At 46.9% G+C, this 57,671-nt stretch carries 43 protein-coding genes and 1 riboswitch (2 of these 44 only partly in view); of the genes, 9 read left to right on the top strand and 34 right to left on the bottom strand.

Features of this window, described 5'->3' with window-relative positions:
• Positions 1 to 2,070: the 3' portion of a vWA domain-containing protein gene (locus tag MHB54_RS20280; protein WP_340981852.1), read on the top strand. Its footprint begins 18 nt before the window's first position; 2,070 of the gene's 2,088 nt are visible here — the last part of the coding sequence; its start codon lies off the left edge, out of view; its stop codon occupies positions 2,068 to 2,070.
• 42 nt (positions 2,071 to 2,112) lie between these two features.
• On the opposite strand, the gene MHB54_RS20275 is transcribed toward MHB54_RS20280, so the two are convergent.
• From MHB54_RS20275 to gcvH, 15 genes are all read right to left on the bottom strand, one after another.
• Positions 2,113 to 3,024, bottom strand: coding sequence for a serine/threonine protein kinase (locus tag MHB54_RS20275; protein ID WP_013311478.1), 912 nt, complete (start codon positions 3,022 to 3,024; stop codon positions 2,113 to 2,115).
• 177 nt (positions 3,025 to 3,201) lie between these two features.
• Complete coding sequence (locus tag MHB54_RS20270) at positions 3,202 to 4,455, bottom strand: L-lactate MFS transporter (protein ID WP_023989863.1); 1,254 nt, start codon at positions 4,453 to 4,455, stop codon at positions 3,202 to 3,204.
• Between the two features lie 190 nt (positions 4,456 to 4,645).
• Entirely contained in the window at positions 4,646 to 5,410 is a 765-nt protein-coding gene (locus tag MHB54_RS20265; RefSeq protein WP_013311480.1) for a LytR/AlgR family response regulator transcription factor, read from the bottom strand.
• Positions 5,407 to 7,068, bottom strand: coding sequence for a sensor histidine kinase (locus MHB54_RS20260; protein WP_175405291.1), 1,662 nt, complete (start codon positions 7,066 to 7,068; stop codon positions 5,407 to 5,409). Before MHB54_RS20260 ends, MHB54_RS20265 begins: the two co-directional genes overlap by 4 nt.
• A 49-nt stretch (positions 7,069 to 7,117) precedes the next feature.
• A complete protein-coding gene (locus tag MHB54_RS20255) occupies positions 7,118 to 8,104 on the bottom strand; it encodes a S66 family peptidase (protein ID WP_053325943.1) in 987 nt (328 codons plus the stop codon).
• A gap of 182 nt (positions 8,105 to 8,286) precedes the next feature.
• Complete coding sequence (locus tag MHB54_RS20250) at positions 8,287 to 9,783, bottom strand: methyl-accepting chemotaxis protein (RefSeq protein WP_264454666.1); 1,497 nt, start codon at positions 9,781 to 9,783, stop codon at positions 8,287 to 8,289.
• Positions 9,784 to 10,066: 283 nt separating this feature from the next.
• A complete protein-coding gene (locus tag MHB54_RS20245) occupies positions 10,067 to 10,708 on the bottom strand; it encodes a 50S ribosomal protein L25 (RefSeq protein WP_069081206.1) in 642 nt (213 codons plus the stop codon).
• A gap of 231 nt (positions 10,709 to 10,939) precedes the next feature.
• Complete coding sequence (gene pulA / locus MHB54_RS20240) at positions 10,940 to 13,474, bottom strand: type I pullulanase (protein WP_340981843.1); 2,535 nt, start codon at positions 13,472 to 13,474, stop codon at positions 10,940 to 10,942.
• Between the two features lie 303 nt (positions 13,475 to 13,777).
• Positions 13,778 to 15,433 carry an amino acid ABC transporter ATP-binding/permease protein gene (locus MHB54_RS20235; RefSeq protein ID WP_264454665.1) on the bottom strand — a complete coding sequence of 552 codons (1,656 nt, stop codon included), beginning with the start codon at positions 15,431 to 15,433 and terminating at the stop codon, positions 13,778 to 13,780.
• Positions 15,426 to 17,579 carry a DUF454 family protein gene (locus tag MHB54_RS20230; RefSeq protein ID WP_264454664.1) on the bottom strand — a complete coding sequence of 718 codons (2,154 nt, stop codon included), beginning with the start codon at positions 17,577 to 17,579 and terminating at the stop codon, positions 15,426 to 15,428. Before MHB54_RS20230 ends, MHB54_RS20235 begins: the two co-directional genes overlap by 8 nt.
• Before the next feature lie 214 nt (positions 17,580 to 17,793).
• Positions 17,794 to 18,939 (bottom strand): mannitol-1-phosphate 5-dehydrogenase, encoded by a 1,146-nt coding sequence (locus MHB54_RS20225; protein ID WP_068942005.1) that lies wholly within the window; start codon positions 18,937 to 18,939, stop codon positions 17,794 to 17,796.
• Positions 18,936 to 19,370 (bottom strand): PTS sugar transporter subunit IIA, encoded by a 435-nt coding sequence (locus MHB54_RS20220; protein WP_028542458.1) that lies wholly within the window; start codon positions 19,368 to 19,370, stop codon positions 18,936 to 18,938. Before MHB54_RS20220 ends, MHB54_RS20225 begins: the two co-directional genes overlap by 4 nt.
• A complete protein-coding gene (locus MHB54_RS20215) occupies positions 19,367 to 21,445 on the bottom strand; it encodes a BglG family transcription antiterminator (RefSeq protein ID WP_264454663.1) in 2,079 nt (692 codons plus the stop codon). Before MHB54_RS20215 ends, MHB54_RS20220 begins: the two co-directional genes overlap by 4 nt.
• Positions 21,446 to 21,511: 66 nt before the next feature.
• Positions 21,512 to 22,990, bottom strand: a complete 1,479-nt coding sequence (locus MHB54_RS20210; RefSeq protein ID WP_076157636.1) for a PTS mannitol transporter subunit IICB — start codon at positions 22,988 to 22,990, stop codon at positions 21,512 to 21,514.
• 377 nt (positions 22,991 to 23,367) lie between these two features.
• A complete protein-coding gene (gcvH, locus tag MHB54_RS20205; RefSeq protein WP_023989876.1) occupies positions 23,368 to 23,766 on the bottom strand; it encodes a glycine cleavage system protein GcvH in 399 nt (132 codons plus the stop codon).
• Between the two features lie 393 nt (positions 23,767 to 24,159).
• A riboswitch (glycine riboswitch) is annotated at positions 24,160 to 24,258 on the top strand.
• Positions 24,259 to 24,435: 177 nt separating this feature from the next.
• Between gcvH and gcvT the strand changes: the two genes are divergently transcribed.
• From gcvT to gcvPB, 3 genes are all read left to right on the top strand, one after another.
• Positions 24,436 to 25,536, top strand: coding sequence for a glycine cleavage system aminomethyltransferase GcvT (gene gcvT, locus MHB54_RS20200; RefSeq protein ID WP_264454662.1), 1,101 nt, complete (start codon positions 24,436 to 24,438; stop codon positions 25,534 to 25,536).
• Between the two features lie 128 nt (positions 25,537 to 25,664).
• Entirely contained in the window at positions 25,665 to 27,020 is a 1,356-nt protein-coding gene (gene gcvPA, locus MHB54_RS20195; protein WP_028542454.1) for an aminomethyl-transferring glycine dehydrogenase subunit GcvPA, read from the top strand.
• Positions 27,017 to 28,513: an aminomethyl-transferring glycine dehydrogenase subunit GcvPB gene (gene gcvPB, locus MHB54_RS20190; protein WP_319640936.1), complete on the top strand. Its 1,497-nt coding sequence runs from the start codon at positions 27,017 to 27,019 to the stop codon at positions 28,511 to 28,513. Before gcvPA ends, gcvPB begins: the two co-directional genes overlap by 4 nt.
• A 119-nt stretch (positions 28,514 to 28,632) precedes the next feature.
• On the opposite strand, the gene ptsP is transcribed toward gcvPB, so the two are convergent.
• The 10 genes from ptsP to MHB54_RS20140 form a co-directional block, all read right to left on the bottom strand.
• The gene (ptsP, locus tag MHB54_RS20185) at positions 28,633 to 30,345 is read right to left on the bottom strand and encodes a phosphoenolpyruvate--protein phosphotransferase (protein ID WP_023989880.1); all 1,713 of its coding nucleotides are present in this window, start codon (positions 30,343 to 30,345) and stop codon (positions 28,633 to 28,635) included.
• Positions 30,338 to 30,613 carry an HPr family phosphocarrier protein gene (locus tag MHB54_RS20180; RefSeq protein WP_013372579.1) on the bottom strand — a complete coding sequence of 92 codons (276 nt, stop codon included), beginning with the start codon at positions 30,611 to 30,613 and terminating at the stop codon, positions 30,338 to 30,340. The genes ptsP and MHB54_RS20180 overlap by 8 nt, the downstream gene beginning before the upstream one ends.
• A gap of 110 nt (positions 30,614 to 30,723) precedes the next feature.
• Positions 30,724 to 32,769, bottom strand: coding sequence for a glucose-specific PTS transporter subunit IIBC (ptsG, locus tag MHB54_RS20175; protein ID WP_023989881.1), 2,046 nt, complete (start codon positions 32,767 to 32,769; stop codon positions 30,724 to 30,726).
• A 252-nt stretch (positions 32,770 to 33,021) separates the two neighbouring features.
• Positions 33,022 to 33,882: a glucose PTS transporter transcription antiterminator GlcT gene (gene glcT, locus MHB54_RS20170; protein ID WP_023989882.1), complete on the bottom strand. Its 861-nt coding sequence runs from the start codon at positions 33,880 to 33,882 to the stop codon at positions 33,022 to 33,024.
• A gap of 190 nt (positions 33,883 to 34,072) precedes the next feature.
• Positions 34,073 to 35,608, bottom strand: coding sequence for a flotillin family protein (locus MHB54_RS20165; RefSeq protein ID WP_028542452.1), 1,536 nt, complete (start codon positions 35,606 to 35,608; stop codon positions 34,073 to 34,075).
• A 48-nt stretch (positions 35,609 to 35,656) separates the two neighbouring features.
• Positions 35,657 to 36,175 carry a membrane protease regulatory membrane protein gene (locus MHB54_RS20160; protein ID WP_023989884.1) on the bottom strand — a complete coding sequence of 173 codons (519 nt, stop codon included), beginning with the start codon at positions 36,173 to 36,175 and terminating at the stop codon, positions 35,657 to 35,659.
• Between the two features lie 174 nt (positions 36,176 to 36,349).
• On the bottom strand, positions 36,350 to 37,513 hold the full coding sequence (locus tag MHB54_RS20155; RefSeq protein WP_023989885.1) for an iron-containing alcohol dehydrogenase: 1,164 nt from the start codon (positions 37,511 to 37,513) through the stop codon (positions 36,350 to 36,352).
• A 184-nt stretch (positions 37,514 to 37,697) separates the two neighbouring features.
• Positions 37,698 to 39,341: a UDP-glucose--hexose-1-phosphate uridylyltransferase gene (locus MHB54_RS20150; RefSeq protein WP_053325948.1), complete on the bottom strand. Its 1,644-nt coding sequence runs from the start codon at positions 39,339 to 39,341 to the stop codon at positions 37,698 to 37,700.
• Between the two features lie 17 nt (positions 39,342 to 39,358).
• Positions 39,359 to 40,348, bottom strand: coding sequence for a UDP-glucose 4-epimerase GalE (gene galE / locus MHB54_RS20145; RefSeq protein ID WP_264454661.1), 990 nt, complete (start codon positions 40,346 to 40,348; stop codon positions 39,359 to 39,361).
• Between the two features lies 1 nt (position 40,349).
• Positions 40,350 to 41,528 carry a galactokinase gene (locus MHB54_RS20140; protein ID WP_264454660.1) on the bottom strand — a complete coding sequence of 393 codons (1,179 nt, stop codon included), beginning with the start codon at positions 41,526 to 41,528 and terminating at the stop codon, positions 40,350 to 40,352.
• 220 nt (positions 41,529 to 41,748) lie between these two features.
• Here MHB54_RS20140 and MHB54_RS20135 point away from each other — a divergent pair, with 220 nt between their 5' ends.
• Positions 41,749 to 42,615: an AraC family transcriptional regulator gene (locus MHB54_RS20135; RefSeq protein WP_209943342.1), complete on the top strand. Its 867-nt coding sequence runs from the start codon at positions 41,749 to 41,751 to the stop codon at positions 42,613 to 42,615.
• 127 nt (positions 42,616 to 42,742) lie between these two features.
• On the opposite strand, the gene mgrA is transcribed toward MHB54_RS20135, so the two are convergent.
• The 4 genes from mgrA to MHB54_RS20115 all read right to left on the bottom strand — a co-directional run bounded on the left by mgrA (position 42,743) and on the right by MHB54_RS20115 (position 46,152).
• Positions 42,743 to 43,741 (bottom strand): L-glyceraldehyde 3-phosphate reductase, encoded by a 999-nt coding sequence (gene mgrA, locus MHB54_RS20130; RefSeq protein WP_209943344.1) that lies wholly within the window; start codon positions 43,739 to 43,741, stop codon positions 42,743 to 42,745.
• Positions 43,742 to 43,823: 82 nt separating this feature from the next.
• Entirely contained in the window at positions 43,824 to 44,564 is a 741-nt protein-coding gene (locus MHB54_RS20125) for an NAD-dependent protein deacylase (protein WP_209943346.1), read from the bottom strand.
• Positions 44,561 to 45,331, bottom strand: a complete 771-nt coding sequence (locus MHB54_RS20120) for an HAD family hydrolase (RefSeq protein ID WP_069079961.1) — start codon at positions 45,329 to 45,331, stop codon at positions 44,561 to 44,563. Before MHB54_RS20120 ends, MHB54_RS20125 begins: the two co-directional genes overlap by 4 nt.
• 14 nt (positions 45,332 to 45,345) lie before the next feature.
• On the bottom strand, positions 45,346 to 46,152 hold the full coding sequence (locus tag MHB54_RS20115) for an alpha/beta fold hydrolase (protein ID WP_340981834.1): 807 nt from the start codon (positions 46,150 to 46,152) through the stop codon (positions 45,346 to 45,348).
• Between the two features lie 312 nt (positions 46,153 to 46,464).
• Between MHB54_RS20115 and MHB54_RS20110 the strand changes: the two genes are divergently transcribed.
• The 3 genes from MHB54_RS20110 (at position 46,465) to ilvD (ending at position 49,945) form a co-directional block, all read left to right on the top strand.
• A complete protein-coding gene (locus MHB54_RS20110; RefSeq protein ID WP_023989893.1) occupies positions 46,465 to 47,499 on the top strand; it encodes an acyltransferase family protein in 1,035 nt (344 codons plus the stop codon).
• 176 nt (positions 47,500 to 47,675) lie between these two features.
• Positions 47,676 to 47,924, top strand: coding sequence for a KGG domain-containing protein (locus MHB54_RS20105; protein WP_023989894.1), 249 nt, complete (start codon positions 47,676 to 47,678; stop codon positions 47,922 to 47,924).
• Positions 47,925 to 48,256: 332 nt separating this feature from the next.
• A complete protein-coding gene (gene ilvD / locus MHB54_RS20100; RefSeq protein ID WP_023989895.1) occupies positions 48,257 to 49,945 on the top strand; it encodes a dihydroxy-acid dehydratase in 1,689 nt (562 codons plus the stop codon).
• Between the two features lie 99 nt (positions 49,946 to 50,044).
• On the opposite strand, the gene MHB54_RS20095 is transcribed toward ilvD, so the two are convergent.
• Positions 50,045 to 51,430, bottom strand: coding sequence for a polysaccharide deacetylase family protein (locus MHB54_RS20095; protein ID WP_068941984.1), 1,386 nt, complete (start codon positions 51,428 to 51,430; stop codon positions 50,045 to 50,047).
• 179 nt (positions 51,431 to 51,609) lie between these two features.
• Between MHB54_RS20095 and MHB54_RS20090 the strand changes: the two genes are divergently transcribed.
• A complete protein-coding gene (locus MHB54_RS20090; protein WP_264454658.1) occupies positions 51,610 to 52,764 on the top strand; it encodes an AI-2E family transporter in 1,155 nt (384 codons plus the stop codon).
• Here MHB54_RS20090 and MHB54_RS20085 read toward each other — a convergent pair.
• The 4 genes from MHB54_RS20085 to MHB54_RS20070 all read right to left on the bottom strand — a co-directional run.
• Complete coding sequence (locus MHB54_RS20085) at positions 52,752 to 54,527, bottom strand: peptidoglycan D,D-transpeptidase FtsI family protein (protein ID WP_053325954.1); 1,776 nt, start codon at positions 54,525 to 54,527, stop codon at positions 52,752 to 52,754. The genes MHB54_RS20090 and MHB54_RS20085 overlap by 13 nt on opposite strands.
• A gap of 85 nt (positions 54,528 to 54,612) precedes the next feature.
• On the bottom strand, positions 54,613 to 54,735 hold the full coding sequence (locus tag MHB54_RS20080) for a hypothetical protein (protein WP_023989899.1): 123 nt from the start codon (positions 54,733 to 54,735) through the stop codon (positions 54,613 to 54,615).
• 102 nt (positions 54,736 to 54,837) lie between these two features.
• Positions 54,838 to 57,087, bottom strand: coding sequence for a methyl-accepting chemotaxis protein (locus MHB54_RS20075; protein ID WP_264454657.1), 2,250 nt, complete (start codon positions 57,085 to 57,087; stop codon positions 54,838 to 54,840).
• Positions 57,088 to 57,311: 224 nt separating this feature from the next.
• A protein-coding gene (locus MHB54_RS20070) for a peptidase U32 family protein (RefSeq protein WP_013311519.1) crosses the window boundary here: on the bottom strand, positions 57,312 to 57,671 show its 3' end. Its footprint extends 972 nt past the window's final position; the window shows 360 of its 1,332 coding nt (coding positions 973-1,332); its start codon lies beyond the right edge, outside the window; the stop codon is at positions 57,312 to 57,314.

Here is a 57,671-nt window from a genome sequence, read left to right as displayed (position 1 = left end):
CTAGGGATTATTGTTTTCATGACTTTTGTACTATTTTTACAAATGGGCTTAAATGGGGTCATTTGCACTGTAAATCAGGCTAATGCAGCATCTTTGGGTGCTGTCCCGATCGAGGGTTATGATGCCGTTTTTGTATTGGATACCAGTTATTCCATGAGGGATACTGATCCTGAGGGCATTGCCGCCGAAGTCATCAATATGTTTATGGATTTGAGTGATGCAGACCGCACACGCGTAGGATTCGTTGCCTACAATCACAACGTGGTCGCCTCGAAACCACTGACTTCGATTGCCGTGGCAGCGCAAAAATCCCAAATCCAGCAGGATATCAGAACGCTAAACCGTTCCGGTTATACGGATTTGGGACTTGGGTTGCGCAAAGGCTCGGAGCTGCTAGCGGCAGGAGCATCCCAAGGGCGTCAGCCTTTTATGATTCTATTGTCAGATGGAGAGACTGATTTTGGTGCCTCCTCTGGTTCCCGATCTAAAGGTGACTCCAATAACGATGTGTCCTCTGTCATCAAATCTGCACAGACCAAGGGATATCCGGTGTACACGATTGGTCTGAACCATGATGGCACAGTGAACCGACAAGAACTCGAACGGATCGCTTCTCAAACGGGTGGAGCTTCTTTTATTACGAGTAGTGCCGAGGATCTGCCGGAAATTCTGAACCGTATTTTCGCCAGTCAAATTCGCTCCAAGCTCGTTCCAATTGCTGCAATTACGACCACTGGCGAGATGCAAGAATTAACTGTAACTCTACCTGATTCTAGTATGGAGGAAGCCAATCTGGTGCTTTTGTCGGAGCATCCCCTTCTGGAAACACAGCTATATTCCAATTCAGAAAATGTCCGCAGGTACAAGTCGAGCCGATATGCGATTTTAAAAATCGAGCATCCACAGGCAGGTAAAGTGAAGTTGAAACTACGGGGCATACGCGGGGATTTGGTAAAAATCAATTTACTTGGCAGCTATCGACTGGAAGCCGAAGCTACCATGGGAGGAAAGCAAGCAACGGCAACTCATGGCGACAAGCCTGTGCAGTTGCTGAAAGGTCAAGCCACACCGTTTCAAGCTCAGCTCCTGTTACCCAACAGTCAAAAGCTTACGGATGAAGCCGTATATACGTCTCTCCAAGCCCATATTATAGTTACTCCAAAGGGGGGCACAGCCAAAAAGGTGCCTATGACCTATAAGTCAGGAGCCTTCCATACCGAATATGCGTTCCCTCAAACCGGGGATTATACATGGCAGCTATCCCTGGATAGTCCGCAATGGTACCGTAAGGGAACTGTACATAAAGTTCACGCGGCCAATGCAGCGCCACAAGTCTTGAAAGACCTGACGATTCGCCTGGTAAAAGAAGACGGCGATTCCCGTCGAAGTTTATCGGATTTTATCATTGACCCGAATCATGACAAGCTGAACTATAAGCTGGATTCAGAAGCCTCTGGGGATGCGGTCCATGCTGAGATTAACGGTAATGATCTGCTGCTATCCGAGCTCCACACAGGTGACACTCAGCTAAAGATTACCGCTACCGATCCGGAAGGCGCATCCAGCAGCGCTACACTAACCGTTTCCGTACAATCCCGGTATACAGCCATTAAATGGACGGTAGCCATCAGTGTCGTGGTAGCCGCTTTTCTGTATTGGTTCTTGCGGCCGAAGCCGCAGTTTGCCGGAAGAATCGAAGGATATTTTCTCGCTACAGCAAGTGGACAGGAGATTCCGGTAAAATCTTGGCCGCTCACCTCCTTTCCGGGTCGTAAGGTCAGCTTACAGGAGTTGTTCCGTACGCTTGACGTTCACGAACCGTTGCCAGAAGCGGAACGGATTCTATTTTCCGCAGGCAAAAAAGGGAGCCTAATCGTGAAACATGATACACGCTGTGCCTTACAGCATGGAAAGATCAGATTAGCCCGCAACAAAAAAGCGGTCATGGAGTACAGCGACAAACTGTACATTACATTCGAGGATGGTGTGACTGAAATCGAGCTGCGATACAAAGCGATTAAACCGAATACTTCAGTGTACACCGACCATATCCAAGCTCCGACAGGATAATGTCCGTCACAACGTAAAAAAGAGAAGCACCGTCTCTTACGATTAACGAACCGTAAGAGTAGGGCGCTTCCCTTTTTTTATCCAATATTCCGCACGTAGTGCGGCTTTAAACCATCTAAGTGAGCGGCAACGCTTGTTAGCCTGTACCTCCAGACCACGCCGAATGACATACGGCAGCAGAGAAAGTCCCGCATTTTCAATCTGAATCCGCTCGGAATGATCTGCAAACAATCGGCCTGGCACATCTGGCGGAGGTGTTCCTTTTCGGCAATAATACAGCGTGGCGGCCAAACTATAGATATCCGATACAGGCCCCTGCTGCGAACGATTAGAGTAAAATTCCAGCGGAGAATAGCCCGCCGTGGTGAAGATCGGATGCTCTTTACCTTCAAAATGCACAGCCGAACCAAAATCAATCAGCTTGATGTTGCCATTTTCCCCAATCATAATGTTGCCCGGCTTAATATCCCGATGAATAATTCCTTTGTCATGAATGTACTCCATGGCATCAATTAAAGGTAGCAGCGTATGGTACAAAAAAGTGGGATCATACGTTGGCACAGCCTCTTCTTTCATCATTCGATCCAGTGTCTTGCCTGCACAGTATTCCATGACCAGATAGGCAGTTCCATTTTCCTCAAAGTGATCTATATAACCGACAATTCCCGGATGACTTAACTCCTTCAACATTTGCCCTTCACGCAAAAAATAATGCATAAACTCCACGTATTTGGATTGCATAGAAGCACCGCAAGTGACCGTTTTTCGATCCATCCCCCGCAAAGCCAGTGCATTCGGAAAAAATTCCTTAACAATGACCTTTTCTCGGTTATCCAACAGCCTTGCCGTATACACGATGGCCAGCTCACTGCGGGACAAGGCGCTTCGAATTTGATATGTATTTCGCAGCTTCGTATTGCGGGCAAGCAGATTCCCGCTTGTATCCACGATCATGACTCGTCCTCCTGTCAGGTTCTTAGCTTATGTCTTTTGTATATATCGGCTTATTACACATCTTTTTATTATACCGTAAAATAGATTATTGGAAAAACAAATAACCTGCCATAATCTCCCTTAGAGAAATGATGACAGGTCTTTTGGCATTCATCTGGTTCTTTTTTCTCAAATCGTTTAACCCAGTTTCGTTCCGGGCTTCATGCTGCGCACACTGTTCGTATTTTTCTTCCGTTCACTGCGCAGTTTGCCTTTGCCTTGTTCTGGAGTGCGAATGGTGAGGGCAATTAGGAACGATACGACACACAGCACAGCAATCGTGGTAAAGGTCGGGATGAATCCACCGAGCAAGGCTGCAATAAATGACCCCGCCAGCGCACCGAGGCCAAAGCCTTGATACACAATACCATAGTTTTTGCTTTGATTTTTCAGACCGAAGAAATCAGCTACAATGGCAGGAAAGACTGTAATGTTGCCGCCGAAGCAAAAAGCAATTCCTGCTACACAGGCAAAGAATAAACCATAATTCAGCGGTACCAGACTCAGCACTGTGACTGCGACCGCCGTTGTCAGCAACGCACCCGCTACTACTTTCAGACGACCTACTTTATCCGATAGTGCACCCAGTATGATCCGGCCCGCCGTGTTGAAAATTGCGACCATAGCGACCGCATTAGCAGCTGTTGCTACATCTAGGCCGGCCATCCGTACGCCGATATCTTTGACTACCCCAATCAGGTAGAGACCACTCATACAAGCGGTAAAGAACATTACGAACAACAGGTATGCCTGCTTGGTGCGCAGCATTTCTTTAACGGTGTAGTCCCGCTGTACAACCCCATTTTGTACCGAAGGCTTGTTCACGACTACAGCTTCTCTTACCAGGAAAGAACCACCCACAATCATGATCAGCACGATCATTCCCCAATATAAAAACGCTTGTGATACGCCAACGGACTGAATCAACGAACCATTAATATACTTGAATATAAGACTGCCTGTTCCATATGCCCCAACCGAAATACCGGAAATAAGTCCTTTTTTCTCAGGAAACCATTTAATCAGATTCGACAGTGATGTAATATATGCCGTTCCATCCGCAAAACCTACGACAATACCCGCCAAAATGTAAAGCAGGGACAGCGATGTTACCTGCGAACTGAGCATGAGACCGGCTCCTAAGACGACACCTGCACACAAAATCAGACGACGTAGTCCCCATTTATCCTGTAGTTTGCCTGCGAATAACGTAGCAAACGCCAGTGCAAAACTGGTAATTGAAAATGTAATGGCAACCGAACTGAGATTCCAGCCAAAGCGGTCCACCAACGGTTGATTAAATAAACTCCATGTGTAAATGGTTCCTAATCCCATCTGGACAATTATCGTTCCAAGCACGACAAGCCAACGATTTCCGCTGTTTGTTTTCATATAAATCTCCTCTTTTCATTCCGGCTCTACAGCGTCAGTTTGTTATCATGATAACCGGGAATCCAGTACGCTTTGCGCCTGTGGAGGAGCAAGTCTGTAAGGATTCTCTCTACATCGATTATTATAACCCTGCATGTTAGCCAGAAATCGTTTGAGGAATGAAATGCACATATAGCGGAATGAAATGCCTTTAAAGTCGCATAATTTGCCGAAATTCCTTGGCTTTACTACGGCTCACAGGAATCTCTGCTTCTAGTCCACGCAAACGCAGGAGATACGTATGGTTGAACCAAGGTACAATTTCACGGATCTGCGATAGATTCACCGTGTATGATCGGTGACAGCGGAAAAAGTCCTGCTGCGGCAGCCGGGCATGAAATTCCGAAATGCTCATCGGCATCGTATATTCTTCGTGCCTTGTAAAGACACGGGTCACCTTTTCCTGCGCACACGCATAGTAAATATCGTTTGCATCCGTTACGATGATTTTGTCATTTTTCAGCAGATTAATACGACCTGGCGCAGCAACTGTGCTGGCTTCAGCAGCTCGGGGTTGCGCCGTCTGGACAGGCTCCTGTATTGGAACGTTCTGCTGCTCATAAGCATTTTCCAGCTTACGCAGCATAGATGCGATCCTTTTTTCATCATATGGTTTGAGGATGTAATCGAACGCCTCCAGCTCAAAGGCTTGCGCCGCATGTTCTTTATAGGCGGTCGTAAAAATAATATAGGGCTTTTTGGCAAATTTGCTAATGTTCTGTGCCAGTAGCATCCCGTCCAATGAAGGAATGTTAATGTCCAGAAAGATCGCGTCCGTCTCCTGATCTTGCAGAAACCGAAACACATCTAGCCCATCCTCGAAACTATCGGTCACCTCAATGTTGCTATGAGTCTGAATAAGATACTCCAGCTCTTCACGCGCTGGAAGTTCGTCTTCTACAATTATGGCCTTCATGACTTCTCCTTTGGTATGTCAAAATAAACTTCGGTGCCCGGCTCATGCTTCAGAATAATAACTCCTTCGCCGTACATAAGCTTGAGTCGTCTGTGCACATTGTACAAGCCGATCTGTTTAGCCGGAACCCGATCATGATACAGGTTATCCACAACATCATCCCGTATACCCACCCCGGTATCTGCCACAGAAATACGCACCTTTTCTCCACGATCCTTTACAGAAATGGTTACTGTACCTGATCCTTTTTTCTTGAGAATTCCATGATTTATCGCATTCTCAACCAGGGGCTGGATAATAAGACTTGGAATACGCACAGACACCTCATCCATTACATACTCTACCTGAAGTCGGTTGCCGAAGCGTGCTTTTTCAATTTCCACGTAATCAGACACCTGCTGAAGCTCTTTATGAATTTCGATCAAATCATCATTCAGCTCCAAATTATAGCGCAGATAACCCGATAAATTAATGATCAGCTCTCGTGCCTTATCCGGCTTGGTGCGTGTCGTAGAGGCAATGGCATTCAGCGCGTTAAACAGAAAATGAGGATTAATTTTCGTTTGGAGCGCCTTTAGCTCGGCTTTATTCGCCGCTTCCTTAATTTGCTCCACACGCGACACTTCCATTAACGTGGAAATGATTTGAGACAAGCCAATCGCCATCGTCTGCAACGGATACGTGATTTTATAAGCTTTGCGATAATATATCTTCAACGTGCCGGTTACTTCTCCGCGCTCCTCTAACGGGATAATGAGCAGAGACTGGATTTGGGGTGTTTTATCGTCTGCAATATGGTTGCGGATCGTGATTTTACCGCTGCGGATCGTCGTTTTAGTCACATCGCTAATGATCTCATCTCCGATGTGATAACGCTCTTCGCCAAAACCGACATAGGCCAGCACATCTCTGGTATCCGTAATCGCCACCGCGTCTGCCTTGATATCTTCTTTTATGATCGAACAAATGGTGTGTAAGGATTCCGCATTAATGGAGCGGAAATAAGGCAACGTCTTATTGGCAATGTCCAGTGCCAGCTTGGCCTGTCTGGCCGCGATATTCTCCTTTTCCCCCTCCACACTCTGGATCAACAGAACGATTAAACCGATACTGACTTCTCCGATAATCATCGGTAGACCAATCTTAGAAACGATGTCCACTCCAAGGTTATGGGGTTGTGCCATCACCAGAATGAGCAGCATCGTCAATGCTTCGCAGACCATACCTGCGGCGATACCGACTAGCCATCTCTTGGAACGGTTGACCCGGCGGCCGATGTATCCTGACACCACACCTGCCAAAATACTTGTAATCAGACACGGAATCGAGGTCACTCCCCCGATATCAATTAGATAACGATGGATACCTGATACAATACCTGTAACGATCCCAACCCATGGTCCGAACAAAATACCGCCTGCCATAATTGCAATGATTCGAACGTTAACAAGCGAACCTTCGACTTCAATCCCGGTGTAGGTGCCGAACAGCGCAAACATACAAAAGATCAATGTTAATATGGCCAGCTCTGCCGGAGAATGGCTGTTCTTTTGCAAGGTTTCCTTAAAGCGCGGGATACGTGTAATAAAAAATAAACAAATCAGTAACAACGCTGCGCGCTCAAATAGCTGCATCAGCATTTCCAACAAGGCGTTCACCTGCGTTCCTCCCAAATAAAAATGGATATGCCTACATAAGTTGTGTTAATTATTCACATATTTCAGTACTCACCCTGCCATTACGGGCATGGATGCTAGCCTTCCCACCAATCGGATATGTAAACTGCGGCGTAGTATGACCAAAATCAGCATCTGCAATCACTGGAATGGAGGCCAATTCTCTTTTCGAGCTAATGATTTGCCGCAGCAATTCTTCTGTCATATGCGACGCCTGCTGAAATCGTCCTATGATGATCCCCTTAACCTGATCAAATCCAGGCTGGTGCAACAGTGATTGCAAATCCCGATCAAACGTAGCGGGAGAGCTTTCGTAATCATCCTCAACAAATAGAATGCTTCCTTCCAGACTCGGCATATACGGAGTCCCCTGCAACAAATTCAGGGTACACAAGTTTCCGCCCACAATCGTACCCGTTGCTTCACCTTCATGAATCGCATACGGACCCGCATTGCGGTAAAAGCTTCTTTGATCCTGATCTAGATACCAAGTATCGTCACTCCACTCCGACGAAGACTGGATTTGAATGCTGCCCTCTTCCAACATCAACCTTTGAAAATACGCCGTCGTATAATCATTTCCTCGCAACATGGCAAACGTCAAAAAATGAGGTCCTGCATACGTGATAAGCCCCGTTTTTGCATAAATCGCATGGCTTAACGCTGTTATATCCGAATAACCACATAATCGTTTAGGATGAGCTCCAATCAGTTCATAGTCAAGATGGGTAAGGAGCTGATTGGCATTATAGCCCCCAATTGAAGTCAGGATGCCCTTTACCTTTGGATCGACAAAAGCTTCGTGCAAGTCTGCGACTCTGGACTCTATCGAGGAAGATGTAAAATCATCATTTTCCAGCACATGTTGCGAAAAACTCACTTTAAACCCTAGCTCCTCCAGTCGTTGCTGGGCAATCAAGCGATTTTCCTCAGAAACGATCGACAAGCTTCTGGACGGCGAAAGAATACGTATCTCGTCTCCAACTTTTAATTTGGGTGCTTGCTTTCCTATGATCATGGTCATCCCCCCTTAGTTACAAAGCATTTAAACTGCCACAAATTATACCATCAACTTCCATCTAATTATAGCTTCTAGAAATCCCATCTTCATTTCCCTTCTTCAAACACAGTAAAAAACCGGAGAGTACCGCTAGATAGCGATAATCCCCGGATCTCTAGTCCGAAAATGAAGCATTTCGGTTATTTGCTTTTGCTGATTTCGGTAGGAATGTTGTCCTCCTTCTGATCATGTACCAGTTCTTTTAATTGGATAATCAACGCCTCCAGCTCACTAAACCCGGTCACCATATTGGAGGTTATATTTCGTTGCTCCTCTACTCCAGCCAAAATTTGTTCTGACGCTGCACTCGCTTGTTCCGTTACACTTGAAAATTCCGTCATTTCTTGAACAACCTGAGATGAGTATTGCTGCATGCTATTCGTACTGTTTTCCACATCTACGGCCTGCTGCAGCACTTTATTGGCATTTTGCAGGATATCCTCCAGTACAATTTCGGTCGAATGTGCCGATTCCATACTTTGCTGTAGCCTTTGCTGTCCCATGTCAAATTGACTTACGACAGAATCCATCTGAGTTCTCAGTTGAGTCAAGATACCTTCCATCGCCACCGAGGTGTTCCCTACCATTTCAGCCAAATTACGCACTTCTCCAGCCACGATGGCAAATCCTTTTCCATGTTCTCCCGCTCTGGCGGCCTCAATGGATGCATTCAAGGACAGCAAATTAGTTTGTTTTGAGATTTGAGTAATATCTTTAAGCATGGCAGACATGCTATCACTTTGTACTTTAAACTCATCCAGTTCTTCTTTGGTACGACTCATGACCTGACCCAAATCCTTGATTTGAGACGTTAATGCCAGCAGTTGACTGCTCCCTCTGTCCCCGGCATTTTTCGTATCTTCGGAAAGCTGCTTCAGTTCTCGGGAATGATCAGCTACCTCTCGCACGTGCTGGTCAGATTGGGCCAAGTTATCCGTAACCTCGGTGATATTCGAAGCTTGCATTTCTACCCCTTTGGCAACCTCCTGAAACCCGATAGCGACTTCATTCGTCACGCTGCCCGTAGCATCCACTTGATTCCTGAATCGTTCTGTAAAGCTATGCAATCCAGCCACTGCTTGTTTAACTTGCTCAAACAGAAATTCAATTCGTTGCCTTGTAGCATCGATATCTTTATTTTGCTCTTCACTTTTCTTAAACTGCTTTTGATTTAACACCGATACCACTAACAGTAGTAAACCAATGAGTAAAACAATAATAAACTCATGCACATAGCGCAAAGAACCGGTAGCTGGGGGAACTGCGGGCGTACCGATTGTTATTTGCACAAAAATATTACAGAGATTTAAGGTCATAGCTACCAGAAAATATCGGTAAGACGGATACAGCAGAAACAAAGAGCAAATTAATATGGTGGTCACTACCTCGACGCTAGATAAGTTCAAAAATATACACATTAATACGCTAAAAAACGTAGTAATCCATGGAATAAGGCGGATTCCTTTCTTTTTCATATTCAGGATCGTTAAAACTGCCGCGACTACAAATCCTACACCATTAGATACCCACATCGAGGGATTAGATAATGCCGGGACGATGCCGCTCAAGGCCATAATCCAAAAAATAATGATCACCAATTTGTTTCTTTGCCACAACAATTCACTCGTTCTGTCCATGATTGTGTACGCGCTCCTTAGATATATATTAGGTATTTATAAAATAAAAATGTAAATGCCATACTTTATATATCGTCATATCAGAACACGTAGTGAATGAAAATCGTACAAACACCACATTCCTTTTAAACACCAAATCACAACAGGACAACTTTTTTAAAGAGAAAGAGTATGTAATTGTAAATAAATGAATGCAAAAAATCGCTCCCAAGCAGGGAGCGATTTTGAATTCATTTTTGATGATCTTCGCAATTGGAAAAGGTTCATGTACCAGCTGACAACATTAGGATTCCTTGTTTTCGGAAGCCTCTTCAGCGCCTTCGGTTGCCGCTGCATCACCTTCCACAGCAGCATTTTCTACTTCAACTGCACGCGGAACGATAATAGAAGCAAGCAGTTCTTCTTCAGGGACGTGCAGCGTTACTCCTTTAGGGAGCTTCAAGTCGCTAGCGCTCAGCTTGTCGCCAACATCCAGTGCGGATACATCTACCTCAATGGTAGATGGTAAATCAGCAGGAAGACCTTCGACTTCTACTTCCGTTTCCTGAACTTGCAGAATACCGCCTGTTTTTGTACCTACAGGTGTACCCTGATAATCAATAGAAACACGCACGCGAAGCGGTTTGTTTTTGGCAATTTTCAAAAAATCGGCATGCAACCACTGATTGTCACGCTGTTGATAATCTTTAATAATAACTGGAATGGTTTCTCCACCCTCTACAGTGAGGTTAAACACCTCTGAACGTCCGGTTCTGACTACTTTATTAAATTCCTTGGCATCGACATGTACAGGGGTTCCTTCAAGCTCAGAGCCGTAAACCACAGCTGGAATCCGTCCTTTTAACCTCAATTCACGAATAGCCGAACCCTTCTTCTCTGTTCTCGGCTGGGCGGTCAGTTGAATACTTCCTCCATTAGAACTCATGATATACAACCTCCTTCAGGTTACCTTACAAATGATTTTCCTCCAAGAATCTTGCCTGTTTACCAGTCGTACTACAGGATATAAGCCAGCAAGCTGGCAAAACTAAACAAGTCCATAATTCTATTTTACCCCTTTTTTCTGAAACTGACACACGTTTGCATAAAAAAGTAGCATTTCTCGAAATGATCGAAAAATGCTACTTTCGTGTATATAGCGACCAAGCATACAAGTCTATCCGGCCCGATTATCATTTACCAGTAGCAAATATTCTTCTCTGCCACTATGAATCAATACCTGCATCACAGACTGGTTCGGGTCTATATCAATATATCGATCTGCCTCAACATCCTTGGCATCCCAGTGATTAAGCCGGACAATGTAGCCGATTCGCTGTATATCAGGAGCCACCTGAATACGCGCTACTGCACGACCATCATCCAAATCACGGAATTCGACATGTCCGTCGCGGTGCCCCGTTCCCCATACCCATACGTTCCAGCCAGTGTATTGCCGATCCGCACGCTCGTAGATCAGTTCAATCGTGCGAAATGGGGCGACTTCACTATCTTTTCCAAGCTGGACATCTGTCAACGCTATGGCTGTACCTGCAATTTCTTGATCTGTCCCTTCATCCGAGTCTTCCAATTCGTTCTCCGCCTGACGATTAGCCTGATCTTGTTCAGTCACAAATGAGACTCGTGCAGGTTCTTCCTGATCATATAACACCATCATCGACCAACGTGATACGGTTACACGATGGCCTACGACTTCATACCGTGTCTCATTACCAGCCCCGTGTGCGTCCACGACCACATGCCAACGATCCGATTCCGCAGGCAATGCTATCGTCTGCTCTGCATCCGAGCCGTTATAAATCACCACAATATGATTCCAGGCATCACCGTTAGCATGGTGCCTCAAAGCAAAAGCCACCACATGCCCACTGCTTTGCAGCACTTCCATGTGCTGCTCCACCAGCTCACGATGATCCATTCGGAATGCCGGGTGGCTGCGTCGCAAAGCAATTAAGCCTTGGTAGTAATCAAACACTGGGCGAAACCTCGCCTTGTTATCCCAACGGATGGCATTGACTACATCTGAGCTTCGGTAGCTATTATGGTCTCCACATTTGGAGCGCAGCAGTTCATCCCCTGCATGAATAAAAGGAATACCTTGAGATGTGAGTACCATGCCGTTAGCTAACAGGGACTTGCGTACGGTTTCGTCCTCTAGCAAGTTATTTTCATCCAGTTCCCAATACGGGTCTGCTTCGGCAACAGCTTGTTCAGGTGTCCTCCCATCCTGTGGCTTCCCCTGCTCCCATTGTGGAAAACGACAGTGCTCCCGCAATTGTCTTACCGTCAAAATTTTATCCCACAGATTGAGATTATCGTGGGCAGTTACATAATTGACGGTCTCCGATGGCTGAGCTGTGAAATCATGAATCGCCCCAAAAGCACCTTTGAGCACCTGTTCCTCCTGATGTTCTGCACCTGTGGCAAACCCGCTCCCAGTACCGTCGCTATCCCCCTTAATAGCAGAACGGTAGTTGTCGTTAAAAACAGCAAAGCCTTTGTCCCGTTGCGTTCCTTTTAGCGTAAGCAAGGGTTGCGGAGATTCTCCTCCCGTCCAAGGCTCACCATAGATAAGCAGATCCGAACGCACTTCAGAGCGAAGTTCTTGCGTAAGCTGCACCACGGTTGGGGTATCAATCAGACCCATCAGATCAAATCGAAAGCCGTCTATATGATATTCCTCTGCCCAATAGCGTAGTGAATCCTTGATATACTTGCGCACCATCGGACGTTCGGTTGCCACCTCATTACCTACCCCTGATCCATTGGTGAGCTGCCCTTGTTCATCTGTACGGTAATAATATCCAGGTACAACAGGCTCAAATGGCCCCTGTTCCACCGAATAAGTATGGTTGTACACAACGTCCATAATGACACCGATGCCGGCAGTATGCAAAGACTGTACCAGCAGTTTCAGCTCTCGTATGCGTGTCTCCGGATCAGCCGGATTGGAAGAATAAGACCCCTCCGGCACATTATAATGCTGCGGATCATAGCCCCAGTTATATTCAGTATCTAATTCCGCAAAGTCATTTACCGTATGAAAATCAGCTACTGGAAGCAAATGAACATGTGTAATGCCCAGCTCCAGCAGATGATCCAGCCCGATGCTGTTCCCCTCAGTATCCTTCAATCCCGTATACGTAAAGGCCTCAAACCGTCCCTGAGCAGCAAATAAGTCTTTTTTCCCCGTATTAAAATGGGGATCCATCGAAAAATCACGTACATGAAGCTCATAGAGAATGGCATCCGTCGGCCGCTTAAGTGGAGGCCCCGCATCCAATTCCCATCCGTCCGGGTTGGTTTGAGCCAAATCAATGATCGCTGTACGCTGCCCGTTGGCTGATACCCCTGTGGCATATGGATCGGCAGCATAATGAATGGTGTTGTCCGCCCACTCCAGCCTGTACATGTAATAATATTTGTTCCAATCCCCTTCCAGCTCTATAGACCATACACCTTGATCATCACGGTTCATGAGAAATTCTTGACCACCGTCGTGCTCCTGAACGTTCCCCTCCTGATCGTACACCCCCGCATCGTTATACAACGCTATATGGACCTGCTGCGCAGTCGGTGCCCATACCTTGAACTTGCTGCCCACAGGCGTATAAGTAAGACCCAAATCATAGCCTTCATATATGGGATATGTTGTGTGCTCAAGCTCTTTGAGCTGATTGAAATCTGACATTCCTGTTCACCACCCATTTCTGTACATCGGCTTACAGCCTCTGTTCATCCATCATTTATGATGTTTATGACTTGTCAATATACCTCAGGATTTTGTAAAATCTTCACCTAATAGGCTATCAAAATAAGACAAGCTTGAAAAGCTGGATGATTTAAATAAGGATGACGCTTCCATTTCAACGCACACTCCATTTTATGACAAAACCATGAACAGGCTACAGCTTTTGCCCTCAAGCATAACAATAATTTCCTAGATTTCATCACTTATCGCTAAATAAGTACGTTAAAAAACACGTTAGAAAAGTCAGGACAATCTACGGTTATCCATTTCAAAAATATCGTCTGCAATCCGCATGGTAGAACTTCGGTGCGAAACAAGGACAACCGTTTTATCTTGCTGCTGTTCCTTTAACGATTTTAAAATAATCGCCTCGTTCAGGCTGTCCAAATTGCTGGTAGGCTCGTCGAGCAGTAAGAGAGGCGCATTATGGACAAAGGCTCTCGCCAGTCCCAAGCGTTGGCGTTCTCCACCGGACAGCCTGTCCCCCAATTCTCCAACTCGGCTGTCATACCCTTGAGGCAAGGTCATAATAAAATCGTGCACGGATGCCTTACGTGCTGCTTCCACAACCTGCTCATGTGTAGCATCAGGCTTTCCGATTTTGATATTAGCTGCAATTGAATCATCAAACAGGAACGTATGCTGGTCTACATAGCTCTGTAACCCTCTCAAATGTCGGGTTCCAATTTCCTTCAAATCGTGTCCGGATAGCAAAATTCCACCTTGCTGCGGGTCCCTAAATCGCATCATCAACTTCAGCAGCGTAGACTTACCAGAGCCGCTTTTACCCTGAATGCCTAGAATCCGCTTATGCGGTATCGTGAGACTTACATCATTCAGCACCGTTTGACCATCGTATGCAAAAGTCACCTTGTCTACTTGTACCCCAGTAAAGGCAACACTCATCCCTTCGATATTTTCCTCTACCTCCGGGGTTTCCTCCAATAGACTCAACACTCGTTCCCCGCTCGCCAGCGTTTGAAGCAAATTGTTGGACAAATTGCTCAGTGCGACGACAGGACCAAATGAACTAAACAGGGCAATGACAGAAATTAGCATACCTGTAAATTCAACCTGACCATTAGACATACCGTACAATCCAGCCAGCAGCATCAAGAATGAGAATCCAACTACAGCCGCATCTGTGATGGCTCTTGTGATACCTTCATGATGCTTCAAGTCCTTCTGCTTGGCATCCAATTGATCCGTACGACGGTTAATCTCATTCAAACGTTGTTCTCCTTGCCCATATTGCACAATTTCCTTCATACCCCGTAAGCTGTCCAAAAAATAACTGCTCAGCTTGCCAAAGCTACTTCGGTATTCCATCCCCTGACGTTTGCCCATACGTGACGTGAGTAAAGGAATAAATAAACCGACAGTTAGGTAAGCAAGCGCAGCAAGCCAGCCTAATAGAGGCTCATAAGAACCGATAAAAAACACCATGAGTAGTGAAGTGATGATGCCGATCATAACAGGCGCTATCGTATGCGCATAAAATACTTCCAGTAGCTCAATATCACTCGTAATGAGTGAAATCAGATTCCCCTTGTCCTTGCCTTCCAATTTGGCTGGAGCGAGTCTGCGCAGGGCTTGAAGTACCTTATCACGCAGTACAGCCAGCAGCTTGAAAGCGAGATAATGACCACTCATTTGCTCGCCATAACGGAATACGCCGCGTAGTACGGCACAAACCACGATCGCCGTCAGCAAAAACGACATGGTGTAGCCTGTCGTGATGCCCGTTGCTGTAAGCAGAGCTAGGGCTCCAAACACTATAATGCCAATAGCACAAACAAAACCAAGCACTCCTGTAACAATCGTGATGAGTAGCACAGGTAAAAGAGGCCCCGCCAATACCAATAATTGGCCCATGATCCGTAATCCATGTCTACGCATATACAGCCCCTCCTTTTACAAACTGCTCTACCCGGTGTTGACTGAGATACATCTCCGCATAATGTCCCTGCTGGCTCAACAGCTCATGATGCGTTCCCGATTCTGCCACCAAACCGTATTGCAGCACATAGATACAGTCGGATTGAACTACGTTTTCCAGTCTGTGAGAGATAAGAATCACTGTTTTTTGACCTGCCAGCGCATGTATAACCTCCATAATGCCTTCCTCACTTTCACTGTCAATGTTAGAGGTGGCCTCGTCAAAAATGTACACACGACTATCATGCAGCAATGCTCTGGCTAGTGCTAGCCGTTGGCGCTGTCCTCCTGACAGATTTGCCCCTTGCTCCTCCAGTTCTGCTTCCAGTCCTCCTTCTGAAAGGATAAAATCATACAGCTTCACTTGTCGCAAAGCTTCCAGCATTTGTTGCTCATCCGCGTGCTCATTGCCCATTTTTAAATTTGCTTCCACTGTGCCTTTAAAAATATAGCTGTTAAAACCGATCCAGGTCATGTGACGCATGCGGCTTCCTTCTGAAATATCGGTAAGCTCTTTTCCTCCAATCGTCAGACTTCCTCGATACCCCTCGTGATGCCCAACGATCAATCCGGCTACCGTACTTTTACCAGAGCCTGATTCCCCAACAATTGAAACAAAGCTGCCCTGGGGAATATCCATGGATATATTTCGTAAGGTATCTCTTTCGTCGTAGGCGAAACTCACCTGTTCCAGTCGAATATCTGTGTTTTCTATGCTTTCTTGTCCTTGTATAAGATCCTCAGTACTCAACATTTGAAATATTTTGTCGCTTGCTGCCATTCCGTTCATGGCGATATGAAAGTAAGAACCCAGCAGACGCAGAGGAATGAAAAATTCTGCCGACAGCAAAACAATGATGATTGCTCCTGCCAAGCCAATATGGCCTGAAGAATATTCGCTTACCGCGACCAGTACACCCGCAGCGGCACCACCAAATGCGATAAGATCCATAATGGCCACGGAGTTAAGCTGCATAGTCAGCACTTTCATCGTCATTTTTCGAAAATCCTCCGCTGCTGTGTTCATTTCCTGATGTTTATCCTGGTCTGTTCCGTACATTTTGAGCGTAGTCAGACCTTGTACATTCTCCAAAAAGCTGTGGCCCAGATTGACGTAACTACCCCAATATTTCCGAAAAAGCTTTTTAGCCATCCTCATAATGACAATGATCGACACTGGAATTAAGGGAACGCAGATCAATAGTATAATGGCTGCTTTGAAGCTGACAAAAGAGAGGGTGATGAATAACGTTACGGGGGCAAGCAGACTGTAAAATAGCTGAGGCATGTATCTACCGAAATAGGTTTCAAGCTGCTCTACCCCTTCTACAGCAACCTGTATAACCCCCGAGGTGGAGGTATGATCTGTATATGCGGGTCCCATTTTGAGCAACTTGCCGTAAATTTGCGAGCGCAGCGTTTTTTTAGCATTTACCGAAGCACGATAGGATAACATACTGGCTGCATAATTGCTCAGACAGCGAACTGCAATAGCAGTAATAACAATGACCGTCATAGATAGAATCAGCTTGCGAGTCACTTGTCCTTCCCATGCCTGCTGCATAACAAAGGCCATAGACAACACAGCGGCTATACTCCCCAAAAGACCGATCCACTGCACAAGCACACCCAAGACGATATATTTCCGAGAATGTTCCACTAGACCGAGCAGACGGCTGTCGACCATTTTAGACCTTTTTTTCAGAGTAGGTGCAGGTGAAGATGAAGACGTTTTTTCTGCTGCAGCGTTTCCCAGTGTTCCGATTCGGAATATAAAGTAATAGTATTTAAAAAGGATGACCAAGACGATGAGCGTTCTGCCCCACACATTAGGGGTGAAAATAAAGCCTGTAATCAGCATCGCTGACGCTAAGCCCAATGTCGTGATTTTCGTAGACAGCTTCAACGACCTTGTTTGAACAAAACTCTCTAGATGCTTTTGGTACAGAGCGGTATTCGAAAACCACTGGTGAATCCTTTCGGATCCCCGCATAAAGAAAAAGGTCGCTAGCAGCAGAAACGGTGTAGTCGGTAGCAACGGTAGCACTACACCAATAACTCCAAGCGCCAAAAATAAAAACCCTAAGGTAATATAGATCGGTTTCACTATAATCCTCCCTAATACTTATAATAGTAATGATTTCATTTTATAGATAATGATAATCATTATCAATATAAACAATTTAAGCAGGTTGTTATGTGATGTAAATCACGCATATAAAAATCCTCTTGAAGCACATCTCTACAGAACACGTTAGTGTTGATGTGGATGCTTTATCTTCAAGAGGATTATCGAAAATAGATGTTGATAATTCGTTGTTTTATGAATTTATAATATCATATTGCTCCAATATCTGCCGATGTAACGGGTGATCTGCGGTTATGGAAGTATAACGCGTCAGCGCCACACCCAGTCCTTCACTGCGGATCACCTGCTGAAGCTCGACTGCCTCGGGGTCTTCCGTAATATCAAATTTACAGGCAGCCGCCATTCCTAACGCCAGATGATCCGTCGGGATGCCATACTCCTGCGCTTGCAGCGCGGGACGTACAAGACGGTCATTGGGAGACAGCTTACGCAACGGTGAACGTCCGACTCGAGTAACATCGTCTGTCAGATTAGGGTTGCGGAAGCGATCCAAAATTTTAGAGATGTACTTCTTATGCTCCCCTTGATCCAAACCGAAGCGCTTCACAAGCACTGCTCCTGTCTCCTCCAGTGACCCTTGTATCGAATCCACCACCTTGCTATCCTTCATGGCCTCCTGGATGGTAGCATAACCTGCGGTATAACCAAGATAGGCTGCCACGCAATGCCCCGTATTCACCGTGAACAGCTTTCGTTCAATGTAAGGCTCTAGATCCTGCACGTACAGGATGCCTTCGATTTCTTCATGCTTAGGTGCCATTTGTGAACGATCCACCACCCACTCGTAAAAAGGCTCTACCTGCACATGTAACGGGTCCTCGTGGTGTTGGATCGGCACAATCCGGTCTACAGCAGCATTGGGGAAATATACCGAAGCCTCTGCCTTGGCACGAGTCGCCTCATCCAGTAGCGCAAAAACATGCTCTTTCAGTTGGGCGCTGCCTCCGATTGCATTTTCGCAAGCAATCACATGCAGCGGGCCTGCCCCTCGCTCCACCCGCCGCGCTATTCCCTCGGCAATACCTGCTGCAATATGCCTGAGGATGCTAACCCCTACCGCGGTCGTTACCAGATCAGCATGGTCTACCGCATCCGCTACAGCGGATGCATCTCTGCCGTCAATCGCCGTTACATTCGTGACCAGCTCCGTATCCTTTGTATCATTGGCTAGCTCTACGGTGTATTGTTTACGACGACGTAACTCGGATACAAGGGTGTCGTTGACATCTGAAAAGACAACCTCATAGCCTGCACGCGACAGAATCAATCCGATAAAGCCGCGACCAATATTTCCTGCTCCAAAGTGGACGGCTCTCATAGCTCCATCTCACTTTCGAACAGATCTATAATTTCCTGTGGGGTCACCGCGTTGCGAAGTTTATCCATATTTTCTTCCTCCGCACACACCACAGCGATACTCGTCAAAATCTCCATATGATCGCCGCCTTGTGCTGCAATGCCGATTACCATGTATGCTTTTTCTTCCCCAAAATCTATGCCTTGTGGAAACTGAACGATGGAGATGCCTGTGGATTGAATAAGCATCTTGGATTCCTTGGTGCCATGTGGAATAGCCAACCCGTTCCCGATATAGGTGGACACGATCTCCTCGCGTTCCAGCATCTTGTCAATGTACTCACTTGAAATATGTCCTGCATCCAGCAGGATTTGTCCAGCCATACGAATCGCCTCATATTTGTCTTTGGCGGTTGCGTTCATTTTTACTTTGTCTATCGTCATAATACTCACGGTAGGTTCCTCCCTGTCCCTAATTTACTGTGGAAAAATTCAGCTAGCTCACTCGATATATAATTGACAATATGATCCCTGCTACCGTGTTCCAGTAGCGTAACCATGTCTTCCTGCAAGAGTAATGCACTAATCTCGCTCAATACCTCCAAGCTTTCTCTCGGCAGCTCACGAGGTCCCAACATGAGCAGCACGCATTCTACCTGTTCGCCTGTATCCGCCAACAGCGGCTCTGCCAGCTTATACAAGGTAAGCGAAGGCTTGCGAATATAGTGGCTGCGCGTATGAACTAAAGCAATGGAGGTATCAGAGATCACCTGACTACCTTGGCGCTCTCTTTCCATGAGCTGTGCAGCAACCGCAGAAGGCTCTGTAACATTCCCCCGCCCCGCCTCCAACATGCATATAGCCTCTACGGTCGCCGCCATATCCATCCCCTGATTTTCCAGCGGATACACTTGAAATTGCTGTACAATGTGTACAATTTCCTCAAGACTTTTCCGCAGACCGGTAAGCCACTCTATATCCTGACCAGGCTGAACAGCCTGTTCCTGCTGATGGTCATTGGGATGATTGAGTGTAATATGCTGGATGAATTGACGCAGGCGATCACTCTCCTCCTGCGTCAGCAACGGGCTGATCTTAAGATACCGATCCGGTTCAAGCGGTAGCTCTACTGTCGAAATGATCAGATCATAATCCTCCTTGGGAATCCGCGCCGCCTCGTACCATGAAGCCCTATCCACAATTTTGATCTGTGGGAGCTCTTTGGCGAGCCTTGTTGCCAAAAGTCTGGATGATCCAATACCGCTCGTGCAGACTACGATGGCCCGCACCTCCCGCCGCAATTGTCGTAGCCGCTCCAGCGAAGCGCCAAAATGCATGACGAGAAATCCGATCTCTTCATCTGGTACTTTCATTTCTGTCATGTCCGCCGCAGCCTTTTTCACTGAGTCGAATAAGCTGCTGTAATCCTTGCGGATTTGCTGAAGGAGGGGGTTACGAATCGACCTGCCTTCCTTCAAACGTTTGAACACCGGGGCCATATGGGCAATCAGTCCTTCACGCAGAACACGGTCCTCTTCCAATGGCGTGCCTGTCTCTTCCTCCACACGACGAATCAACTCATGAACCGACTCCAACAGTACGAGATCATCCAACGGCAGTAGTCGGGTAGAGTGATCCTCGGCATCACGAAATAGCAGCCTGAGATAAGATCGTTCCGGCTCTGGAAATTCAATATCCAGCGCCTCTGACAACTCCGTGCATATGCGTTCCACCATAGCTGTTCGAAGCATGATATTTTCATCTGAATCTGTTTTTAAATATGAGAGAAGAGGATCCATAACATACCCGAGTCGCAGACGTACCAGCGAAACGCAAATTTGAATCAGCAGCTCCATGTATTTGCTTTCCACCATGTTTTCCAACCATTTTTCATGGGGCTGCCAGAGGGCCTTTTCCACAATCAGCAGGTTATCTCTGCCAATCATCTCCAGCAACTTGTCGGCGACACGGGTTACAGAACGAAGTTCTTCCCGGGCTGAAAACAGATCGGATTCATCCAAATATTCGAGAGCCAGCTCGGAAATCGCCCGTCTTTTGTCTGTCTCCCGCCCTGTAATCTCGACCCCGTACCCCCGTCTGCGCACAAGCATGAGTCCCCGTTCCCCAATCCAGCCTTGCAATTCGTCCAGATCATGACTGACCGTAGTTACCGTGACTTTCAAGTCCGAAGCCAGCGCCAGCAGCTTGATCGGCTCCCGTGTATCCAGCAGCATGCAGAGAACCACGATCTTTCTCTCCTCAGCCGAATATTCGTCTGACTTCGTATGCAGCAATTGCCTTCGCAGGCATACAAGCTGAGCTGGGTCAGCATCTATACAGATACCAATCCCTGACTTTTTCTCCAGCTTCACCTCATGAGCAGCCAGCCAATGCTCGACTGCGCCCAGTTCCCGATGAACCGTCCTTGTGCTGACATTGATCTTCGTGGCAATTTCCCCGGCTGTAACCTCTTTGGACTGCTCCAGAAGATATTCCACGATGTCACGTTGTCGTTTCGTAATATTCATAAGCGCATACCGTTCCTTCCCAAGCTCATCCCTCCAGCAGGAGACGTACACTGCATACGACGGGGATTAAGAATCGGATTTCAGACGTTCAACCAGCGCTTCGTATTCAGGGCTCTTCAGAAAATTGTCAATGGAAATGTGCTCAGCATTCGGGGCTACTGTTTTAGCCCGGTCTGTCAACGTTTTTTGCGTAATGACAATATCCGCATCCTGTGGAATTTCACTGATTGCCGTATTCGTAACTGTTACGCCTACACCCGCCTGCTTCATTTTTTTGCGTAAAATCGAGGCGCCCATAGCGCTTGAACCCATACCTGCATCACAGGAAAAGACGATCTTGTTCACTTCGGATTTATCCTTGAGCGTTCGATCTGCGGCAATCTCAGCAGCACGTTCAGATTCGTGATTATCTTCCATTACAGTGGCGTTAGCACTTGCACTCTTGCTTTGATTTTTCATATCTTTCAGGCGGGATGCAGCTTCCTCCAGCCCCTCTTCTTTTTGCTTACTAGTCTTGAGTAACACTGCGGCAACAGCAAAGGATACGACCGCAGCAGCGATCACCCCGCTCAGCATTGGCAAATATCCGCCTTTTGGCGTCATTAGAAAATAGGCGATGATGCTGCCCGGTGAAGGAGCAGCAACCAGTCCGGCACCTGTCAACATAAAACAGAAGGTTCCCACAACGCCCCCAGCTATAGCAGCAAGAATCAAAATCGGCTTCATCAAAATATAAGGGAAATAAATTTCATGAATCCCGCCGAAAAAATGAATGATGACCGCTCCAGGAGCCGATGACTTCGCAGAGCCTTTGCCGAACAGGCAGTAGGCTAGCAAAATACCGAGCCCCGGCCCAGGGTTGGATTCCAGCATAAACAGTACGGATTTTCCTGTTCTTGCAGCTTCCTCTAACGCAATCGGACTCAATACTCCGTGATTCAGCGCGTTGTTTAAAAATAATACTTTTCCGGGCTCAATAATGAGGTTGACAAGCGGCAATAGCCCTGCGTTCACGAGGAACTGTACCCCTGCCGACAACACTTGACTGATCATTTGTACAATCGGACCAATCGCCACATGGGCAAGCAGCGCTAGAATGGCACCGATAATTCCGGCCGAAAAGTTATTGACCAGCATTTCAAAGCCTGATCTGACTTTGCCTTCAATGGCCTTGTCGAACTTCTTCAATATCCACGCAGCCAGCGGACCAGCTACCATCGCGCCCAGGAACATCGGGATATCGGCTCCCACTATGACACCCATCGTCATAATGGCACCAATCACACCTCCACGCTGTCCGTGAATCATCGTGCCCCCTGTATAACCGATCAGTAACGGCAACAAATAATTTTTCATCGGGTCAACCAATTGTGCAAAACCTTCATTCGGGAACCATCCGGTCGGAATAAAGAGTGCCGTAATCAGCCCCCACGCAATAAATGCTCCCATATTGGGCATAACCATACCGCTAAGAAAACGGCCAAAACGCTGTACGGCGACACGAGTGCCTCCTTTTGAACTTGGCTTTGCGTCCAATGTACTCATATTCAAATCCTCCTTGTAGGTAAGCATCACTACCTTTTCTTAAAATTCATACTAAATGACAGCGCTATCTTCATCAACGAAATGAAAACGTACTTTCGTCATGAACGTTGATGACAACATTTAAATTTAAATTATCCGGGAAGGTATTATACCTGCATAATTCTTCTTAATATGACCTGTAGCTATAGAAATTAGTCGAAAAACCGTGCTGGATTATGTATGATTCTTATATGGGGACAACCCTCTAAATCAGAATAAAACACGTAATTACGTTTGCAAAAAGACAAAAAAATAGCCGCTACGTCAAATCATAGCGACTATTTTATACAAAAATCGAGCAGACAAATAACCCTCTTACTCCATACTACAATGCTCCATTATTGCTCATCGGAAATCAACTGCTCATACTGATCCGCAGACAGTAGCTTGCCCAAGGCTTCCTCCACATCTTTATCCATCTCTACTTCGATCATCCAACCTTTTTCATAGGGAGATTCATTCACTAGCTCAGGTGTACTTTCCAGCGTTTCATTCACTTTTAGTATGGTTCCCGTCACCGGAGCAAAAAGGTCGGATACTGTCTTCACCGATTCAATCGTACCGATCTCCGCTCCCTGCTCAATCGTTGCTCCCGCCTCAGGTAATTCTACAAAAACAATATCACCCAGTTGATGCTGTGCAAAGTCTGTAATACCAATTCGTACCGTTCCATTCTCTGTCCGCTGAACCCACTCATGTTCGTCTGTATACCAAAGTTGCTGCTTTACTTCACCCATTCTGTTCCCCTCACTTCCATATGAATAAAATCGCTTTTGCTCACTGTACTAGACAGGTTAAGATTATGACAACAAGAACACTCATGTCAATAATACTAACAAAAATACTTCATATCACCTCATATAGCGTACTATATAAAAATATGATAGCTTATAACAAACGCTTACATATCCTTATTTATATATTAAATGTTTTTTCTATTGTTTTTGATGACATTTTTATTGACATTTTGAATGAATTTGCGTATTAATGGGTTATAGCAAATGCTTTGGGAAACACCCCGACAACTGCAAACGCGGATGAACGCGGAGGGAGAGACTGCCAAAAAGATTCGCATAGCTGTTGCCGCTTGTGAGACATAAGTGCACGCGAATCGGATCAAGTTGTTATCTGCAAAGCCAGGTAATATACCGTTGATCCCGAAGGTAGCGCCGAAGGAGTAAACCTGCATTGCAGGTGAATCTCTCAGGCAAAAGGACCTCTGCCGGACGCATCTCTGGAGAGCATTCGCTATTGGAGCGGATCACCCAAGGGGAAACCCGGTACATACCGGGGTAACTTTCTGGTATCAAGGACAGAGCTGAAAAAAAGAGTGTAGACTGCCGTCTATACGTTTTTTTCGGCCTGTCTTTTTTGTTTAGCCGATCACACCGGATAGGAGTGGAATAATGACTAATTTGCGAAAAACACCGCTATATTCGTCCTACGGGACGCAGTCTGGGGTTCGTTGTATTGACTTTGGCGGCTGGGAGCTCCCGGTTCAGTTTAGCGGCATTCAAAAGGAGCATGAGGCCGTCCGGCAACGTGCGGGTTTATTCGATGTATCGCATATGGGCGAATTTTTGGTTGAAGGCAAAGAAGCCGAAGCTTTTCTGCAAAAGGTGACCACGAATGATGTCAGCCAGTTGGAACCAGGTCAGGCACAATATTCACTCCTGTGTTACCCCGATGGAGGGGTAGTAGACGACCTACTTGTTTACTGCAAAGGACCGGAACGCTACATGCTCGTTGTGAACGCATCCAACATCGATAAGGATTGGGATTGGCTAATGCGCCATATGCCTGCATCCGTTCACATGGAGAATGTGTCTGATGCGATAGCATTGCTAGCGTTGCAAGGACCGGAGGCAGCACGTATTGCCGCAGCCGTGGCAGATACGGACATTACGAATCTGGCATCTTTCCGCTTCCATGAGAATGTGCCATTGTTCGGAGCAAAAGCACTGGTCTCACGAACCGGATATACGGGCGAAGACGGTTTTGAATTTTATATACCTGCTGCGGAAGCACCAGCCGTATGGGAGGGTTTGCTTCGTTCCGGTGAGTCGTATGGGCTGATTCCCGCTGGACTTGGTGCTCGGGATACCCTACGCTTTGAGGCACGGTTGCCGCTATATGGTCAGGAGTTATCTGCCACGATTTCACCACTCGAAGCTGGTCTAGGTTTCTTCGTCAAGCTGAATAAAGGAGATTTTATCGGTAGAGAAGCACTGCAACGTCAGAAAGAACAAGGGATTCCTCGCAAATTGATCGGGCTGGAAATGATTGATCGCGGTATCCCACGCGCCCATTACCCGGTATTCGCAGAAGGACAACACATTGGTGAGGTCACAACGGGGACTCAGTCGCCCACCTTGAAGCGTAATCTGGGCCTCGCCTTGGTGGACAGTCGTTTTAGCGCCCTCTCCACACCGTTGGAGGTTGAGATTCGTGGCAAACGCCTGCGTGCCGAGGTGGTGGCAGCACCCTTTTATAAACGCCCGCGCTGATCTTAAACTCTTTTTATTTCTATAAAGCAAATATGTCAGATATGAACTTCTGGGTTTTTCATCTCACACACTTTTTTATTAGCTAATTTACGATCTAAAATCTTGCTTTTCGAAAGGAGTCAGAACCTATGAAGCAGCATCGTTATCTCCCTATGACTGAACAGGATCAAACCGAAATGCTGCGTGTGGTGGGTGTATCATCTATTGATGATTTATTCAGTGACATTCCAGAGGCCATTCGATATCAAGGGGAACTGCCTCTCTCTTCTCGACTCGATGAGAAAGCCTTAACCCGCCACTTGGCCGAGCTGGCCGGACACAACGCCAATACAGACACACATGCCAGCTTCCTTGGCGCAGGAATTTATGATCATCATATTCCGTCCGTCATCCAGCACATCACTTCACGCTCGGAATTCTATACAGCCTACACCCCCTATCAGCCGGAAGTAAGCCAAGGCGAGCTACAAGCCATTTTCGAGTTTCAGTCGTATATTTGCGAATTGACGGGCATGGCTGTAGCTAATGCCAGCATGTACGACGGAGCGACTGCACTGGCGGAAGCGGGCTCACTGTCCGCCGCAGCTACCCGCCGTAAACAGCTTATCGTATCAAGGTCCGTCCATCCGGAGGCACGTCAGGTATTGGCAGCCTATGCACGCGGATTGGATTTGGACATCGTGGAGATCGGCTGTTCGGACGGCGTAACGGATGCTGATGCGCTAGCGGCAGCCGTATCGGAACAGACCGCGGCTGTTTTGGTCCAAAGCCCCAACTTTTTCGGAGCCGTGGAAAACCTGAAGCCGATGGCTGACCTCATCCATGCGCACAAAGGTCTTTTGGTCGTCAGTGCCAATCCACTAGCACTTGGCTTGCTGGAAACACCCGGCAAACAGGGCGCGGATATTGTGGTAGGAGATGCGCAGCCACTTGGCATCTCCTCTTCTCTCGGCGGTCCGACCTGTGGATACTTTGCCGTTTCTCAGGCCCATATGCGCCGTATCCCCGGCCGTATTGTGGGTCAGACCACAGACCGCAACGGTAAACGCGGCTTCGTGCTGACCTTGCAAGCGCGGGAACAGCATATCCGCCGCGAAAAGGCCACCTCTAACATTTGCTCCAACCAAGCGTTGCTAGCTTTATCTGCATCTGTATACTTGTCTGTCATGGGTAGACAGGGGATCAAGGAAGTAGCCGAGCTAAATTTGCATAAAAGCCGTTATGCTTTAGAGCAATTGCTGAGCTTGAAGGGCGTAACTGCCTCGTTTAACGCACCAACCTTTAATGAGTTTGCCCTTAGACTGCCTGAGGGTACGGATATGAGCAAACTCCAGGCCGAGCTGCTAGCTGCTGGATTTATCGCTGGCTACGATTTGGGCCGGGACTATGAGGAACTTGCTGGTCACATGTTGATTGCCGTGACGGAGCAAAGGACCAAAGAAGAGATTGACCAATTTGTACACACCTTGGGGGGATTGCTATGACACACACCGGACAGGATCAGAAACAAGGGCTGTTGAAGGAACACGATCAAGCGCTCATTTTTGAATTGAGCCGTCCGGGTCGCATCGCCTATTCCCTTCCCGAGTGCGACGTTCCCCGTCGCCCGGTGGCAGAGCTTTTGCCAGATTATGCGCTGCGCAGCGAACCTGCGGCATTACCCGAGGTATACGAAGTAGACGTTATTCGGCATTATACTGCCTTGTCCCGGCGCAATTTCGGCGTGGACAACGGATTTTATCCGCTCGGCTCCTGTACGATGAAATACAATCCGAAAGTGAATGAGGATGTCGCCCGATATACAGGCTTCGCCAAAATCCATCCATATCAGCCCGAGGAGAGCATCCAGGGTGCCATGGAGCTGCTGTATACGCTCCAAAATGATTTGGCTGCGTTAACTGGCATGGATGCCGTCACGCTTCAGCCCGCCGCGGGCGCCCATGGCGAATGGACCGGGCTGATGATGATTCGCTCATACCACGAAGCACGTGGTGAGCGACGTACCAAGGTGCTCGTGCCGGATTCCTCGCACGGAACGAACCCCGCCAGCGCAACCGTCGCGGGCTTCGAAACAGTCACCCTTCCCTCCACCCCTGAGGGGCTGGTGGATCTGGATGCGTTACGTCAAGCCGTAGGCAACGACACCGCGGCGCTCATGCTGACCAATCCGAACACGCTTGGGCTGTTCGAGAAGCAAATCACTGACATTGCTGCCATCGTGCATGAAGCGGGTGGTCTGGTTTACTATGACGGGGCAAACTCCAACGCCATCATGGGGATTACCCGTCCCGGAGATATGGGCTTCGATGTAGTGCATCTCAATTTGCACAAAACGATGAGTACCCCGCACGGAGGCGGCGGCCCCGGCGCTGGGCCTGTCGGCGTAAAGCAACGGCTCATCCCTTATTTGCCCAAGCCGCTTGTCGTACGGGATCCGCAGGGGGTGTACCACTGGGACCGGGAACAGGGAGATTCTATTGGACGGGTTAAAGCCTTTTACGGTAACTTCGGTATTCTCGTTCGTGCCTATGCCTATATCCGTAGCTACGGTCCTGACGGCTTAAAGCGTGTATCGGAATGCGCTGTGCTCAATGCCAATTACATGATGCATCGGCTCGCTCCACATTTTGACCTGCCCTACCCTGGACATTGCAAACACGAATTTGTCATGTCAGGGCGAGGCTTGAAAAAATTTGGAGTGCGTACGCTTGATGTAGCCAAACGGCTGCTTGATTTCGGCTACCATCCGCCTACAATTTACTTCCCTCTGAATGTAGAGGAGTGCATCATGATCGAGCCCACGGAGACGGAAAGTAAGGAGACACTTGATGCTTTTGTTGACACTATGATTCATATTGCGCGGGAAGCAGAAGAGAACCCTGAGCTGGTGCTCAATGCACCATATACTACTCCAGTCACACGATTGGACGAAACTACCGCAGCTCGCAAACCTGTACTGAATTGCTCATGCAGTTAAAAACAAATTCTACTTAAAGCATGCAAAAAAGCCGGTATCTATTAGATACCGGCTGCTGTATGTACACAGCAATTTTTTTGTTGGAAAAAGATATAACCTTTGAAATGTAATACCCTTCCTTAACCTTCGATGCTTTGAACCAATTCAACAACCTGTTCTGCTGTTTGCATGTCCAGAGCTTTTGTAGCCAGTTTTTCCATGTCCGCACGGGACAACTTGGAGATTTGACTACGTGCTGGCAGAATGGAAGTTGCGCTCATACTGAACTCATCAAGTCCCAGACCCAGCAGCAACGGAATTGCTGTTGTATCTCCTGCCATTTCGCCACACATACCAACCCAACGTCCTTCACGGTGAGCGGCATCAATAACCATTTTCACCAGACGCAGAATGGATGGATTGTATGGTTGATACAGGTAAGAAACCCGCTCGTTCATGCGATCCGCTGCCATTGTGTATTGAATCAGATCGTTTGTACCGATACTGAAGAAATCCACTTCTTTTGCGAATTGGTCAGCCAATACCGCTGTAGAAGGAATTTCTACCATGATGCCCAGCTGAATTTCTTCAGATACGGATACACCCTCGGTTACCAACTTTTCCTTTTCTTCCAACAAAACAGCTTTAGCTTCACGGAATTCGTTCAGCGTAGCAATCATTGGGAACATGATGCGCAGGTTACCATGCACACTCGCACGCAACAAAGCACGCAATTGAGTGCGGAAAATATCCTGGCGATCCAGACACAGACGAATAGCACGGAATCCAAGGAACGGATTCATTTCTTTTGGCAGGTCCAGATAAGGAAGTTCTTTGTCGCCACCGATATCCAAAGTACGGACTACAACCGGTTTACCTTCCATTCTTTCCAGAACGGTTTTGTACGCCGTATACTGTACTTCTTCGGATGGAAGCTTATCGCGTCCCATGTACAAGAACTCCGTACGGTACAAGCCAACGCCTTCACCACCGTTGTCCAGAACACCAGCTACATCATTAGGCGTACCAATATTGGCTGCCAGTTCGACATGGACACCATCGACAGAAACCGTAGCTTCGCCGCGCAGCTTACGCCACTCTTCGCGTTGCTTGTCGTATGCCACCTGTTTAGCACGGTATTCCGCAACAATCTCTTCGGTAGGGTTCACGAATACGTGACCATCCAAACCATCAACGATAATCAAATCACCGCTTTTAGCTTGAGACAATATATTTTTCGTTCCCACAACTGCAGGAATTTCAAGTGAGCGAGCCATAATAGCCGAATGCGAAGTACGTCCGCCGATGTTCGTTGCAAAACCTTTAACAAATTCACGGTTCAGCTGAGCTGTGTCGGAAGGTGTCAAATCTTCTGCAAGCACAATCGTTTCTTCGGCAATTTCTGCAGGACTAACAAAATGAACACCAAGCAGGTGATTCAGGATCCGCTTGGTTACGTCACGCATGTCCGATGCGCGTTCTTGCAAATAGGCACTTTTCATGTTTTCAAACATGGAAATGAACTGTGTAGCTACTTCATTCAAAGCATAGTCAGCATTAAGCTGCTCGTCTCTGATTTTAGCTTTAACCGGATCGATCAATTCAGGATCATTCAGGATGAGCAGGTGAGATGCAAAAATTTCTGCTTTTTTCTCTCCCAGCTCCTGAAGCGTTTTCTCCTTAATCGATTCCAATTCGGTTTGAGATTGTGCCAAAGCCGCATCCAATCTCGCGATTTCAGCTTCAACATCACCAACCGCGCGTCTCTCTACAGCGTAATTCGGATGCTCCAAGATAAACGCCCGGGCAATGGCTATGCCTGCCGAAGCGGCAATCCCGGAAATTTTAAGCATGAACTTCGCCCAGCCCTTCGTTAACGATTACATTTTCAAGAGCTTTCAGTGCTTCGGCAGCTTCAGCGCCTTCGCAGATAATGTTAATAGTATCGCCTTGTTCCAGACCCAGGGACAATACACCCAGAATGGATTTCAAAGTTACTTTTTTACCGTTAGCTTCGGCAAAAGATTCAGCACCGCTGAATTTGTTAGCTGTATTTACCAGCGCAGTTGCAGGACGTGCATGGATACCGTCTTCATCCGTAATTCTAAAAGTTGTTTGCATAATTTGTTCCTCCCACTTTCCTAAAGATAATATTTGTTTACACGCAGTATACCAGATCATTGATCAGACGGCCTAAGCCGCCTAATCAACTAATCCGAAACACATAGAGTTTATTTTATCGTAATTATACCATCTTCGCCAGCCTTCAATACTCCAGTTTTGTTTAAAGTTACCGAAGAACCTTCTGGAAGGTTAGTAAAAATGACAGGTGAGATGATGGATTTAGCGTTTGCCTTCACGTATTCCAGGTCTACTTTCATAATAGGCTGGCCAGCTGACACAAGATCGCCTTCGTTCACCAAAACGTCAAATCCTTGGCCTTTAAGCTTCACAGTATTCACCCCGATATGAACAAGCACTTCTTTACCGCCATCGGATTGAATACCAATCGCATGCTTGCTTGGGAATACATTGAATACTTTACCATAAACAGGGGACACAATCGTTCCATCATTTGGCACGACCGCAAAACCGTCACCTGTCATACGTTCTGCAAATACCGGATCGGGAACCGTCGAGATATCAACCAATTCGCCGTTAACAGGCATTACAATATCTTCTACAATAATGGTTTGTTGTTCTTCTCCAGCTTCCTTCTCCTCTTGTGGAGCAGGTTGCGCCGGAGCTGGTGCAGGTGTACGTCCAGCCATGATATCAGCCATTTGAGATTTAATGGTGTCGGAACGTGTACCGAAAATTGCCTGTACGTTGTTACCGACTTCAAGGACACCCGATGCGCCAAGTTGTTTCAGACGAGCTTTGTCAACGTTCGATTTCTCATTAACCTCGATCCGAAGACGTGTGATACAAGCATCCAGATGCTTGATATTCGATGAACCACCGAAAGCTGCCAAAATGTTGTGCGGGAGCTCATCACTACTACCGACTGCTGCGCCATCCACATTATCTGTAGCTTCTTCACGTCCTGGTGTTTTCAAGTTGAACTTCCGTATGATGAACCGGAATCCGAAGTAGTAAATAACTGCCAAAATCAGACCGACGATAATTACATACCACCAAGGCGTACGGGTTGGAATAATCCCGAAAATCAGGAAGTCAATAAATCCGCCTGAGAAGGTCATACCGATTTTGACATGTAAAATTTGCATGGTCATAAATGACAGACCTGCGAATATACAGTGTACTGCAAACAGCAGTGGAGCTACGAACAGGAAGGAAAATTCCAGTGGCTCCGTAATACCTGTCAAGAACGAAGTCAATGCTGCTGAACCCATAATACCTGCTACATATTTTTTGTGTTCTGGTCTTGCTTCATGGTACATTGCAAGCGCTGCTGCCGGCAAACCGAACATCATGAATGGGAATTTACCCACTTGGAACGTACTTGCTGTCAACGCCACTCCGTCGCGAAGCTGGCTGAAGAAGATCTGCTGGTCACCGTGAACGGTTTGACCTGCCTTGTTAACATATTCACCAAACTCAAACCAGAACGGTGAATACCAGATGTGATGCAAACCAAATGGAATCAGCGCGCGTTCGATAACACCGAACAGGAACGCCGACAAAGTCGGGTTGGAATACACCATAAAGTGAGATACTGCGTTAAGTCCTTGTTGAACTGGAGGCCAGATCAGAACCAGTGCAAGTCCGACAATCAGTGAGGATACCGCCGTTGCAATTGGAACGAAACGCTTACCCGCGAAAAAGCCCAGATACGATGGAAGCTCAATTTTGAAAAAGCGGTTGTACATGGCCGCGGCCAGTATACCGATGATTATCCCGCCGAACACCCCGGTTTGAAGCGTTGGAATCCCCAACACGTTTGCATAACCCGGTATTTTTTGAGCAATCAGACCAGGTGTGACACCCACGGCTGTACCCAGAGTAATGTTCATAACGAGGTAACCGATGATGGCAGCCAAACCTGCTACACCCTCACCGCCCGCCAGACCGACGGCTACGCCGACTGCGAACAACAGTGCCAGATTATCAAAAACGATTTGTCCGGCATTCATCATGATCGTCGCTACCGATTGAACCCAGCCCGCATTTAATGCCGGAATGTACTGGAGAAAATCAGGATTGACCAGCATGTTACCGATACCCAATAAAAGCCCCGCAGCTGGCAAAATCGCTACAGGAAGCATTAATGCTTTACCGACACGCTGTAAAACGCCGAAAAGCTTTTTAAACATACCTTCCACATCCTTCTCTGAAATTTAGAACAGAGGCAAAACAACAAAAAAGGCATGAGCCGATTTAAGTATGTTTGAAAACAACCTTGGGATATAGCTTGCCCCAGTAGGCTGTAAACAATCATAACTTAAAACAACTCATGCCTGATCGAATCAGTAACACGTTTAATGTTCAGTTGTTGTCTTCCTCATTGCAAAATTGATTATAGCACCCCGCTAAATGCGAGGCAATACTTTTTTATTCCGGTTTTATCACTTTTGTTGCTCCCCCTGCTCTTTGCGTTGGGACAACCGCTGCAGATGCATTGTCAAATAACTAACCTCAGCTGGATACACAGATTTACGGAGTCTTTTTTCCATAATTTTCGTGAGCTTCCAGGCCAGCATATACATTTCCGGGTACTCCTCATTCAAAAGCTTGTCCAATCGATAAATCTCCTGCACAATTTCTCCCCGGCGCACACGTTCAATCGCAAACCTCAGATGAGTCAGCAGTCGAGAATAATCAAGAGATTGGAGAGGAATACGATAATCCAGTGTGGTCTCGACAACCTGAACCATATCCGCAATCAGACGAGAATCCTTCCTCACCTCGGAGATATGCTGGTTTGTCATGGCGCTATAAATATGCAGGGCCACGAATCCGATTTCATCTTCTCCCAGATCTACATCCATCTTATCCCTGATTAGAGCAACAGCCTGCTCAGCCATCTTGTATTCCTGAGGATATATTTCCCTAGTCTCATACAAAAACGGATTATGAATCGTAATTCCCTGTTTATGACGGTTGATGGAAAAAGCGATATGGTCAGTTAAAGCAATCAGTATGTGCTCATTTAGAGGCTTCTTTGCTTGAAGCTGAACAAGATGAAGTACCTCACCGATGACCTCAATGAGCTTTTCATCCAGCTCAGGAAGCAACCGTTTGTATTGCTCCTGTTCTTCATGGCTTTTTAATATAAATAATTTTTCAACTGAATCCAACGGCATAAGATCACCGGGTCTGCGATTGAAACCGATTCCTTTTCCAATCACAACAACCTCATCATGCTCGGGATGCATCCCTATAATCACATTGTTATTCAGCGCTTTGGCCACTTTTAGGCTGCTCACATCCGCACCTCTTTTATCAGAACCTTGATCCTAAGAATTATAGCATGAAGCTCAGAGGAATCCACGTTAAAGTACCAAATATTCGGCTAAAGGTCAATAAAAAGAAAACGCTTTTCATCACATTGCCGGGAAATGCTGTGATGAAAAGCGGTCTTTTGGTTAGGGGTAGATGCTCCCTAAAGACTTACCGTTATTCTTTATCTGTTAGTGCTGCCTCCACCGAGGCTGGAAGATGCTGCTTATTCCCTTCACCGGAGGACGGCACGGAATGAAGGCCTTTTTTCCCAGTCGTCAGCCCCTTGATTAACTGCTCCACATCAATGCCGGATACACTCTTCAGCATCTCAGGTGCCGTAGCCATCAGTTCGGTGACATAATTGCTGACACGCGCTGCTCCCTCTCCTTTTCCCGTATCAACTACGGTGAGTTTATCAATGGACGCAATCGGTTCGGCAATACGTCCAGCCAGATCAGGCAACATTTTTACGATAATATCGAGCACGGCGGCCTCTCCAAACTTCTGGAACGCCTCCGCCAGTTTTTCCTTGGCCTCCGCTTCTGCAAGTCCACGCAAACGGATGACATCTGCGTCTGCCGTACCTTTGGCGCGTTCGGCATCCGCTTCTGCTTGCCCGTTTAGACGTTTTTGTTCAGCTGACGCTTTAGCCTGTGTCTCAATCGAGTATTGCAGCGATTCAGCCTCACGCATTTTACGCGATTTATCTGCTTCCGCCGCTTGCTCGACCGCATACCGATCAGCTTCTGCCTTCTTTTTCACTTCCGCATCATATTGCTTTTCACGTACCTGTATTTCCTTGGATTGAAGATCAATTTCCCGTTCTTTGCGCACCAGCTCGACCTTCATCTGCTCCTCGACAGCAGTCTGCTTGGCACGGGCCTCCTGAATGTGATAAGCCTGATCGGCTTCTGCCTTCGCTGTATCCTGTTCTTTCTTAAACGAAGCCACTTTCAGTTCCTTCTCCTTGGCTGCCTCCGCAATGTTGGTATCCCGCAGCAGTTCGGCCTTCTGGCCTTCCTGTTCCGCACGCGCCTTCTGAATCCGGGCATCCCGCACAGCCTCGGCTTCTGCAATCTCAGCATCCCGTTTCACAGCGGCAATTCTCGGCTTACCAAGCGCATCCAGATATCCGTGCTTATCACGCACATCTTTGATGGTGAATGAAACGATTTGCAAGCCCATCTTTTTCAGATCACGAGCAGCCACACCCTGTACTTCCTGCGCAAACCGATCCCGATTACGATAAACTTCTTCCACTGTCATCGAACCGAGGATTGCGCGCAAATGTCCCTCCAGCACTTCCTGAGCCTCTCCTCTAAGAGCCTCCAGTGGCTTCCCGATGAACTGCTCGGCTGCTGTAGCCACATCCTCAATAGAACTGCCGACCTTGATGATCGCCACACCATCCGCAATCACGGGAACTCCTTGCTCCGTATACACTTCCGGTGTGGTTACGTCCAGTTTATGGGACAACAGAGAGATGAATTCGGACTGCTGAAAAATAGGCCAAATGAAGGCCCCCCCGCCGCGTACAATTTTAATTTTTCGTCCAGAGTCATCCTCGGAAATATTTTTATTTCCTAGAAAAGAACCCGTCACGATCATTCCTTCATCCGGCCCTACCGTTTTGTAACGGGCCCAAAAAGCGATCCCTAATATAACGATAACGATGACAACAATCCCAGGGACCAACACAATATCTTGCAAATTTGACACTCCCGATCACGCTCCCTTCAAGTTAAGCGAATGCGCCGTCTATGTGTCCAGGTACGCTACGCGGACGACGCCCTCTGCGACCTCAACCACGACGATACGGGTTCCCGCAGCAAGCGGTTTGTGATCGAAGCTAGATGCTGTATGTATGGTGTTGCCTGCACCCAAGCGGATCATAACCTCCCCGTAACCAACCTCAGGTACAGGAATGGTGACCTCACCGATCCGGCCAGTCAGCTCACGCATGGAGAAGCCGCTGGATACCTCCGAATTCGCCATGGGTTTGATAAACGCAAAGAACACGAGTATTCCGATGACAAACGCAATCCCTAGAGCAAGCACGACGACCCACCCCATGCTCAGCCCGGTATACTTTGTCAGCAGTACTCCAGCTCCGCCAAAAGCGGTCATGGCTCCAAGTAAAACGACAGGTCTGAACCAATCGAGGCCCGGTAGCTCCAATGCACCATCCAGCCAACCACCGAGTACATCTCCAATCAGCACACTGACCACGGTAAAGATAGCGCCCCCTGCGAGTAACCACCAAAATATGGTTTCCATGCGACTCCTCCTTCCATGTACCTTTTCAGTCTGGTTTCCAGTCTATAACTATGTTTACGTATTCAACCTTAAAAAGTTTCAAAATTTTCCTCTAATATCCCAAATTAACCCCAAAAAAGCACGTTCGTACGTCTAATGACGCACAAACGTGCTTAAAATGATACAAATGTCGGTTTACAGGGATGCTTTGTAAATTTCGACTACATCTTCCCGATTGAGCTTGTTAAAGCCACCAAAAGACCCGAATTTCACAGCTTTATCAGCCATAACATCGATTTTGGACGCATCAATATCGTAATCAGCCAGACGGCTTGGTGCACCAATCGAGTTCCAGAAATCACGCAACGCCTGAATACCTTCCAACGCCACTTCTTCATCACTCTTGCCTTCTGGTTTCACATGGAACACATTGACCGCCAGTTGCTTGAAGCGTTCAGGCTTCACATGCAAATTGTGTTTCATCCAGTTCGGGAACAGAATAGCCAGTCCTCCACCATGTGGAATATCATAAACAGCAGACACCGCATGTTCGATATTGTGAGTAGCCCAGTCACCTGTCAGCCCCATGTTCAGGAAGCCGTTCAGCGCCATCGTACCACAATACATAATCGTTTCACGCAGCTCGTAGTTTTCCAGATCGTTGACCAGACCTGGAGCCGCATCCATGACCGTACGCAAAATCGTTTCGCACCAGCCAAGTTGGACCGGAGTATTGGATTCCAAATGGAAATAATGCTCCAGCGTATGTGACATCATATCTACGATTCCGTAAACGGTTTGATTTTGTGGCAGTGAGTATGTGTTCACCGGATCAAGAATAGAAAACGCAGGGAACGCAAATACGCTGCCCCAGCCCAATTTTTCCTGTGTTTTTTCATTTGTAATAACAGAACCCGCATTCATTTCAGAGCCGGTAGCTGCCATGGTCAAAACCGTACCTAGTGGCAATGCTGCCTGTGGTGCCGCTTTACGCTCTGCAAAATCCCACATGTCGCCATCATATTTTGCACCAACAGCAATGGCTTTGGAGCAATCCAGCACACTACCACCGCCTACAGCCAGAACGAGGTCGATTTGATGTGTTTTACACAATTCAACGCCTTTATGTACTGTAGATAAGCGAGGATTCGGTTCTACGCCAGCCAGTTCCGTTACCTCTGCACCGATTTCACCAAGCAAACTTATTACATTATCGTACAAACCGCTGCGCTTAATGCTGCCGCCGCCATATACAAGCAGTACACGTTTACCATATTTAGGAACTTCACGCTTGAGAGCCTCCAATTGTCCTTTACCGAAGATCAATTGTGTAGGATTATAAAATTCGAATGCTTTCATCGCAAACGCTCGCCTCCAATAGTTCTAAAGTTTAATGTTAAGAAACTACTCTATTATAACCTTTTCGGTTACAGGAAACAAATCTGCTTTATTTTCAGAAAAAAACCACACTCCTTGAGGAGCATGGTTCCATGTCATATCTTGGGAGGGTTCTCGTAGAGTATTATGTGCTGCGCAAGCAATTTTATTCTCCCAAAGTATATCCCAATTGTTTCATAAAACGACCAAAGGCCTGATGACCGGACGGATTTCGTTTATACACTCCTGCATGCTCTAAAATTTCACTGAATTTCAGTCCAACCTCATTTTGTACGGTACGAACAGCCGTCTCCTTGTCAGGCAAACGACCGAACCGGGTGTTTAACTGATAAATCCAGTCTGCATGCTTAAACAGTGGATGTCCTTCCTGCTGCATAGCCACAGCCAGCTTGTCATCCCCACACAAAATATCTGCAATTCCATCCAGTTCATCCTTGAGCCGCCCCGGTAATATGGCAAGTCCCATAACTTCGATCAGACCGATATTTTCCTTCTTGATGTGATGCATCTCGCGGTGAGGATGGAAAATACCTTCCGGATACTCTTCACTCGTTCGGTTGTTACGCAGTACGAGATCCATCTGGTACCTGCCTTCGGCATCACGGCGCACAATCGGCGTCACGGTATTATGCGGAATCGTTTCCCCTTCCTGCTCTGTATGAGAGAGGACATCAGCTACAGGATCACTATAAACTTTCCAGGCTTCAAAAGCAGCATTTCCCGCTTCCAACAGCGCCTCGGCATCTGTTGACGTAAAACGGATGACCGACATCGGCCAGTTTACAATCCCCGCTGAAACCTGCGGGAACGATTCATTATGGTATATGCCGTCCACACCCGCTTTTTCAATTGGGAATGTATGACGACCACCCTGAAAATGATCATGGGTCAGGATCGATCCGCCAACAATCGGCAGATCCGCATTGGAGCCAATAAAATAATGCGGAAACGCTTTCGTAAAGGCTAGCAATCGGCGCAGTGTATCCTTCGTAAGCTTCATCGGTACATGATCATGATGGAACACAATGCAGTGCTCGTTGTAATACACATAGGGTGAATATTGAAAAAACCACGGTTCCCCATTCAATTCCACCGGAATAATGCGCAAATTTTGACGGGACGGATGATTTACTCTTCCTGCATATCCGACGTTTTCACGGCATAATTGACACTTGGGATAAACAGGCGGCGGCAAAAGCTTCGCCATCGCAATTTCCTTGGGACTTTTTTCTGGCTTGGACAAATTAATCGTGATTTCCATATCTCCGTAAGATGTCGACTGATTCCAGTACACATTGCTGGCGACCCGATCCATTCGGATGTAGTTCGAATCGATGGATAATTGATAAAAAGCATCTGTCGCCGCCTCTATGCCTCGTTCAGTCTCCGTTTGATGAAAGTCACGGATGACTTCAGACGGTCTTGCCATCAACAGTCCCATGATTTTGGAATCCAGCAAATCACGATACGTATCTGTGTTTTCAGGGATAAGTCCTATGGCAAAACCATAATCTATCAATACATTAAGCACAGGCTGGAGAGCTTCGGGGGCCATAACGCCCCCTGCTTCCCCACCTGAATAAGGCTCCGAAAACCCAAACTGCTCCAACAGCAGATTACGGCTGTAATCTGTATCTTGCGGACCGATCAAGCCCTTGTTTTGTGCGAATGCAACCAGTTGCTCCACCGCATATAGAGCCGATTGCTGCACAGTTTCGTCGATGTCATGGGCCAGATGCCGGGAAAGTTCCCGGCCTTGGCCTTTATCTGCGGATTGGCGCTCGCTCATATGTCATCGTCTCCCGTCTATTCGTCGCCGTAGCCGTGAGGGTGCGACTGATGCCATCCCCATGCTCCGCTAATAATATCCTCTAGTTGGGTACGTGCTGGACTCCAGCCCAACACCGAACGAGCCTTGTCAGAAGATGCAACCAATATCGCTGGATCGCCTGCGCGGCGTGGCTCTGTAACAACTGGAATGTCGAGTCCAGTGACCTTGCGTGCCGTCTCAATAACTTCTTTCACAGAGAAGCCCTGTCCATTGCCCAAGTTGAATACGTTGCTGTCATTGCCTTCGCGCAAGTAATTTACTGCACGCACATGAGCATCCGCCAGGTCACTCACGTGAATGTAATCCCGAATACACGTGCCGTCAGGTGTCGCATAATCCTCACCAAACACAGCGATGTGTGGACGCTGTTTCAAGGCTGTCTGGAGCACCAACGGGATCAGATGGCTTTCTGGTCGGTGATCTTCACCGATCTTGCCGCTCTCATGCGCACCAGCCGCATTAAAATACCGTAAAGACACATATTTGATGCCTAAAACTTTGTCAAACCACGACATCATGCGCTCCATCATCAGCTTTGTTTCACCATACACGTTGGTTGGCTCTGTACGGTCACCCTCTTCAATCGGTACCTTTTCCGGTTCGCCGTAGGTAGCCGCAGTAGAGGAAAACACGATTCGGCGCACTCCAGCATCCTTCATTGCCTCCAGCAAGCTCAGCGTGCCAAATACATTGTTGTCATAATATTTACCAGGATTTTGCATACTTTCTCCAACCAGCGAGTTGGCTGCAAAATGGATAACTGCGTCGATACTATTTTCAGAGAACAGTTTGGACAGTAGTTCTTTATCCCTCAAATCCCCTTCATACAACTTGCCTCCAAGCAATGCTGCTTTGTGCCCGGTTTGCAAATTATCCAGAACCACAACTTCTTCTCCCAGATCCAACAATTCTGCTACGGTATGTGAACCGATATATCCAGCTCCACCTGTGACTAAAATGGCCATGTTATTCGTCCTCCTTCAGTTCTTTAACTCCGTCTCCTGCCTTGCATACATAAAAGCTGGCTTCCAGCCCTGTGCGGGTCTGATAAGCTTCGCCGACTTCCTTCACAAAACGTTCCACATCGTTCTCATGAACCAATGAAACCGTACAACCTCCAAATCCGGCTCCTGTCATACGAGCACCCAGCGTGCCAGGAATGCGCCGTGCTTCTTCAACCATGACGTCCAGCTCCGTGCAGCTGACCTCATACAAATCGCGTAATGAATCATGAGAAGCATTCATTAACTGACCAAAAGCTGCAAGTTCATTCGCCGCGAGAGCATCAACAGAGGCCAACACACGAGCGTTTTCCTCCACCACATGCTGTGCCCGCCGACGCACTGTTTCGTCCGCGATGTGATGCTGAAGCTCTCCGAAACGCGCCTCATCCAGCTGAGCGAGGTATTCCAGTGACGGTTCCTGCTGCTGCAAAATGGACAGTGCTTCGGCACATTGACTACGACGCTCGTTATAGGCTGAGTCCACCAAACCGCGACGCTTGTTTGTATTGCCGATCACGAGCTTATAAGCCCCCGTGCGGAATGGCACTTTACGGTAATCCAACGTATCGCACATCAGTAGAATTGCATGATCAGCTGCTCCGTTCGCTACAGCGAACTGGTCCATAATGCCGCAATTGACACCAACATAATTGTTTTCTGCCCGCTGGGACAACAAAGCGATTTCGACCGTATCTGTTTTCTGTTTTTCGATCGTGAGGAACGCGTATCCTGTAACAACCTCAATGGAGGCTGAGGAGGATAATCCAGCACCATTGGGTATTTCTCCGTGAAAGAGCAGATCATATCCGTTAGACGGATAAACTCCCTTATCAGCTAGCTCCACCAGCACACCCACCGGATAGTCCACCCACTCATCCGTTTTTGTTTTACCTATTTCTCCGCGGGAGATAGATACTTCATACGACAGGTTTGTTGAAGCAAAATGAATTTCATCATCATTGCGCGCACGAAGGATTAGCGTCGTTCCGAATTCCAGCGCAGCCGGGAGTACATAACCACCGTTATAGTCGATATGCTCTCCAATCAGATTGACACGTCCAGGTGCATGAAATATCCGCAGTTCATTGCTGCTTTCACCATATTTTTCAATAAAATGTTTCTTTAATTCAGTAGAGTTCATATCCGCATCCACCTCATATACCGTTAGTAAAGGCCCTCCTGATTTCCCTGTAACATCTTAATCAGGTTGACATCTCTTATGATTTCAGTATAAATGAAAGCGTCACACGATGTAATGCATCCATGTGTTTAAGCTATGGATAAATGTGACTTGGATATGTACAATGTAAGTATACCGCATCCGCTAAACCATTCACAAATGCAGGAAGGATGACCCTATTTTGCAAGCGCATTCATATAGTTATGCCGTTGCCTCTAATCCGGTGTTTTATGAAAACAGCCCGCTGCATGTGCTTTTTGCAGGAGAGAGCCAAACCAAATCCGGTCATGCCGTGGGGCCGAAAATCTATGATTACTATCTGCTACACTTTGTAGAATCGGGCAGAGGTATCTTCCGAACGGAACAGCACACATATCAGCTTGAAGAAAACGATTTTTTCCTTATTCATCCCGGTCAGCTGGTGAGCTATACCTCTGATGAAGAGAAACCGTGGCGTTATCGTTGGTCTGCGTTTACCGGGCACCATACTGAGCAGGTGGTGCAGGAGGCCGGGCTACGTGTTCACCAGCCTGTCTTTCATGCTTCCGATCAAAGTCCCATCCCCAATTATTTGGAGCAAATGCAATTGGCCTTTTATAGCAGAAAATCTAGTTCTCATCTATCAGCCTTGGGCTATTTGTATCTGATTATGGGGGAAGCAGGCAATTACCTGAGTGACTGGACTGATCCGTCCGGGGCGGATTCGCAAATTCAACGTACAGTCAAGCAGATGGTGCAATATATGTCCACTCAGTACGCACATCCCGTTTCCATTGAGCAAATGTCTGAAGGACTTGGTTATAATCGTGCATATTTGTCACGGATATTCAAAAAGGAAACGGGCATCTCCCCCGTCACCTATCTGCTTAAGCTAAGAATCGACAAATCACGTCAACTGCTGCGTGAGCGTCCTGAACTATCAGTAGAGCAAGTGGCCGCTTCGGTCGGACTAACCGATGCCTTATATTTCTCACGTCAATTCAAGCGCTTCTGTGGTCAGTCTCCAACCGAGTACCGAAGCAAGGTTAAGCAGTACCCACAGTCGTAAAGCAGGCTTAAACAGCCCGCATCCTTCAAACGGATGCGGGCTGTTGGTTATATATTGTATAAGAGGATGCGAAATTAGGCCGATGACTACAGATTAACTTTCACCATTAGGCTGTGCCGCCGTCCTGTCAGTTCCCAGCATTCAGAATCGAATCAATTCGATCCAGTTCCTCTTGAGAAAAGTCCAGATTGGATAAGGTAGCAACATTTTCTTCAATTTGGCTTACACGGCTTGCCCCAATCAAGACAGAGGTCAGACGTTCGCCGCGCAGAGCCCAGGCCAGCGAGAATTGAGCCAAACTTTGTCCGCGTGCAGCAGCCATCTGATTCAGGGCGCGTACCTTGCGAAGTGTCTCTGGCGTTACATGGTTCTCATTCAGGAAAACCGATGTACTCGCTGCACGTGAATCCTCGGGGATTCCGTTCAAATATTTATTGGTCAGCAATCCCTGAGCCAGCGGACAAAAGGCAATGCTGCCTATCCCGTTTTCGTCCAGTACATCTTGTAATCCGTTTTCAATCCAGCGGTCGAGCAAGGAGTATTTCGGCTGATGAATCAGAAGCGGTGTTCCCAGCTCCTTCAGAATGCGAGCTGCTTCTGCTGTTTGCTCCGCACTATAATTGGACACACCCACATACAGCGCTTTGCCTGAACGTACGATATGATCCAGTGCTCCCATCGTTTCTTCCAGCGGCGTATTAGGATCAAATCGGTGAGAGTAGAATATATCGACATAGTCCAGCCCCATCCGCTTCAGGCTCTGATCCAGACTAGATATCATATACTTGCGAGATCCCCAGTCACCATAAGGCCCTGCCCACATATTGTAGCCCGCTTTGGTGGAGATGACCAACTCATCCCGGTACGGTTTCATATCACTGGCTAGGACTTGTCCAAAAAATTCCTCAGCTGATCCCGCAGGAGGGCCATAGTTATTAGCTAAATCAAAATGCGTAATTCCCAGATCAAAGGAGCGAGTAATCATGCTGCGGCCATTCTCCGCGTTGTTAATTCCGCCAAAATTGTGCCACAAGCCCAGCGAAATAGCCGGCAGTTTTAGACCTGATCTCCCTGTACGGTTATATTTCATACTTTCATAACGATCTTCGCCAGCTAAATAAACCATGCTATCCCAGCCTCTCTCGAAACATTGTAATGTCCATCAACATCATCATAGCGCTTTTATCCGAGCGTTGACAAGAAAACGATTACAGACCTAATTGATGAGCAAGTTTTTCCATAACTTTACCGATAGGATCGGTGATCAAAAGATCCGCCTTATGATCATACGAGGTGGGATCTGTATTCAGCAGCACCGTATGTTTACCACGAAAATAAGTAATCAAGCCCGCAGCAGGATGTACTGTCAGCGACGTTCCTCCAATTAACAGCAAATCAGCCTGCGAAATAGCCTGAACGGATTGAATAATGGTATCCTGATTCAGCTCCTCCTCATATAAAACGACATCCGGTTTGATAATTCCTCCATCTATCGGACATTTGGGTACAACCTCAGAGCTGTTCATCACTTCATCTAGACTGTAAAAGCGTCCGCATTCCATACAGTGGTTGCGATGCACCGAGCCATGAAGTTCTAGTACATTCACACTACCTGCAGCCTGATGTAGACCGTCAATATTTTGTGTCACAACCGCTTTTAGACGGCCTTGCTTTTCCAATGACGCGAAGAAATGATGACAACCATTCGGCTCCGCATCGGGATGCAGCATTTTGCTGCGATAGAAGTCGAAGAACACCTCAGGATGCTTCACAAAAAATGAACGGCTCAGCATAACCTCAGGGGAATAAGGCAATTTCTCCTCACTTTGATACAGGCCTGCTGCCGAACGAAAATCCGGAATACCGCTTTCCGTCGATGTCCCTGCTCCGCCGAAAAAAACAATATTCTGCGATTGCTGTATCCATTCCGCCAACGTATTAACTTTCATACCCTACGCACCTCCAGCTCTTCATATCCACGAACAACCTTATCCGCATCCAGCAAATGACCAGAACGTTCTGCTTCTGGCGCAAATCCAATAGCGAGCCGTACTCCGGCACGCTTGCCCATCTGCATATCCCCATTGCTGTCTCCGATGACTACCACGTCCGCCGGCGACAATCCTAGTAACGCGCAGGCTTTTTCAGCCATTTCCGGGTCAGGCTTGCCGTATGTAACCCTATCATGTCCGATAATCTCGTCAAAATAGGATGTCAGCCCCATCCACTCCAAATGCTCCTGTGCAGCCTCTGTACTGTCAGAGGTCACAACCGCCAGCTTCAGCCCGGCATGGCGGCTTTGCTCAAGCAACGTCCGCAATCCTGGAAACACCTTCGCTGCCCGATGTCGCCGAATATCAGCCATCGCCGTTTTATTAAAGTCGCGGACAATCCGCACAGCCTCATTCCACGGTACACCAGCAGTATAAAGCTGCCAAGCCAGTACCCCCGTACTTTCGTCCACCGTCCCCATGGCCAGCGGGCCAGAAGGATCGTAACCGATCACACGTCCCTCTAGATCGTGAACAGTACCTAGAACGGTACCTTTTTCCACCGTAAAACCGGCACCCGCCACGGTAAGATGCTGCTCCATCATATCCAGTATAGAACGAGCCCAGGGGCCCCACAACTGAATAAAATCCAGCAACGTTCCATCTTTATCCAATAAAATACCACGGCATGGGTACCGCTCCCCCTGCACGATCAGCTCAGACATGCAGCACACCTCCTTTACTGGTTCTTAGGAGCCCCATCCACACTCTCTTTCATCCAGTCCTGTAAAGCCGTTACCGTCTGATTCCATTGCTCGACAGCGCTAATTTTCGCAGGGTTATCCCCTTTTTGGACACCATAACTGCCGAATTGGGCATGATTTCCCCCTTCGACTGTAAAATACAGCGTGTTGGCTGGTAAATAAGTTCTTCCACTTTGGACATTTTCCATCTGGACGACTCCATCATCACTTCCCAGTAGAGAAATAACGGGCAGATTTTTATCCTTTAAATTACCCTTGTTATCCGGGTAGGAGGCGAGGAAAAATACACCTTTGACCTGATCAGGATATGCAGCTGCATATCGGGCCGCCATCACACCGCCTAACGAATGGCCTCCAATAACAAATGCTTCTTTCGGATATGCCTTTAGCACTTCATTCGCTAGATCCGGGGAGATCAATGCAAGGTTCAGTGGCATTTTTGCAATGATCACATGATGACCCTTTTCCGCCAGACGGCGTGCCAAGGGCGCATAACTTTCGGGCTTCACCAATGCCCCTGGGTACAAAATGACTCCGGCTCCGCTTCTTTTTGCAGGCTCAAAACCGCCCCAATGTTCTTGTTCATTTACTTTCACAGCATCCGCTACTTCAGCTAATGCAGCAGCAGCCGTCTCGTCAGGCTGATAAGGCGTAAACACCTTCCATGCTCCCCACCCTGCGATCAGTGCAATAACAATCAGGATGCCTAAGAGAACTTTCCATATTTTCCGAGGACCACGTGTCCCATATGAATTGTATGATCTTCTTGTTCTTCTTCTCATTGTAAAAGTTCCTTTCGCCTTTCGTACCTCGTAATTCGTAATTTGAATATAAAATGTATCGCTGTATTCATCAGCGTAACTAGCCTTGTTAGGGTAACATCGTTGCACATACAGGGTCAAATCAGCATACATTTCCACGTCTTAGCCCATCTTTGTCCGGTGTTCAAGCTTTCGCCACACAATAAGGTTATGATAACGCTTACTATTGTGAATAAAATCACAATGATAAAGTCCAGAGTATCGTACCTTGTTCCTTGTAAAGAATTATTTTTTAAATAGTTTAGTCGGCAGAAGCCGTTCGGAGGGAAACACATGACGACAAGCCATGATGTACAAGGGGAAAGCTTCTTTCTCAATTTGCGATTTCTGTTGATCATATGCGTATTTGCAGGGAATGCTCTGGAGCCTCTAGTCGGTTCACTTCATATTGCCCAACAATGGTTCAGCTGGATATTCATGTTTCATATGCCGTTGTTTGTACTCGTTACAGGCTACTTTGCCCAAACTTCTTTGACCGGATCAGCAGGCCGAAAAGTTCTGCTTCAGATCGGTATGCAATATCTTATTTTTCAATCGCTCTATTCGATCTTGGATGTTGCACTCTTCCACGTTCCCCATATCCATCATTCGTTCTTTGCTCCTTATCTGCTACTCTGGTTCCTTGCCAGCCATATCTGTTGGAGACTGCTGATGCTGTCTTTTCAGAAAATACCACCTGTCCTCCAATTGGGTATATCCGTGCTGCTGGGTATCCTCGTCGGGTATCTCCCTGTGGATGGTATATGGCTGAGCGTATGCAGAACCTTTGTTTATTTGCCTTACTTTGTAGCAGGTTATCATTTGAATTATGCAGACGTTCGACGGTTCTTCACAGCTCCAGTCCGCATAATCGCTGGCGTTGTATCTCTTCTGCTTATGGTACTGGCGGGAACGTCGTATTTCGGCATCCCAGCAGGCTGGCTGTATGGCAACATGACTTACGGTGAATTGGGCCATACCGAATGGTACGCAGGAATTTACCGCATCGGCATTTATGGAGTTCAATGGATAGCATCCATGGCGTTCCTAAGCTTTGTTCCAGCTGTCACAGGACGTATAACTGAGATGGGGAGACGGACACTATATGTCTTTTTACTCCATGGTTTGATCGTCCGTACCGTCGTTGCAAAGGGAGTCTACGAATATATAGATACTCCAGTGGAAGTCATGTTGATTGTAGTGTGTGCTGCAGGTCTGTGCTGTATGTTGACCATGCCTTGGGTTCGAACTGCAACACGACCTCTGATTGAGCCACAGGTAGAGTGGATGCTAAAGCCAGCTCCTTATCCTTTTAGACGGTCCGCGTAATCTTTTTATCCATTTTTTATTTAACATTGAACACGCGACAACCCACTCACAGACGAACATGTAAGCGAGTCTACCCCCTCTTTACTCCACTTGGAGCCTGTTTCATACAGGCGTGATGTGGTAAGTAAAGGATGCGCGCAACAAAAAACAACTTTTTTATTAAGGAGTGATTTGTAATGGCACGTAATCAAAATCAGGGGAAAATGAGTCGCGAAGAAGCAGGTCGTATGGGTGGAGAAGCTACTTCCAAGAAGCACAATAAGGAATTTTATCAGGAGATTGGTAAAAAAGGCGGGGAAGCAACCGCAAACTCTCACGATAAAGAATTTTATCAGGAAATCGGCAAAAAAGGCGGCGATGCTACAGCTGAGTCGCATGACAAAAATTTCTACAGAGACATCGGTCGTAAAGGCGGCAGAAATTAAGGTGTAATGTCATCCTCCGCCCTCCTTTAACATAAAACAAGCTTGAGCCCATCCGCTTTATTGCAGAATGGGCTCTTTCATATTTTAACTGATGTCAGTATACATATTTTTAATAGAATCAAATTCTAACTCTTCTAAATGCAATATATAGACAAATAAAACTGGTCATATCTATATATTGTTGATAGAGAACACTTCTTGTACTTTTTCAAAATCTTCATATATGTAGAAAAAAGCTCACATCTATGATAGACTCTTTAGAAAACATCTGCGCTATTACGGCGTCCATTGAACGCCATACTATTTTTATACTTTGGGGGGAAACCAGCATCATGACAGCTAAGACGAAAATGCGTTCCGATATGATTAAAAAAGGCTTTGACCGCGCTCCTCACCGCAGCTTGCTGCGCGCAGCGGGTGTCAAGGAAGAAGATTTTGACAAACCGTTTATTGCGGTATGCAACTCGTATATTGATATCGTACCGGGCCACGTCCATTTGCAGGAATTTGGCAAAATTGTCAAGCAAGCCATTCGTGAAGCAGGCGGTGTACCTTTCGAGTTTAACACCATCGGTGTAGATGACGGCATTGCTATGGGACACATCGGTATGCGTTATTCTCTGCCAAGCCGCGAAATTATAGCTGACTCTCTGGAAACTGTCGTTTCCGCTCACTGGTTTGACGGCATGGTTTGTATTCCTAACTGTGATAAAATTACCCCTGGCATGATGATGGGCGCATTGCGCGTTAACATTCCAACTATTTTCGTCAGCGGCGGTCCTATGAAAGCTGGTAAAGACAAGAACGGACGTTCTATTTCCCTGACCTCCGTCTTCGAAGGCGTAGGTGCATATCAGGCTGGTAAAATCGACGATCAAAGCTTGCTTGAATTAGAACAATATGGCTGTCCGACATGTGGCTCCTGTTCAGGGATGTTCACAGCGAATTCCATGAACTGTCTCGCAGAAGCAATGGGTCTGGCTATGCCGGGTAACGGCACCATTCTCGCAGTAGCAGAAGAACGTAAAGAATTCGTTAAACAATCTGCACGCCAATTAATGGAATTGATTAAGTTGGATCTTAAACCACGTGATATCGTGACTAAAGAGGCTATTGATAATGCATTTGCATTGGATATGGCAATGGGCGGTTCCACGAATACAGTATTGCATACATTGGCACTTGCCCATGAAGCAGAAGTTGACTACCCTATCGAACGTATTAATGAAGTCGCAAACCGCGTACCTCATTTGTCCAAATTGGCACCTGCTTCCGACTATCATATTGAGGATGTCCATAATGCAGGCGGCGTAAGCGCAGTGCTGAATGAATTGTTGAAGAAACCGGGCGCACTGCATGGAGACTGTATTACTGTGACCGGAAAAACCATTCGTGAAAACGTAGAAGGTCAGGAAATTCTGGATACTAACGTCATCCATAAACTGGACAACCCTTATTCTGAACGTGGCGGCCTAGCTGTATTATTCGGTAATCTGGCACCGCAAGGCTCCATCATTAAAGTCGGTGCAGTTGATCCTTCGGTTGGTGGTTATCACAAAGGTCCTGCTATCTGCTTTGATTCACAGGAAGATGCACTGGCAGGTATCGCCAACGGTAAAATTAATGAAGGACACGTTGTTGTTATCCGTTATGAAGGTCCAAAGGGCGGACCTGGTATGCCTGAAATGCTCGCTCCAACTTCACAAATCGTGGGCATGGGGCTTGGTGCCAAGGTGGGTCTGATTACAGACGGACGATTCTCAGGTGCTTCCCGCGGTATCTCCATCGGTCATATTTCCCCTGAAGCCGCAGAAGGCGGACCTATCGCTTTTGTTGAGGACGGCGATATCATCGAGCTGGACTTAAACAATCGTAAGATTGAGCTCCACATTACGGACGAAGAATTTGAACGTCGTCGCGCCAACTGGAAAGGCTTTGAGCCGAAGGTAAAAACGGGTTACCTGGCACGTTATTCCAAGCTGGTAACGAACGCAAGTAACGGCGGAATTATGAAAATCTAAATGCGTTGCCAAGATAGGATTACTTTATAAACAGCTAAAAGTCCTCTCGACCCTAACAAAGGATCGAGAGGATTTTTTTATTAGGTCATTAGGTTTAGCCTATTCAGTCATTTCGCTGTTGAGTGTATGGACATCATCTCGCTGTGCTGTTTGCTCAAGAGCTTCGTCTGAGCGGTGTAAGCCTCCCTGATGAAAACGGTCAAACAAGGTATCCATTGGCATCACAATCAGTTTCGGTACCATTACATCTTTTTTTTCACTCAATTGCTCTGAACCCAAAGGATGGATAACACGAAATAACAGCTTTAGATATACAGTGGACACATGCTTAAACAGTCCTTTGGGAAGCTCCCGAACTTGAAATCCCAACTTCTCTGGTCCCCGATGAATCATACTTACTGCGTATATCGCCTTTACACCCTTCATTTCAGAATCATGTACAATGCGTTGGGCCAGATCAGGAAGTTGTTTTTTTACAATCCGAATTAATTGAATAGCTAGATGTACCATCGACTTTGCCGTCGAACCCAATTGAAATAACTTTCTATTATCAAAATGAAGCTCAATTATCGGGTCCCCTTTTTCTAACCACCTGCTGTTCTCCATATTTACATTTGGCCCATGATAGATACGGCGACGATAATAAAAGATCGTATCCTCCTTGCTTACGGGACGAAGACGAAACAAAACATGGAATAGCCGCTCATACTGGAGCCATCCAAATACCAGCGTTCTTTTTAACCAGCCCGTACTGGACATCTCGGAGGCAGTAGGTTTATTGACAGACTGACGGCAAAACAATGTATCCACCCGTACGCTGCGTAATTGTCGTTCTTGGGCGACCCTCAGCAGCTTCTCCAGTGCGATTAGCATATTCTGGGGCGCTTCCACGTCTGCCCCCAATGTCGTACCACAGTCATGGAGCAGCATCACCTCGCCACCCCTCAGCTTTTTGAGCATTCTCTCCGCTAATTGTTTCGCTCCGATGCTGGCCTTCCAGTCCCCGAACATGGAGGACCATAATACGATTCGACGACCATGGGTGTTGGAAATATCAAAAAAGTTCACTATCCCCCAAGGTGGGCGATAAAAGGTCGTTCCCTCGCCAGTTACTCGACGAATGACTGACTCTGTCTGAGCAATTTGTCTTCTGACGGTAACAGGCCTCATAAGCCAATTCGATTTGTGCACATAATTATGAATACCGATTAGATGACCTTCATCATGCATGCGTTTCAGAAGCTCAGGGTGTTTTTCTGCATTTATCCCAACAACAAAAAAAGTAGCCTTGGCATCAAAACGCTTCAGTAAATCAAGCAGCTGTGATGTATACACTGGATCAGGGCCATCATCAAAGGTGAGTGCATATTCTTGCTCACTTTTGCCGCGCCTGAACACCCGGAAACCAAATATACGACTAACCAGCGCCGGAATAAAAGCATAAAAAGTTGAAATGTAAAACATCCATAACAGCAAAGTCTGCACGTTTTATCCCCACTTTTCTATTCTGAACTCCCCAAGCAGGCTTCCTGAGGAAAACTCACTTACTTATATATTATCACAATGAAGCAAACATGCCGAGATTTCGCTATTGCATATGGTCAGCATTGAGGTCCAATTTAGTGTACAATAAATAAAAATCTAAAAGGAGTCGTTGTATACATATGCTTCCCTTGTACAAAAAATATTGGCGTACCGTTTTTGATATCGGTTTGATCGTATTAACCGTGTATTTAATTATGTTCGTATCCAGCAAACTGTATCAACTTGCCGCACCTGTGTTCCTTTCGTTCGTCGTGTTCTGGTGCATTGAACCTGCTGCCCGTTATTTTCATCGGAAAGGAATGAAAAAGCCTTTTGCCTCCGCACTCTCCGTATTGCTATTTATCATCCTCTTACTTGCTATTTTTTTCGGATTGGGCCTGATTCTAGTTACGCAATTTACGAAAGTCGCGCAAAACCTCCCACAATATACTCAGATTATCCAAGCGGAATTCACGCGATATCTTCATCTTTCTCAAGATAAAATCGCTGCTTTACCTCCGAGTGTTACTGAACGTGTGAATGATTATTTTGCGACTGCCACCACCATTGCTACGAAGTGGGCACAGCTAGGATTATCCTTTTTCATACAGTTCCTCAGTTCTTTCACTGTTTTTATGGGCAACTTTGCCATTGCCATCATTTTAGCGTTCTTTTTAAGTATGGAAATTAATCTTTGGAAGGGCATTGCTCGTAGTAAAACACCCAAGACACTAAAAACTGCTTACCTTTTTCTAAAAAATCACGTACTTAAAGCTATCTCCGCTTTTCTCAAGGCTCAAGCTCTACTGGTAGGGATTACCTTTGTTCTCGTATTTATAGGTTTACTCATTTTGCAAGTGGATAATGCCCTCTCATTGGCGCTCGTGGCAGCTTTGTTTGATATTCTGCCCTTGCTGGGTGTGCCTGTTATTTTTATTCCGTGGGCCGTGTATCTGTTCATCACAGGCAATACCGCCCTGGCTGTAGGCCTGCTTATTGTCATGGCTGTGACGGTGATCGTCCGCCAGCTGGCAGAGCCTAAAATCACTGGTAATTCCATCGGTGTTTCATCTGCCTATCTGATGCTTTCCTTTGCCATTATATCGTTGTCCATCTTTGGACTGGCCGGATTAATCCTGTCTCCCATTCTGATCATTTTGCTTAAGGAATTGTGGCAGCAAGGCTATCTGCAGAAATGGATTCGGTTTCCGACAGAGGAATTTGACGAGCCCCCGTTTATCGTAAAAATCCAGGAGGAAGATCGTGAAGCTACTCATGGTACTCAAGAGGATTGAGCTAACAGATCCATTACTTGACCAAACAGTGCTGTAGCTTGATTTGCAGAATGTGTTGAAGCATTTTGCACAAGGACGGCGACCGCATAACGAGGCCGCTCTATCGGACCATAGCCTATAAACCACTGGTGATTGATAGGTTGACCGTTCTTTAAAGCTTGGGCCGTACCCGATTTGCCGGCCAGATTCCATGATTTATTACGCAAGGAGGCACCAGTTCCCTGTGTCACAACCTTTTCCATTGCTTCACGAAGCGTGCGAGCCGTCGATGTGTGAATCGAGCGGCTGCCCTCGGGTGAAGATGCAGCATGAGCAGGTAGTTCCAGTAAGGTGCTACCATCTGCGTAGCTAATGCGTTTGACAATGCGTGGTGCATGTACTTGACCCTCGTGCAGCAAGGTGACGATGAGATTGGCAGCTTGGAGAGGCGTTACCAGCACATCGCGCTGACCGATAGCTGTCTGTACACGTACGCCCGGATCATACGCGTTCGTATGGGAGCCGAATACGGCTCCCTTTTCTTCGTGATCCAGCGGTCTGAATTGAGGTAGTCCTGCAAGATTCCGCTCCTGCCAGCCCACAGTTCGGCTCAATCCCAGTGCAGAGGCTGTGGCCTGAATTTGCTCAGGATTAAGCCGTTCGCCGAGATGAGCGAATACACTATTACAGGATACGGCAAGCCCTTCCTCCAGGTTCAGGGTACCGTGTCCTTCTTTTTTCCAGCAAGCCAAACCGTACTTGCCATAAGTTCCATGACAATGGAATTGTTCCTGCGGTTGGACAACACCTGATTCAAGTGCAGCAGCAGCCGTAACCAACTTAAAAATGGATCCAGGCGTTATCGCCTTGAGGGCACGATTAGACCAGTCTGTTTTTTTCTGGGGATCAACATGACCGGGATTATAAAAAGGGCGAGACACCATCGCCAGTACATCCGCGTTGCCTGCATCGAGCACTACCACCGCCCCTTCTGCCAAATGACTAGATTCCGTCAGCTTTTCAATCTGTTCCTGTATAGGTAGATCAATTGTAGTCTGCACTTGTAAAGGATAGTGACCATTGGATGGAGCACTGACACGCAACGGTATATGAGTCAATGGACGACGCTGCGCATCTACAAATCGGGAGACGAACGTTTCACCGACGCCGCTCAGCAGCGGCTCCAGCGTTCTTTCCAGCCCGGCTGCCCCCATCGGCAGTTCACTCGCTCGGTCGGCACGTTCATACAGAAAGCCAAGCCATTGCCTGCCATTGGGCAAATCCCTGTAACGTTTCGCATAAGGTACAAGCTCAATAAGCGAAGGGGCTAGCTTCAGCAGCTTGCCTGCTTCATTCGGATTGATTTGTACGGGCTCTCCGCGCCCATCTCGCCATATGAGCGGGGATTGCAGTCCTTTCCATCGTGTCAGTAGTTGCTTTTTATTCGTACGCAGTAGCTTGGCCAGTTCTTCGCCATGTAAAGCCGCTTTGCCATCTACATCGGGAAAAAGCACTGGCGCCCATACGACTCCGCCAGTCAAGGGTTGCCCATGCCGGTCCGTAAACTGTCCACGTCCAGAGTCGATAGAAATGCCCTCCTGTCGCTGACGTGCTGACATTTCCTTAAGCGAATGCCCCCCATAGACGGACATATGAATGCCCGCTGTCCCCTGAATCCAAGCCAGTCGGAATAATAAAATCAGCAGTAGCGCCATCACCCCCAAGCCCATATATGCAATTCGACGTTTTCGTATGAAACTGCTACCACGCCTCGGCACACCCATCCTTCTTTCATCTTTTTTCCAGTAGTATGTCCTGTAGTTGAAAAAGAAAACCCACTCAACTTTTAACGTGAATGGGTTTCCGAATTTATTTGTATCTTGTGATGTCTGCTTCTGGGCTCCAATTTAAAAACTCGTCTAACGAATAAAAAACCGTAATAAAAATGGTAATGGCCAGTACAACCCAAGCTACCTTTGTGTTTGTATTCATCTTTTGCTTTCCTTCTTGAGTGATTTTTAAGCACATCTACTAATAAAAAGTACAAAACCACGGAGATCAGTGACAATCCTGATTTCCATGGTTTTGTTATATCTACACCGTAAACCGCGAAAGCTGTTCCTTCAAGTTCACTGATACTCCTTCCAGCTTATCCGACAAACCTACCAGTTGATTACCAATATTAGCCTGTTCAGTGCTGAGCGAAGCGACTTCCTGCGAAGTAGCTGAGGATTGCTCGGCTACCGCACTTACATTGGTCATTGCCTCGGACAAAGTGGTCTGCGATTCACTCAGATGATGAATGGAGGCAGTGACCGTTCCCAATCGTAGCGCGAACTCTCCCATTTGCTGCTGAACCGATTGGAAAATGTCCGTTGTTTCCTGCACGGCTCCCATCTGTTCCCGGAACAGCGGGTACACCTCAGATAATGCCTGTACCGTTTCATTCATTTCATTGACGATGTTGTTAGTAATGCCTGTAGCCGTACGAATAGCTTGACGTGATTGTTCAGCCAACTGCCGAACCTCATTAGCTACCACCATAAAACCACGCCCAGCCGTCCCCGCTCGTGCTGCTTCAATCGTCGCATTCAGTGATAGAATGTTCGTTTGTTTAGCAATATCCTGTAATACGTCCAGCACCTTAAAGACATCGGAAGTTGTCTTCTTCAGTTCATCTACTTTGCCCACCAGAGCATGCGTAGTTTCTTCCGTAACCTTAGTCTTGCTCAATAGATTTTTCAGCTGAATGGTCCCTTGTTCACTGGATTGTTCAACTTCTTGTGCGACCAGACTCATTTCATGATTGGAAGCCATAACCGTATCCATTTGCTGAGATATATTCCCGGTAAGTCCGCTGCCACGTTCAGCCTCTGTTGCCAAACTGGCGGCGCCATGAGCAATCTCTTCCGTTGCTGCTGCAATTTCTTTGGCTGAAATGGCTGTCTTCTTCGAGGCATTGCCTAGTTCCGTCGCTGTATTCAGAACCTCCTGAGCTGAGGCATTCGTCTGTTCTACCAGCAATGTAATTTGCTCCATCATCGTATCAAAGCTTTCTGACAATTGCCCAATTTCATCCTGAGCCTTATAGTTCGTTCGGATTTGCAAGTTGCCTTTGGCACCTTCGACCATTAAATCCTTCAGATGTGTCAATGGCCGAGCCACGAGGCGCACGATCCACAGGCCAATGAACAATGCAATGAGTGCAGCCACTGCGGCAAATATCCAGGTTGTAGTTAGTATCCCCTTAGCGTCTTTCACCAGCTCAGATACAGGTACTACACCCACGAGAATCCACTTGGAAGTTCCCAGTGTATTATGAACCGCAAGCACACTTTGCTTTTTGCCGTCTGCTTCCTGCTCCATAATTTGATTTCCTTCGATCCCTTCAAGCTTGGACACGTAATCCAGCTTTGTCTTTCCTCCTGCCAAGCCCTCATTGTTAGAACCTACAAACTCACCCTTGTCTGTCACAAGACTAATCATACTGCCTGAACCCAAATTAATACCTTTTAACTCGTCCTCCACCGCACTGGACTTTAAATCCATAACCAGAACATAAGTCCCTCCCAACCCAGACATGCTGTTCATGGAGCGTGCCAGACGAAAGGTCTTGCTACCATTGTCATTCACCTGCGTAGGTAGCCAAACAATTCCTTTGTTTTTCAAAATATCCTTAAACCACGCTTCCTGCCGTACATCCTTTTGTGTTCCGGTGCCCATAGCAGCTAAATTGGTTTCTTCCGGGTACAAGTACATTGAATCAATCGCTTTATTCGTAAAAGCAAGATTCGTTAGCTTCTTATTCACTTCGCCCATAGCAACAAAAGATGCAAAGGGATTTTTATCTTGCTTTACTGCCTTTTGCAACTGATCACTTAATTCAGTATCGAAAAATACCTGTGTCGATGTGTCTTGAAAGCGCTCTAGAATAATATCAAGCTTTTCTGAAGTTTGCTGGACGGTCTGCTGATAAGCCGTAGCTGCATTTTGCTCAATCGTACTTTTAGCCTTGTAGTATGAGAGCATCCCCAAGCTGACCACAAATAACATAATTGCCGCAAAAAAGATCAGAAACAACTTCATTCCAACCGAACGTATCGGATTATAGTTTTTGACCAAATGCATGAAATCTTTACTGTACCTTTCCGGCTTAAGTAAACGCTTTAAATTGTGTGTACCTTTACGAGTTGCCTTAGCTACCCAGGGGGCAACCTTCGAAGACACCGCAACCTTTTGTTCCTCTTTATCCGTTGTCACTTTACTGCCTTTCAAACCCTGCATTTGATCCGTTTTCTTGGGTTGCCTTTTTGCTGTATTCCCCTCTTTTTTCCGTAAACCCATTTCTCTCACCTACCACCATATAATTAGTTTCTAATTCCACGTCATCCATTATGTATCTATTATCTATATAACTTCTATCGGAACTATTCGACAAGGAATGTAGCTTTCCTTTGAGTATCAACTAAATTTTGTGAAACTTTTTTCCTAGAAAACTATTCAAAAAAAAGCCTCTCCAACCGATAGGAGAGGCTTTTGAATCTTTTCACCTGTGACTTAAGGCTTATTTACTTCTTTTTACGCATCATATCAAAATACGATACGGGCTGATCTACCTTCATTCTAATTCGTTGAAGCGGGTGACGAGCAGCATCCAATTCGTTGCCTTCCTCATCCCAGATCGTTCCGACCGTTTGTTTAAAGAATGTTCCGTTCGGACCGAAAAATTCGATTTCATGCCCTGGTTTAAAATGGTTCCGTTGTTGAATGGTTGCAATGCCACTCGCGGCATCGTAGTCCATGACCAGTCCGGCAAAATCATAAGGGACTGCCTTTTCTTCCGGCTCATAAATATGATCTTCATGATCCGGTGTATCGTAGAAAAACCCTGTATTCAACGGACGATTGGCTGCCTTGTTAATTTCTTC

This window comes from Paenibacillus sp. FSL M7-0802 (assembly GCF_038004945.1).
GTDB lineage: Bacteria > Bacillota > Bacilli > Paenibacillales > Paenibacillaceae > Paenibacillus > Paenibacillus polymyxa_B.
This window is presented reverse-complemented; position numbering and strand designations above follow the sequence as displayed.

Excerpts from the sequence above, each read along its gene's own strand:
- MHB54_RS20270 (WP_023989863.1), bottom strand. The coding sequence starts at position 4,455 with ATGAAAACAAACAGCGGAAATCGTTGGCTTGTCGTGCTTGGAACGATA.
- MHB54_RS20150 (WP_053325948.1), bottom strand. The coding sequence starts at position 39,341 with ATGAGCGAGCGCCAATCCGCAGATAAAGGCCAAGGCCGGGAACTTTCC.
- gcvPA (WP_028542454.1), top strand. The coding sequence starts at position 25,665 with ATGAAGCAGCATCGTTATCTCCCTATGACTGAACAGGATCAAACCGAA.
- gcvH (WP_023989876.1), bottom strand. The coding sequence starts at position 23,766 with ATGGGTGAAGTAAAGCAGCAACTTTGGTATACAGACGAACATGAGTGG.
- ptsG (WP_023989881.1), bottom strand. The coding sequence starts at position 32,769 with ATGTTTAAAAAGCTTTTCGGCGTTTTACAGCGTGTCGGTAAAGCATTA.
- MHB54_RS20120 (WP_069079961.1), bottom strand. The coding sequence starts at position 45,331 with ATGTCTGAGCTGATCGTGCAGGGGGAGCGGTACCCATGCCGTGGTATT.
- MHB54_RS20105 (WP_023989894.1), top strand. The coding sequence starts at position 47,676 with ATGGCACGTAATCAAAATCAGGGGAAAATGAGTCGCGAAGAAGCAGGT.
- MHB54_RS20125 (WP_209943346.1), bottom strand. The coding sequence starts at position 44,564 with ATGAAAGTTAATACGTTGGCGGAATGGATACAGCAATCGCAGAATATT.
- MHB54_RS20155 (WP_023989885.1), bottom strand. The coding sequence starts at position 37,513 with ATGAAAGCATTCGAATTTTATAATCCTACACAATTGATCTTCGGTAAA.
- MHB54_RS20180 (WP_013372579.1), bottom strand. The coding sequence starts at position 30,613 with ATGCAAACAACTTTTAGAATTACGGATGAAGACGGTATCCATGCACGT.
- MHB54_RS20140 (WP_264454660.1), bottom strand. The coding sequence starts at position 41,528 with ATGAACTCTACTGAATTAAAGAAACATTTTATTGAAAAATATGGTGAA.
- mgrA (WP_209943344.1), bottom strand. The coding sequence starts at position 43,741 with ATGGTTTATTTAGCTGGCGAAGATCGTTATGAAAGTATGAAATATAAC.
- MHB54_RS20265 (WP_013311480.1), bottom strand. The coding sequence starts at position 5,410 with ATGAAGGCCATAATTGTAGAAGACGAACTTCCAGCGCGTGAAGAGCTG.
- MHB54_RS20215 (WP_264454663.1), bottom strand. The coding sequence starts at position 21,445 with ATGAATATTACGAAACGACAACGTGACATCGTGGAATATCTTCTGGAG.
- MHB54_RS20235 (WP_264454665.1), bottom strand. The coding sequence starts at position 15,433 with ATGCGTAGACATGGATTACGGATCATGGGCCAATTATTGGTATTGGCG.
- MHB54_RS20255 (WP_053325943.1), bottom strand. The coding sequence starts at position 8,104 with ATGATCATAGGAAAGCAAGCACCCAAATTAAAAGTTGGAGACGAGATA.
- MHB54_RS20275 (WP_013311478.1), bottom strand. The coding sequence starts at position 3,024 with ATGATCGTGGATACAAGCGGGAATCTGCTTGCCCGCAATACGAAGCTG.
- MHB54_RS20080 (WP_023989899.1), bottom strand. The coding sequence starts at position 54,735 with ATGAATACAAACACAAAGGTAGCTTGGGTTGTACTGGCCATTACCATT.
- gcvPB (WP_319640936.1), top strand. The coding sequence starts at position 27,017 with ATGACACACACCGGACAGGATCAGAAACAAGGGCTGTTGAAGGAACAC.
- MHB54_RS20085 (WP_053325954.1), bottom strand. The coding sequence starts at position 54,527 with ATGGGTGTGCCGAGGCGTGGTAGCAGTTTCATACGAAAACGTCGAATT.
- MHB54_RS20225 (WP_068942005.1), bottom strand. The coding sequence starts at position 18,939 with ATGAGAGCCGTCCACTTTGGAGCAGGAAATATTGGTCGCGGCTTTATC.
- gcvT (WP_264454662.1), top strand. The coding sequence starts at position 24,436 with ATGACTAATTTGCGAAAAACACCGCTATATTCGTCCTACGGGACGCAG.
- MHB54_RS20075 (WP_264454657.1), bottom strand. The coding sequence starts at position 57,087 with ATGGGTTTACGGAAAAAAGAGGGGAATACAGCAAAAAGGCAACCCAAG.
- MHB54_RS20245 (WP_069081206.1), bottom strand. The coding sequence starts at position 10,708 with ATGAGTTCTAATGGAGGAAGTATTCAACTGACCGCCCAGCCGAGAACA.
- pulA (WP_340981843.1), bottom strand. The coding sequence starts at position 13,474 with ATGTCAGATTTCAATCAGCTCAAAGAGCTTGAGCACACAACATATCCC.
- ptsP (WP_023989880.1), bottom strand. The coding sequence starts at position 30,345 with ATGCTTAAAATTTCCGGGATTGCCGCTTCGGCAGGCATAGCCATTGCC.
- MHB54_RS20090 (WP_264454658.1), top strand. The coding sequence starts at position 51,610 with ATGCTTCCCTTGTACAAAAAATATTGGCGTACCGTTTTTGATATCGGT.
- MHB54_RS20110 (WP_023989893.1), top strand. The coding sequence starts at position 46,465 with ATGACGACAAGCCATGATGTACAAGGGGAAAGCTTCTTTCTCAATTTG.
- MHB54_RS20160 (WP_023989884.1), bottom strand. The coding sequence starts at position 36,175 with ATGGAAACCATATTTTGGTGGTTACTCGCAGGGGGCGCTATCTTTACC.
- MHB54_RS20250 (WP_264454666.1), bottom strand. The coding sequence starts at position 9,783 with ATGGACAGAACGAGTGAATTGTTGTGGCAAAGAAACAAATTGGTGATC.
- ilvD (WP_023989895.1), top strand. The coding sequence starts at position 48,257 with ATGACAGCTAAGACGAAAATGCGTTCCGATATGATTAAAAAAGGCTTT.
- MHB54_RS20210 (WP_076157636.1), bottom strand. The coding sequence starts at position 22,990 with ATGAGTACATTGGACGCAAAGCCAAGTTCAAAAGGAGGCACTCGTGTC.
- galE (WP_264454661.1), bottom strand. The coding sequence starts at position 40,348 with ATGGCCATTTTAGTCACAGGTGGAGCTGGATATATCGGTTCACATACC.
- MHB54_RS20115 (WP_340981834.1), bottom strand. The coding sequence starts at position 46,152 with ATGAGAAGAAGAACAAGAAGATCATACAATTCATATGGGACACGTGGT.